General features: G+C 70.4%; 54 protein-coding genes and 1 pseudogene (1 of these 55 only partly in view). 28 read left to right on the forward strand and 27 right to left on the reverse strand.

Annotated features, from left to right (window positions below; genetic code table 11):
* Positions 1 to 203 (reverse strand): hypothetical protein (locus AWQ71_RS42770; protein ID WP_169806635.1); only part of this gene is annotated, 203 nt, incomplete at its 3' end.
* Between the two features lie 57 nt (positions 204 to 260).
* Between AWQ71_RS42770 and AWQ71_RS26990 the strand changes: the two genes are divergently transcribed.
* The gene (locus AWQ71_RS26990) at positions 261 to 755 is read left to right on the forward strand and encodes an HNH endonuclease signature motif containing protein (protein ID WP_067137990.1); all 495 of its coding nucleotides are present in this window, start codon (positions 261 to 263) and stop codon (positions 753 to 755) included.
* 63 nt (positions 756 to 818) lie between these two features.
* On the opposite strand, the gene AWQ71_RS26995 is transcribed toward AWQ71_RS26990, so the two are convergent.
* Complete coding sequence (locus AWQ71_RS26995; protein ID WP_084259338.1) at positions 819 to 1,718, reverse strand: LysR family transcriptional regulator; 900 nt, start codon at positions 1,716 to 1,718, stop codon at positions 819 to 821.
* A gap of 114 nt (positions 1,719 to 1,832) precedes the next feature.
* Between AWQ71_RS26995 and AWQ71_RS27000 the strand changes: the two genes are divergently transcribed.
* Positions 1,833 to 2,351 carry a hypothetical protein gene (locus AWQ71_RS27000; RefSeq protein WP_067137992.1) on the forward strand — a complete coding sequence of 173 codons (519 nt, stop codon included), beginning with the start codon at positions 1,833 to 1,835 and terminating at the stop codon, positions 2,349 to 2,351.
* A gap of 142 nt (positions 2,352 to 2,493) precedes the next feature.
* Positions 2,494 to 3,900: an amidase gene (locus tag AWQ71_RS27005; RefSeq protein WP_245658488.1), complete on the forward strand. Its 1,407-nt coding sequence runs from the start codon at positions 2,494 to 2,496 to the stop codon at positions 3,898 to 3,900.
* A gap of 67 nt (positions 3,901 to 3,967) precedes the next feature.
* Here the strand turns inward: AWQ71_RS27005 and AWQ71_RS27010 are convergent, their stop codons facing one another.
* The gene (locus AWQ71_RS27010) at positions 3,968 to 4,564 is read right to left on the reverse strand and encodes a helix-turn-helix domain-containing protein (RefSeq protein ID WP_067137996.1); all 597 of its coding nucleotides are present in this window, start codon (positions 4,562 to 4,564) and stop codon (positions 3,968 to 3,970) included.
* Between the two features lie 132 nt (positions 4,565 to 4,696).
* Between AWQ71_RS27010 and AWQ71_RS27015 the strand changes: the two genes are divergently transcribed.
* Complete coding sequence (locus AWQ71_RS27015; RefSeq protein ID WP_067137998.1) at positions 4,697 to 5,497, forward strand: IclR family transcriptional regulator; 801 nt, start codon at positions 4,697 to 4,699, stop codon at positions 5,495 to 5,497.
* 83 nt (positions 5,498 to 5,580) lie between these two features.
* Here the strand turns inward: AWQ71_RS27015 and AWQ71_RS27020 are convergent, their stop codons facing one another.
* The 8 genes from AWQ71_RS27020 to AWQ71_RS27055 form a co-directional block, all read right to left on the reverse strand.
* Complete coding sequence (locus AWQ71_RS27020; protein WP_157570593.1) at positions 5,581 to 6,072, reverse strand: hypothetical protein; 492 nt, start codon at positions 6,070 to 6,072, stop codon at positions 5,581 to 5,583.
* Position 6,073: 1 nt separating this feature from the next.
* On the reverse strand, positions 6,074 to 7,660 hold the full coding sequence (locus tag AWQ71_RS27025) for an acyl-CoA synthetase (RefSeq protein ID WP_067138000.1): 1,587 nt from the start codon (positions 7,658 to 7,660) through the stop codon (positions 6,074 to 6,076).
* Between the two features lie 13 nt (positions 7,661 to 7,673).
* A complete protein-coding gene (locus AWQ71_RS27030; protein WP_067138002.1) occupies positions 7,674 to 8,507 on the reverse strand; it encodes an SDR family NAD(P)-dependent oxidoreductase in 834 nt (277 codons plus the stop codon).
* Positions 8,504 to 9,364, reverse strand: a complete 861-nt coding sequence (locus AWQ71_RS27035; RefSeq protein ID WP_218001976.1) for an alpha/beta fold hydrolase — start codon at positions 9,362 to 9,364, stop codon at positions 8,504 to 8,506. The genes AWQ71_RS27030 and AWQ71_RS27035 overlap by 4 nt, the downstream gene beginning before the upstream one ends.
* 93 nt (positions 9,365 to 9,457) lie before the next feature.
* On the reverse strand, positions 9,458 to 10,039 hold the full coding sequence (locus AWQ71_RS27040) for a 3-phenylpropionate/cinnamic acid dioxygenase subunit beta (RefSeq protein WP_067138006.1): 582 nt from the start codon (positions 10,037 to 10,039) through the stop codon (positions 9,458 to 9,460).
* A gap of 88 nt (positions 10,040 to 10,127) precedes the next feature.
* The gene (locus tag AWQ71_RS27045) at positions 10,128 to 11,351 is read right to left on the reverse strand and encodes an NAD(P)/FAD-dependent oxidoreductase (RefSeq protein ID WP_157570594.1); all 1,224 of its coding nucleotides are present in this window, start codon (positions 11,349 to 11,351) and stop codon (positions 10,128 to 10,130) included.
* A 2-nt stretch (positions 11,352 to 11,353) separates the two neighbouring features.
* Entirely contained in the window at positions 11,354 to 11,689 is a 336-nt protein-coding gene (locus tag AWQ71_RS27050) for a non-heme iron oxygenase ferredoxin subunit (protein ID WP_067138010.1), read from the reverse strand.
* The gene (locus AWQ71_RS27055) at positions 11,686 to 13,080 is read right to left on the reverse strand and encodes an aromatic ring-hydroxylating dioxygenase subunit alpha (RefSeq protein WP_218001977.1); all 1,395 of its coding nucleotides are present in this window, start codon (positions 13,078 to 13,080) and stop codon (positions 11,686 to 11,688) included. The genes AWQ71_RS27050 and AWQ71_RS27055 overlap by 4 nt, the downstream gene beginning before the upstream one ends.
* A gap of 102 nt (positions 13,081 to 13,182) precedes the next feature.
* Between AWQ71_RS27055 and AWQ71_RS27060 the strand changes: the two genes are divergently transcribed.
* Genes AWQ71_RS27060 through dmpG form a run of 5 tightly spaced genes read left to right on the forward strand, consistent with a single transcriptional unit; the run spans position 13,183 to position 17,933 of the window.
* Positions 13,183 to 14,166, forward strand: coding sequence for a zinc-binding dehydrogenase (locus tag AWQ71_RS27060; RefSeq protein ID WP_067138012.1), 984 nt, complete (start codon positions 13,183 to 13,185; stop codon positions 14,164 to 14,166).
* 8 nt (positions 14,167 to 14,174) lie between these two features.
* The gene (locus AWQ71_RS27065) at positions 14,175 to 15,122 is read left to right on the forward strand and encodes a 3-carboxyethylcatechol 2,3-dioxygenase (RefSeq protein ID WP_067138014.1); all 948 of its coding nucleotides are present in this window, start codon (positions 14,175 to 14,177) and stop codon (positions 15,120 to 15,122) included.
* The gene (locus AWQ71_RS27070; RefSeq protein ID WP_067138016.1) at positions 15,119 to 15,916 is read left to right on the forward strand and encodes a 2-keto-4-pentenoate hydratase; all 798 of its coding nucleotides are present in this window, start codon (positions 15,119 to 15,121) and stop codon (positions 15,914 to 15,916) included. Before AWQ71_RS27065 ends, AWQ71_RS27070 begins: the two co-directional genes overlap by 4 nt.
* Entirely contained in the window at positions 15,913 to 16,899 is a 987-nt protein-coding gene (locus tag AWQ71_RS27075; protein ID WP_067138018.1) for an acetaldehyde dehydrogenase (acetylating), read from the forward strand. Before AWQ71_RS27070 ends, AWQ71_RS27075 begins: the two co-directional genes overlap by 4 nt.
* On the forward strand, positions 16,896 to 17,933 hold the full coding sequence (gene dmpG, locus AWQ71_RS27080; RefSeq protein WP_245658490.1) for a 4-hydroxy-2-oxovalerate aldolase: 1,038 nt from the start codon (positions 16,896 to 16,898) through the stop codon (positions 17,931 to 17,933). Before AWQ71_RS27075 ends, dmpG begins: the two co-directional genes overlap by 4 nt.
* A 29-nt stretch (positions 17,934 to 17,962) precedes the next feature.
* On the opposite strand, the gene AWQ71_RS27085 is transcribed toward dmpG, so the two are convergent.
* From AWQ71_RS27085 to AWQ71_RS27100, 4 genes are read right to left on the reverse strand one after another with little or no spacing between them, the layout of a single operon-like run.
* Positions 17,963 to 18,994 (reverse strand): carbohydrate ABC transporter permease, encoded by a 1,032-nt coding sequence (locus AWQ71_RS27085; RefSeq protein ID WP_218001978.1) that lies wholly within the window; start codon positions 18,992 to 18,994, stop codon positions 17,963 to 17,965.
* A gap of 7 nt (positions 18,995 to 19,001) precedes the next feature.
* Positions 19,002 to 19,901, reverse strand: a complete 900-nt coding sequence (locus AWQ71_RS27090) for a carbohydrate ABC transporter permease (protein WP_169806636.1) — start codon at positions 19,899 to 19,901, stop codon at positions 19,002 to 19,004.
* A 38-nt stretch (positions 19,902 to 19,939) separates the two neighbouring features.
* Positions 19,940 to 21,328, reverse strand: a complete 1,389-nt coding sequence (locus AWQ71_RS27095; protein ID WP_067138020.1) for an ABC transporter substrate-binding protein — start codon at positions 21,326 to 21,328, stop codon at positions 19,940 to 19,942.
* A 9-nt stretch (positions 21,329 to 21,337) separates the two neighbouring features.
* On the reverse strand, positions 21,338 to 22,114 hold the full coding sequence (locus tag AWQ71_RS27100; RefSeq protein WP_067138022.1) for a GntR family transcriptional regulator: 777 nt from the start codon (positions 22,112 to 22,114) through the stop codon (positions 21,338 to 21,340).
* A 143-nt stretch (positions 22,115 to 22,257) separates the two neighbouring features.
* Between AWQ71_RS27100 and AWQ71_RS27105 the strand changes: the two genes are divergently transcribed.
* Genes AWQ71_RS27105 through AWQ71_RS27115 form a run of 3 tightly spaced genes read left to right on the forward strand, consistent with a single transcriptional unit; the run spans position 22,258 to position 24,892 of the window.
* Positions 22,258 to 22,878 (forward strand): polysaccharide deacetylase family protein, encoded by a 621-nt coding sequence (locus tag AWQ71_RS27105; RefSeq protein ID WP_084259340.1) that lies wholly within the window; start codon positions 22,258 to 22,260, stop codon positions 22,876 to 22,878.
* Complete coding sequence (locus AWQ71_RS27110) at positions 22,875 to 23,885, forward strand: Gfo/Idh/MocA family protein (RefSeq protein WP_067138025.1); 1,011 nt, start codon at positions 22,875 to 22,877, stop codon at positions 23,883 to 23,885. Before AWQ71_RS27105 ends, AWQ71_RS27110 begins: the two co-directional genes overlap by 4 nt.
* Positions 23,882 to 24,892, forward strand: a complete 1,011-nt coding sequence (locus tag AWQ71_RS27115) for a zinc-dependent alcohol dehydrogenase (protein WP_067138027.1) — start codon at positions 23,882 to 23,884, stop codon at positions 24,890 to 24,892. The genes AWQ71_RS27110 and AWQ71_RS27115 overlap by 4 nt, the downstream gene beginning before the upstream one ends.
* Before the next feature lie 58 nt (positions 24,893 to 24,950).
* Here the strand turns inward: AWQ71_RS27115 and AWQ71_RS27120 are convergent, their stop codons facing one another.
* A complete protein-coding gene (locus tag AWQ71_RS27120) occupies positions 24,951 to 25,667 on the reverse strand; it encodes a hypothetical protein (RefSeq protein ID WP_084259342.1) in 717 nt (238 codons plus the stop codon).
* Between the two features lie 195 nt (positions 25,668 to 25,862).
* Positions 25,863 to 26,612, reverse strand: a complete 750-nt coding sequence (locus AWQ71_RS27125) for a methyltransferase domain-containing protein (protein ID WP_067138031.1) — start codon at positions 26,610 to 26,612, stop codon at positions 25,863 to 25,865.
* Positions 26,613 to 26,658: 46 nt separating this feature from the next.
* Here AWQ71_RS27125 and AWQ71_RS27130 point away from each other — a divergent pair, with 46 nt between their 5' ends.
* Positions 26,659 to 27,093: a MerR family transcriptional regulator gene (locus AWQ71_RS27130; protein WP_245658492.1), complete on the forward strand. Its 435-nt coding sequence runs from the start codon at positions 26,659 to 26,661 to the stop codon at positions 27,091 to 27,093.
* Positions 27,094 to 27,185: 92 nt separating this feature from the next.
* Here the strand turns inward: AWQ71_RS27130 and AWQ71_RS27135 are convergent, their stop codons facing one another.
* The 3 genes from AWQ71_RS27135 to AWQ71_RS27145 form a co-directional block, all read right to left on the reverse strand.
* On the reverse strand, positions 27,186 to 27,818 hold the full coding sequence (locus tag AWQ71_RS27135) for a DUF305 domain-containing protein (protein ID WP_067138032.1): 633 nt from the start codon (positions 27,816 to 27,818) through the stop codon (positions 27,186 to 27,188).
* A 194-nt stretch (positions 27,819 to 28,012) separates the two neighbouring features.
* Positions 28,013 to 28,510, reverse strand: coding sequence for a hypothetical protein (locus tag AWQ71_RS27140; protein ID WP_157570596.1), 498 nt, complete (start codon positions 28,508 to 28,510; stop codon positions 28,013 to 28,015).
* 484 nt (positions 28,511 to 28,994) lie between these two features.
* Entirely contained in the window at positions 28,995 to 30,476 is a 1,482-nt protein-coding gene (locus AWQ71_RS27145; RefSeq protein ID WP_169806637.1) for an endo-1,4-beta-xylanase, read from the reverse strand.
* Between the two features lie 308 nt (positions 30,477 to 30,784).
* Between AWQ71_RS27145 and AWQ71_RS27150 the strand changes: the two genes are divergently transcribed.
* Positions 30,785 to 31,546, forward strand: a complete 762-nt coding sequence (locus AWQ71_RS27150; RefSeq protein ID WP_067138037.1) for a group II truncated hemoglobin — start codon at positions 30,785 to 30,787, stop codon at positions 31,544 to 31,546.
* A 60-nt stretch (positions 31,547 to 31,606) separates the two neighbouring features.
* Here the strand turns inward: AWQ71_RS27150 and AWQ71_RS27155 are convergent, their stop codons facing one another.
* Positions 31,607 to 32,329 (reverse strand): MerR family DNA-binding transcriptional regulator, encoded by a 723-nt coding sequence (locus AWQ71_RS27155; protein ID WP_218001979.1) that lies wholly within the window; start codon positions 32,327 to 32,329, stop codon positions 31,607 to 31,609.
* A gap of 257 nt (positions 32,330 to 32,586) precedes the next feature.
* Between AWQ71_RS27155 and AWQ71_RS27160 the strand changes: the two genes are divergently transcribed.
* Positions 32,587 to 33,573 (forward strand): hypothetical protein, encoded by a 987-nt coding sequence (locus AWQ71_RS27160; protein ID WP_067138038.1) that lies wholly within the window; start codon positions 32,587 to 32,589, stop codon positions 33,571 to 33,573.
* Positions 33,574 to 33,723: 150 nt separating this feature from the next.
* Positions 33,724 to 34,680 (forward strand): TIGR01777 family oxidoreductase, encoded by a 957-nt coding sequence (locus tag AWQ71_RS27165; protein ID WP_067138039.1) that lies wholly within the window; start codon positions 33,724 to 33,726, stop codon positions 34,678 to 34,680.
* 61 nt (positions 34,681 to 34,741) lie between these two features.
* Here AWQ71_RS27165 and AWQ71_RS27170 read toward each other — a convergent pair whose 3' ends face one another.
* From AWQ71_RS27170 to AWQ71_RS27180, 3 genes are all read right to left on the reverse strand, one after another.
* Complete coding sequence (locus AWQ71_RS27170; RefSeq protein WP_067138040.1) at positions 34,742 to 36,001, reverse strand: low temperature requirement protein A; 1,260 nt, start codon at positions 35,999 to 36,001, stop codon at positions 34,742 to 34,744.
* Between the two features lie 90 nt (positions 36,002 to 36,091).
* Positions 36,092 to 36,694, reverse strand: a complete 603-nt coding sequence (locus AWQ71_RS27175; RefSeq protein WP_067138042.1) for an alpha/beta fold hydrolase — start codon at positions 36,692 to 36,694, stop codon at positions 36,092 to 36,094.
* Complete coding sequence (locus AWQ71_RS27180) at positions 36,681 to 38,099, reverse strand: MFS transporter (protein WP_067138044.1); 1,419 nt, start codon at positions 38,097 to 38,099, stop codon at positions 36,681 to 36,683. The genes AWQ71_RS27175 and AWQ71_RS27180 overlap by 14 nt, the downstream gene beginning before the upstream one ends.
* A 471-nt stretch (positions 38,100 to 38,570) precedes the next feature.
* Here AWQ71_RS27180 and AWQ71_RS27185 point away from each other — a divergent pair, with 471 nt between their 5' ends.
* The 6 genes from AWQ71_RS27185 to narI all read left to right on the forward strand — a co-directional run bounded on the left by AWQ71_RS27185 (position 38,571) and on the right by narI (position 47,108).
* Complete coding sequence (locus AWQ71_RS27185; RefSeq protein ID WP_067138046.1) at positions 38,571 to 39,827, forward strand: MFS transporter; 1,257 nt, start codon at positions 38,571 to 38,573, stop codon at positions 39,825 to 39,827.
* On the forward strand, positions 39,820 to 40,323 hold the full coding sequence (locus AWQ71_RS27190; protein WP_067138049.1) for a hemerythrin domain-containing protein: 504 nt from the start codon (positions 39,820 to 39,822) through the stop codon (positions 40,321 to 40,323). Before AWQ71_RS27185 ends, AWQ71_RS27190 begins: the two co-directional genes overlap by 8 nt.
* Before the next feature lie 134 nt (positions 40,324 to 40,457).
* Complete coding sequence (locus AWQ71_RS27195; RefSeq protein WP_084259344.1) at positions 40,458 to 44,168, forward strand: nitrate reductase subunit alpha; 3,711 nt, start codon at positions 40,458 to 40,460, stop codon at positions 44,166 to 44,168.
* The gene (gene narH / locus AWQ71_RS27200; protein WP_067138053.1) at positions 44,168 to 45,682 is read left to right on the forward strand and encodes a nitrate reductase subunit beta; all 1,515 of its coding nucleotides are present in this window, start codon (positions 44,168 to 44,170) and stop codon (positions 45,680 to 45,682) included. Before AWQ71_RS27195 ends, narH begins: the two co-directional genes overlap by 1 nt.
* Positions 45,679 to 46,362 (forward strand): nitrate reductase molybdenum cofactor assembly chaperone, encoded by a 684-nt coding sequence (gene narJ / locus AWQ71_RS27205; RefSeq protein ID WP_067138055.1) that lies wholly within the window; start codon positions 45,679 to 45,681, stop codon positions 46,360 to 46,362. Before narH ends, narJ begins: the two co-directional genes overlap by 4 nt.
* Complete coding sequence (gene narI, locus AWQ71_RS27210; protein WP_067138056.1) at positions 46,359 to 47,108, forward strand: respiratory nitrate reductase subunit gamma; 750 nt, start codon at positions 46,359 to 46,361, stop codon at positions 47,106 to 47,108. The genes narJ and narI overlap by 4 nt, the downstream gene beginning before the upstream one ends.
* A 156-nt stretch (positions 47,109 to 47,264) precedes the next feature.
* Here narI and AWQ71_RS27215 read toward each other — a convergent pair whose 3' ends face one another.
* Positions 47,265 to 47,744, reverse strand: a complete 480-nt coding sequence (locus AWQ71_RS27215; RefSeq protein ID WP_067138058.1) for a hypothetical protein — start codon at positions 47,742 to 47,744, stop codon at positions 47,265 to 47,267.
* Positions 47,745 to 47,912: 168 nt separating this feature from the next.
* On the opposite strand from AWQ71_RS27215, the gene AWQ71_RS27220 reads away from it, so the two are divergent.
* On the forward strand, positions 47,913 to 48,368 hold the full coding sequence (locus tag AWQ71_RS27220) for a hypothetical protein (RefSeq protein WP_067138060.1): 456 nt from the start codon (positions 47,913 to 47,915) through the stop codon (positions 48,366 to 48,368).
* Positions 48,369 to 48,428: 60 nt separating this feature from the next.
* Here AWQ71_RS27220 and AWQ71_RS27225 read toward each other — a convergent pair whose 3' ends face one another.
* Positions 48,429 to 49,421 (reverse strand): sensor histidine kinase, encoded by a 993-nt coding sequence (locus tag AWQ71_RS27225; RefSeq protein WP_067138062.1) that lies wholly within the window; start codon positions 49,419 to 49,421, stop codon positions 48,429 to 48,431.
* A 469-nt stretch (positions 49,422 to 49,890) separates the two neighbouring features.
* Between AWQ71_RS27225 and AWQ71_RS27230 the strand changes: the two genes are divergently transcribed.
* The 3 genes from AWQ71_RS27230 (at position 49,891) to AWQ71_RS27240 (ending at position 52,824) form a co-directional block, all read left to right on the forward strand.
* Entirely contained in the window at positions 49,891 to 50,907 is a 1,017-nt protein-coding gene (locus AWQ71_RS27230) for an FUSC family protein (protein WP_245658494.1), read from the forward strand.
* A gap of 142 nt (positions 50,908 to 51,049) precedes the next feature.
* Complete coding sequence (locus AWQ71_RS27235) at positions 51,050 to 52,108, forward strand: sensor histidine kinase (protein WP_169806638.1); 1,059 nt, start codon at positions 51,050 to 51,052, stop codon at positions 52,106 to 52,108.
* A gap of 50 nt (positions 52,109 to 52,158) precedes the next feature.
* Complete coding sequence (locus AWQ71_RS27240) at positions 52,159 to 52,824, forward strand: response regulator (protein ID WP_281196266.1); 666 nt, start codon at positions 52,159 to 52,161, stop codon at positions 52,822 to 52,824.
* Here AWQ71_RS27240 and secY read toward each other — a convergent pair.
* Entirely contained in the window at positions 52,799 to 54,112 is a 1,314-nt protein-coding gene (gene secY / locus AWQ71_RS27245; protein WP_067138067.1) for a preprotein translocase subunit SecY, read from the reverse strand. The genes AWQ71_RS27240 and secY overlap by 26 nt on opposite strands.
* 103 nt (positions 54,113 to 54,215) lie before the next feature.
* Between secY and AWQ71_RS27250 the strand changes: the two genes are divergently transcribed.
* Positions 54,216 to 54,782 (forward strand): DUF488 domain-containing protein, encoded by a 567-nt coding sequence (locus AWQ71_RS27250; protein ID WP_218001980.1) that lies wholly within the window; start codon positions 54,216 to 54,218, stop codon positions 54,780 to 54,782.
* Between the two features lie 186 nt (positions 54,783 to 54,968).
* A pseudogene (locus AWQ71_RS27255) lies at positions 54,969 to 56,082 on the forward strand (RNA-guided endonuclease InsQ/TnpB family protein) (it continues 68 nt past the right edge of the window).

Consider the following 56,082-nt stretch of genomic DNA (forward strand, 5'->3'; position numbering starts at 1 on the left):
CCTTGGGCGGCTGGGCCGGTGTGGTCGCCGACGTCCTCGGTCAGTACGAGGCCGCCGACCCGGACCAGGCCCCCGGCGAGGGCGAGGGCAACGGCGCTGATGCCGGTCGAGGCGCTGGTGCTGGTGGGGTTGATGGTGGCCGGGGCAGCGGCGGTGCATATCCCGCACCTGCCGGGGCCGTCCCGCAGGAGGCGGCCCCGCATGACGGCGCAGGCACCGGCGACAGCGGGGATGGGCGGCGGCGGTTTCCCAGAGCTGGATTGCGGCGGCACATCCAGGTCAGGGACAGGGCGTGTACGCATCCCGGCTGCCGTGCCCCGGCGACCCGGTCGGAGCTGGACCACACCCGCCCCTACGCTGCGGGCGGCTCCACGAGCGAGGGCAACCTGGCCGCCGCGTGCGCGCATGACCATGACCTGCGTGACAACGGCTGGCAGGTCGTGCAGACGGCGCCTGGTCATGTGACGTGGATCAGCCGGACGGGCCACCGGTACCCGGCCCAGCCGCCGCCGGTCATCGAACCGCTGCCCGAGCCGTTCGCCCCGGCGGGCTGGGCCCACCTCAAGCCCGCCGATTCCGGGTACGGCGCGGGCAGCATCACCGACCCCGCCGTCGACGAACTGCCCTACGTGCCGGCCTACCGGTATGAACCGGCCTGGTGGGAAGAACCCCTCGCCAAACCGGACACGGCACAGGAGGTCACGGTTCGGCCCAGCCCGCCGGCTGATCCGGCCGAGGACATCCCGCCCTTCTGAACACGGCCCGCGCGTCCGGCAGGATCCACCACTGCCGGCTGCCGGCACGCCGGGTCGAGCCGACTACGAGGCCTTTGACCGCGGGTCGGTCGCCAAGCCGATGAAGGCACGTACGCCTGGGTTGTTGCCGTGGGCGCGCCAGATGAGGGTACGGGCGGCGGGCGGCCATCCATGCATGGGGACGAACACCACGTCGGGGTGGCCGTAGTAGGTGGGGAACGACGCCACCGTCGGGAAGACGTTGTCCTGCTGTGCGACCAGGCGCAGGACTTCGGCGAAGGTGCGGGCGACGCCGCGACGGGGGATCGGCAGGCCGGTCGGTGTCGTCTCTGGGTAGAGCGGATTGTGCAGGCGGCCGGTGAGCGGGTCGGGCACTCCGAAGATCGCGTGAGTGGCGAGCTCCTCAACCGAGACGACGTCGTGTTCCGCCAGGGGGTGCGTACGTGCGACGCCGAGGACCCAGTGTTCGCGGCTCATCACGGGTCCTTGAACCACATCGCCGGGAAGCCCGTCGCCGAAGCGCCCGAGGAGCACGTCGACGTCGTCGTCGCTGAGGGCCTGGAGATAGTCCAAGCCGGTGACGTCGAGGGTGGTCACTTCGTAGTTGGGGAAGGCCGTGCGGAACTCCGCGACCAGCCGCCCGAACCTCTCGTCCCCGCAGTGCGTGAGATATCCGACGCGTACGGTGCTTTCTACTTCCTGCCCGGCGGAACGCGCACGGCGGAGGGCCGAGTTCAGGTCGGCGTAGATCTGGAGGAAGTCCTGGCGGAGACGATCTCCGACCGGGGTGAGCGCGACGCGACGTGTCGTCCGTTCGACCAGTGGTGTGCCGACCCGGCTCTCCAGGCGCCGGATGAGCTGGCTGATGCGAGAGGGGGAGAGGCGAAGCCGCTCTCCCGCCTTCCCGAAGTGCAACTCGTCGGCGACCGCCAGGAAGGCTTCGATCTCGCCGATATCGATCACGTGCGAGATCTTATTAATGAGCTGCGCTCAATAACAGATGAGTGATTCGGGGTTTTTCTCGTGGATCAGTGCCCGGCAAGGTTGTCTTATCCCCCGTAACGCAGAAGGACGGTCATGTCACTCAGTCTGTGGATCGGTGCACTGCTCATCCCCGTCGCGGTCCTTCTTGTCGATGCCGGACGGCGGAAGCTGACGCTGATGCGGATCGCGCGTCCCTTCCTGATCACGGCGGTCATCGTGCCGTTCGTCATGCCCGGCTTCGATCTGCAGGGCCGGGGCCTGCTGCTGGAGGTCGTCGGCATCGTGGTGGGTGCGCTGCTCGGCCTGGCAGCCTCCGCTTTGATGAAGGTGGAGTACGACGGCGGCTCCCGCATGGTCATGACGGTCGCGGGCGCCCCGTATGTGCTGATCTGGGGTGCCGTCTCCGCCGCGCGCACGCTGTTCTCCTACGAGGCCGAAGAGTCGGTGTCCTTCCAAAGGTCGCTCGGAGAGTTCCTGGTTTCCAACCACATCAGCCCGGCCGCTCTCGCCGACGCCATCATGTTTCTGGGCTTCGCGATGCTGATCGCACAGCGCGGCAGCCTCTTCCTCCGCGCCAGGCGCCTCACCCCGGCCGCCGTCAGCGCGGCATAGGGGCGTTTCCCATCGAAGGTGGGCTTACGCCGCCTCTATGGCGGTAGGTACCGTGGCGATCACCTCTTTGCTCGACATGCTCCCCGGCTTCCGGAACGCATGACGGCGGTCACCGAGCTCACCGACCGACAGGATGGCGTCCTTGCCCTCTTCTGTACCGATCACCACCCCCTTTGGCCCTTTCGCCGACCGGTCGATCAGCGACCTCGGCGCGGATTTGCGGGCCGGCCGGACCACCGCGACGGACCTCGCCCGTGCCGCGCTCGACGCCGTCACCCGGCTCGATCCGCTCGTGAACGCGTTCGTGACCGTGGCCGCCGACCAGTCGCTGGCCGAGGCCCGGCAGGCGGACCGCGAAATCGCCGACGGCATCGACCGGGGCCCGCTGCACGGCATCCCCGTCGCGGTCAAGGACCTCATCATGGTCGCGGGCCGGCCCACGACCATGGGGTCACGGCACTTCGCCGATCACGTGCCCACCTCCGACGCCGCCTGCGTGCGGCAGCTGCGTGCGGCGGGCGCGATCATGGTCGGCCAGACCACCACCCACCAGTTCGCCTACGGGCCCACCGGGGATCGCTCCGCCAACGGGCCCGTCCGCAACCCGCACGACCCCGAGCGGATGACGGGTGGATCCAGCGCCGGAAGCGCCGCCGCGGTGGCGGCGGGCATGGTTCCTCTGGCCCTCGGCACCGACACCGGAGGTTCCGTCCGGATACCGGCCGCGCTGTGCGGGATCGCGGGTTTCAAGCCCGCGTACGGCAGGATTCCGGCCGACGGCGTCTTCCCTCTGGCGGAGACGCTGGACCACGTCGGCCTGCTCGCCCGGGACGCGGAGGACTGCCGGATCGCGTACCAGGTCCTCGTTCCGGACGGTCTGCGGCCGGCCGGGCGGGAGCCTCGGGTCGCCTGGCTCGACACCGGCGCGCTGTCCCCCTGCGACCCCCGCGTCCTGCGTTCGGTCCGCGCGGCGCTGGAGGCCGGGACCGGTCCCGTCGGCGAACTCTTCATCGCGCCGCGAGTCGTGCAGGACCTCCGTGAGGGGTTCACCGCCATCCAGAGCGGCGAGGCGGCGGCCGTGCACGCGGACCGCATGGCGGAGACGCCCGACCTGTTCGACCCCGAAGTCCTCGAACGCCTCCAGGGAGCCGCCGCCGTGCCGGCCTGGCGGTACGTCCGGGCGCTGCGCACCCGCCCTCTGCTCGCCGAGGCCGTCGATGGGTTGTTCGAGCGCCACGACGTCCTCGCGCTGCCGACCGTGCCGCTCACCGCGCCCTTCCTCGGCCAGCGGGAGACCGAACTGGACGGCACACCCGTGGCCGTACGGAATGCTCTGCTCGCGCTGACCAGCGCGTGGAACCTGCTGGGCCTGCCCGCGCTCACGGTCCCGGCCGGGACGGTCGACGGCCTCCCCATCGGGTTGCAGTTCCTCTGCCGGGCCGGTGACGAACGGCTGCTCTTCGACGCCGCCGCCCTCGTCGACCGCGCGGTCCGGGACCTGCCGGCCACGGATGCCACGGGGGTAGAGGGAGGACGGGTGACCGCTTAGGAGGAGCCGATCCAGGCCGTCGGCGGCGCGTCTCGCGCCGCCGACGGGGCCGGGGCGGGTGATCGGGTCAGGCGGGCTTCCCGCCGCTGGTCACGATCGGGCCGACCTGCCGGATCTGGGGAACGGTGGTGACCATGTGGGCCACCACCCGCTCGCTGAGGCAGGTGTAGCGATGCGGGATGTCGCCAGGGAACCGAACGAAGTCGCCGGCCGCGAGATCGACCGGTTCGCTGACGGGCCCGGCCCGCAGTTTCCCGGTGATGACGTAGAGGTGATGGAGGGTGCCGGGGGAGTGGGCGTTGATGATCTTCGGCTCTTTCGGGCCGCGCTCCAGGCGCAGCACCAGGGTGCGGACGTGGCCGGAGCCGTAGATCCCGTCGAGGATCCGCTGCGACCAGCCGTCGCTGTCGATCCACTCGCCTTCGTGATTGCGCTGGACGAAGACCGGGGTGCCCCACTCGGTCAGCAGGCGCGGCATGGAGACGTCGAGCGCGGCGCCGAGCAGCGAGAGGGTCTCGACGGTGGGGTTGCCGACCCCCTGCTCGATCTTGGAGAGCGTCTGTTTGGACAGCCCGGAGCGGCGGGCGAGCTCGCCTAGGGACAGGCCGCGTTCACGGCGGTACCTCCGGACGTTGCGCGCGACGAGCTGGTTGTGGTCCGACATCTCCCCGTCACTTTTAATGTCCGGTTGGTCATTCTTGGCGAACACTCGCCAGGTTCCGTATCATTGTCACACAGAAGTGCTGTTTGCTGCACTAAAAATGACACCCTTCCCTCAAAGCAGAGGTGAGCGAGCATGTCCATGTCCGTCGTCGAGCACGGCCGTGATGACCGGGCCGCAGTGGACAAGGCCATCAGCCTCCTCGTCTCGTTCGGAGACCAGGCGAGTTCGGGGCTGGGCGTCAGCGAACTCGCCCGCCGCGCGCAGCTCAGCAAGTCGACCGCCTTCCGGGTGCTCGCCATGCTGGAGCGCAACCAGGTAGTGGAACGCGTCGGCAAGAACTACCGGCTCGGGGCGCGCCTGCACGAGCTGGGCCGTGCGGTCTACGCGCCGGGGCACGAGCGGATCCGCGATCTGCTGATCCCCTTCCTCTCCGACCTCTACGAGCTCACCCGCGAGACCGTGCACCTGGCGAAGCTCCACGGGACCGACGTGGTCTACCTCGCCAAGCTCTACGGCCACCACCCGGTGCCGTCCCCGTCCCGGGTCGGCAGCCGGCTGCCGGCGCACTGCACCGCGGTCGGGAAGGTCATGCTCGCCTACGATTTCGACGCCTCGATGGACGTGCTGGCCGCAACCCTGCACGCGTTCACACCCAACACGATCACCGACCCGGAGCGGCTCGAGGCCGAACTCGACCGGATCGGCCGCGAGGGGATCGCCTACGACGACGAGGAGAGCCAGCTGGGGTTGAGCTGCGTCGCGGTTCCCGTCATGGGGCCCGGCGGCCGGCCCGTCGCGGCGCTGTCCGTCTCGGGGCCCACCGGACGCATCGACACGCGACGGCACGGCGTGAACCTGCGCCGGGTGGGCGCCGCCGCCGCGCAGGCGGTCGCCCGTGGCCGGGCCGCCGCCCTGCGGAGCCGTATCGCCTGACTCAGGGCGACGCGCTGACCCATTGACCGCGCGTGGCGCGCCGTACGCCACGCGCGGTCGGGTGCCTGACGCCTGAGGGGGAATCAGGCGCCAGGCACGCGATCGAGGTCCATGCCCACGCATGTGACCCATTCGGGCTCCGCCACCAGCAGGCTCAGCTCGGCTCCGGGGACGTCCACGTCGAGGACGTATCGGAAACCGGCCGCCTGCGCGGCGGCGACCACGTCAGGACGATCCACCGGCGCGGCGAAGACCGCTCGGCGGCAGCGGGGATCCGCCGCCCGGATCGCGCCGACCAGGACGGCGAGCACCTCGGTGCGGAGTGCCGGGGGCGTGCCGTCCGCGACGCGGATCTCCACGTCGTGGGCTCCGACCGGGTACGCCTCCCGCAGCCGCCCGGCGACGCACCGCTCCACGCGGACCTCGACGAGGACGCCGTCCCCACCGGAAGCCGCGCCGGCTGTCCCGGAGGCGGGCCGGCGCAGGCGCAGTTCGCCGGAACCCCGCGTCCGGGACAGCGTCTCGGCCGTCCACGGATCGGGGACGGAGAGCGCGGGCATGACCTCGGCGTCCATCTCAGGAACCGATCTCGATCGTGCCGCGGATGGTGACCTTGTCGAGCTTGCCGGCCGCGTTGCGCGGCACCGCCGGCACGATCTTCAGCCGCCGGGGCAGCTTGTAGCGCGCCAGCTTCGCCGCGGCGTGGTCGCGGATCTCGTCGAGCGTCACCTCCGCTCCCTCGGCGAGCGAGACGATGGCGACCACCGTCTCGCCCCACTCCTCATGGGGGACGCCGACGACCGCCACGTCGGCCAGCCCGGGCATGTCGGCGAGTGCCTGCTCCACCTCGGCGGGGTACACGTTCTCGCCCCCACTGATGATCATGTCCTTGAGCCGGTCGACGATGAACAGGTAGCCGTCCTCGTCGAGGTAGCCGATGTCGCCCGAGTGGAACCAGCCGTCGTCGTCGAACGCGGTGCGGGTGGCCTCGGGGTTGTGCCAGTAACCCGGGGTGACGTTCGGGCCGCGCACCACCACCTCGCCGCGCACGCCGGGGCCGACCGGCAGGTTCGTCTCGGTGTCCACGATGCGCACCTCGGTGAACGGCATGGCGATCCCGGCCGAGCCGAGCTTGTCCAGCGTGCGCTCCACCGGAAGGTGCGTGGCGAACGGGGCGGTCTCGGTGAGCCCCCACGCCTGCTGCAGCCAGATGCCGTGCTCGGCGTACTGCCGGATCAGGGACGGCGGCACCGGCGCCCCCGCGACGACGATCGAGCGGATGTGGGAGAGGCCGGCCGCGAAGACACCCGGCACCCGGGCCAGGGCCACCAGCATGGCCGGAACCGCGAAGAACGAGTTCACCCGGTAGCGGACGAGATCGTCGAGGAATTCCTGCGGGTCGAAGGCGCGGCGCAGCACCACGGTGCCACCGCGGACGAGCGTGCGCAGCAGGAAGCTGTTCAGCGCGCCGATGTGGAAGATCGGAGCGGCCGCGTGCGTGACGTCGCCGCGGCGCGTGTCGAGCCGCGAGTCCACGTTGATCGAGTTCCACCAGATGTTGCCGTGGGTGAGGACCACGCCCTTGGGCAGTCCGGTGGTGCCGGAGGTGAACATGACGATGGCCGGGTCGTCGAAGGCGCGGTGGACGATCTCGCCCGTGGGCGTGGCGTCCGCCAGCAGCCGGGCCCACGGCTCCCAGTCCGCGGACGCGGAAGCGGCCGGTACCTCGGGGTCGTCGTCGACGAGCAGGAAGCGCTTCAGCGCCGTCCCGTCGCGCACCGCGTCGAGCGCCGCCCGGTGCCCCTCCTCGCAGACGACCGTCGTCGCGCCGCTGCCGCGCAGGATGCCGTGCAGCTCCGGGCCGGCGAGCCGGAAGTTCACCGGCACGAAGATCGCCCCGATCCGGAAGCTCGCCAGCATCGTGATCAGGAACGACGGGCTGTTGAGTCCCAGGTAGGCGACGCGGTCGCCCCTGGCGACGCCGCCCTCGGCCAGGACGACGGCCAGGCGCGCGGCCCGCTCGTCGAGCCGCGCGTAGGTCACGTCGCCCCCGGAGTACCGCACGACGACGGCGTCCGGCTCGTGGAGCGCGTTGCGGTGGACCGCGGCGGCGGGGTTGACGTCCACAGCGGTGCCGAGGTTGACGAGATGTCGATTGTTCAAGGCATCGTCCTGTTCAGAGGTGATCGCCACCCGCGGCCCTGGCGAAGCCGCGGACGCCGATGCCGCCGTCGATCGAGATCGCCTCGCCGGTCATGGGACCGCTCTGCTCGCGCGAGGCGAGCAGCACGTACGGCCCCGTGAAGTCCCGGGGATCGGTGCTCGAGTCATGCAGCGGGATGGGGGGTGGGGGAGTGTCCGGTCCCTTCTTGGCGAAGGAGGCGGCGATGGAGCGGTCGTTCATGGCCAGCGCCTCGGGGCCGCGCAGGTCGGTGTTCATGCCGCCGCAGGCCACGCCGTTGACCCGGACCTTCGGCGCCAGCTCGTAGGCGAGCTCGCGCATGAGGCCGAGGCAGGCGTGCTTGCTCGCGGTGTAGACCGGGCCGCCGCCGTTGACGTGGAAGGAGGCGTTGGACAGCGTCATCACGATGCCGCCGCGGGTCTTGACCAGCTCGCGCCACGCCGCCTCGACGGAGAGCAGGTAGCCCTTGACGTTGATCGAGAAGAGCTCGTCGAAGGTGGCTTCCAGCTCGTCGGCGGACAGGCGGGTGAGTTGGCGCTGGAAGTCCCAGACGCCGGCGTTGGCGACCAGCACGTCGAGCTTGCCGAACCGCTCGACGGTCTGGGCGACCGCCTCGTGCAGTTGCGCGGAGCTGCGGACGTCGGCCTCGACCGCGTGCATGCGGGAGGGGTCGGCCGACGACCGCACGACCTCCTCCAGCTGGTCGAGGTCCCGCCCGAGGACGGTCACCGAGGCGCCTTCCGCGAGGTACCGCTCGGCGACGGCCCGGCCGATGCCCGAGCCACCGCCGGTGACGAGAGCGACGTAGCCGTCGAGCCAGCCGTTCATGACAGCTGACCGAGGAAGTCCAGGACCAGCCGCTCGAAGTCACGCTGCCGTTCGAGCTGCACCCAGTGGCCGCACGTGCCGAAGACGTGCAGCTGGACGTTCCTGATCTGCTTGAGCATGATCTGGGCGCCGTCGAGCGTGATGGTGCGGTCGTCGCGTCCCCAGAGGAGGAGGGTCGGTGACTTGATCTTGTGGAGATCACGCCAGAGCGGGTCCATGCCGTGCCGCTTGGCGAACGCCGCGTTGTAGCGGTGGTAGAACTCGATGTGGCTCTCGTCGAGCGAGGACTCGTAGCGCGCCTTGACGACGTCCGCGCCGAACTGCTTGTGGTCGAAGACCATGGTCCGGATGAAGTTGGCCATCTTCTTCTCCGACGGCCCGCCCCCGTTGTAGTAACGGAACATCTCCTTCTGCCCCTCGGTGGGCGTGGGGCCGAACGGGAGCCAGCCGCCGCCGGGCGCCATGAGCACCAGGCCGGCGACCCGCTCCGGGCGGGCCTGCGCCATGGCGATGGCCGCGGCGCCGCCCAGGCTGTTGCCGAGCAGGTGGAACCGCTCGATCCCGAGCGCGTCGAGCGCCTGGAACATCGCGTCCACGGTGATCTGCGTGATCGAGCGCTCGTCGAGATCGGCCTCGGTGGGCCGGTAGCTCCCGCCGAACCCGGGCTGGTCGGGGAGTACGACGCGGAACCGCTCGGCCAGCGCGGGCAGGTTCTGGTGGTAGTTGCTCACACCAGAAGCGCCCGGGCCGCCGCCATGCAGCATCACCAGGACGGGGCCGTCGCCGACTTCGGCGACCGCGATCCCTCCGAGAGACGTCACCACTCGGTGGTGCTTGAGGTCGATTTCCACGGTCACGTTGGATCCCATCGATGCTCGGCTCAGTAGGAAATCAGTAGGAAGGAGGCAGGACAGGGGCGAGAAAAGGTCGTCGCCTCAGAAGTCGTCGCCTTAGAAGAAGGTGGAGATGTTCTTCGCCTGCAGGACGTTCTGGTCCAGCAGGATGGTGCGCCGCGCGACCAGCAGCCGGTCGCCGGTACGGCGCAGCACGTCCGTGCGGCTGCCCGCGAAGACGTTCTCCTCGTTCACCAGGCGGTTGCGGTAGACCAGGAACACCGAACGCACGAGGAGGTCGTCCTCGGTGAACTCCGGGCTCTCGGCCGGGTCCACGTGCCGGACCACGACGTTGCTGATCAGGTGCCGGGTGCGCGACGGAGGGTCCTCCGACCACGCCATGCCCGAGTCGAAGCGGCGGATCCGCCAGGCGAGGCTGTCCTTGGTCTCGTCGTAGTAGGCCGCCTCGCCGCGTGCCGCGATCGACAGCGCCTGCTGCCGGCGCAGCCGGTTGGTGCGCGTCGGCATCCAGTAGTCCAGGTCGTCGGCGAGCAGGTCGAGCCAGTCGGCGTAGCGGCCCTCGTCCAGCAGCCCGGCCTCGTGGTAGTAGAACTGCTCGACCTCGAAGTGGATGTCGCGGTCCGCACGCTGCCCCGCCCGCGACGGCTGGGCAGCGGACCGCTCGGTCGCGGTGCTCACGATCTCATTCGATCCCTTCTGTGTGTGGCTCGGAACGGCGTGTGCCACCAGGCGGCACACGCCGGCGCCGTCGTCACCCGCCCGGCGGTCAGCGGCGCAGCAGTTTCTTCAGCTCCACGGCGGTGTCCGCCAGCGGCACGGGGTCCACGGGGATCGCGCGGTCGATCATGCGCCGCGCGGCCCGTACGGCGGTCGAGTCCTCGACGGCCACCGCTCCGACGACGTGGTCGCCGCGCAGGCCGAAGGCCGAGAACGGCGGCTCGCCGAGGAGCCCCCGGACGACCACGCGGTCGGCCGACGCCATGTCGCCCACGGCCTCGATGTGCAGGCCGTGCCGGTCCGTCCAGAACCAGGGCGCGCTCGTCGCCGGCGCGGTCCGGCCCAGGATGGCGGCGGCGGCGCGTTCGCCGTCGAGCCGGGCGGCCTCCCAGTGCTCGGTCCTCGGCAGCAGCGCGCCGTCGCGGCGGGTCCGTGCCGGGTCGCCCACCGCCAGGACGGCGGGGTTGGAGGTGACCTGATGCTCGTCCACCACGATGCCGCGGTCGACGTCGAGCCCGGCGGCGGCCGCGAGGGACGTCTCCGGCACCATGCCCACGCCCAGCACCGCGACGTCGACGACCCGGGCCTCGTCCTCGCCGGTCAGCCGGACCTCGAGGCCGCCGGCGGCGGAGGCGAACGACTCCACGGCGGCATGCACGGTCGTGACGCCACGCCGGGCGTGCAGGCCGTGCAGCCAGGCCGCGATCTCGTCGCCGACGGCGCCCGCCAGGGGCCGCGGCGCCGGGTCGGCGAGCAGGACCTCGCAGCCGAGATCGACGGCGGTCGAGGCGACCTCGGCGCCGATCAGGCCCCCGCCGACGACGAGGACCCGCGCGCCGGGCACCAGGGCGGCGCGCAACTCCGCCGCGTCCTCGGCCGTCCGCAGCACGTGGACCCGCGGATCGTCGCCGCCCGGGATCGGCGGCCGGGCCGCGTGCCCGCCGGTGGCCAGGACCACCCGGTCGGCGGGCAGCGTGCCGCCGCCGGCCAGCTCGACCGCGGCGAGATCAGGCCGCACCGCGGTGACGACGGCGCGGTTCACCAGCCGTACGGCCCGGTCGTCGTACCACTGGGGCGGCTGCAGCGCGATCTGCTGGAGATCCTTCTTGCCGGCCAGGAACTCCTTGGACAGCGGCGGCCGGTCGTACGGGAACTCGCCGGCGTCCACCAGCGTGAGCTCGCCGTCGAAACCGCCGGAGCGCAGCGCGGCGACCGTGCTCACCCCGGCGACGCCGCCGCCGACGACCACGACCCGGCCCACTCGAACGCTCATGGTCAGGGGGCCTCGTTCGGGAACAGGTAGACCTCGCCGTCGCGGACCTCCACGCGGTGCGGGCAGGCGTTCTTGGTCGCGGGCAGGTTCTGGACCTCGCCGGACTTCAGGCAGAACTTGCTCGAGTGCAGCGGGCACTCGACGTACCCGCCCTCGACCCACCCGTCCGCGAGCGAGGCGTCCTCGTGCGTGCACGTGTCGTCGAGCGCCCACACCGAGCCGTCCTCGTCGCGCAGCAGCGCGATGTCGTCGGCGGTGCCGGTGACGCTCTTGTCGATCGCGATGCCTTCGCCCTCGGGGATGTCGTCGAGAGAGGCGACGCGGATTCCGCTGCTCATCTGTTCTCCTCGTGCCAGGCGGGGGTGTTCATCAGTTCCCGCCAGTGCCGGTAGAAGCCACGCCCCGCCGCGTCGCTGTACAGTTCGCTGGTCGTGCCGGGGTGGCGGCCGTCCTCGCGCTCGGAACCCAGGCCCATCTGGTAGTTCAGCGGGACGCTGTTGGTGATGAACCCGTGCGCGATGGCCTGGCACTCGCTCCAGTTCTCGCCGTCGTCCTGCTCGAAGATGCCGCTGGGACCGAAGGTGCGCAGGTTGTACAGCCGCTGGGCCTCGCGGACCTCCGGCGGCATGGACGCGTCCACGATCGTCCAGGCCCAGACCTCCATGCGGTCCGGCCCCTTCGGGTGCCAGATCCGGATGGAGCCGTTCACCGGAAGGTAGGAGAAGTTCGGGAACACCGTGGCGTGGCCGTTGGTGAGCGGGCCTTCCACCCGCGCCTCGCCCAGCCGCTCGCGCAGGGCGTCGTAGTCCATCCACTTGTGCACCGTCTGCGCGTCGAAGCGGTTCCTCGGGTGCACCGGGAAGCCCGCGCCGTGGCCGTTCGGGTCGGTGTACTGCCGCCCAGTGCGGTGGACGATCTCGGCCTTGGGCTTTCCGCTCGGCGCCAGCACCGTGAGCGCCGACGTGTGGCTCATGTTCACGTGGTACCAGTCGGTCGCGAACTGCTCGGCGGCCAGCTTCCAGTTGCCCTCGAGCACCCACTTGTGGACCCCGCCGACGACCACGGTGCCCTCGTCGTCGTGGTCGAGCATCGCGTCCATGTACCAGGCCATGTCGCCGAGGTACTCGCGCAGCGCGACCGGCTCGGGGTTCCAGGTGCCGAAGATCAGGCCGCGGTAGCTCTCCACGTGCGGCACCTCGACCAGGCCCCAGTCCTTGGTGTCGAAGGACTCGGGGTAGCCCCCCTTGTTGGGGACGCTGACCAGCTTGCCCTCCAGGTCGAAGGACCAGCCGTGGTAGGTGCAGGTGAAGTTGCGCGTCGCGCCCGAGTCCGCGCGGCACACCCGCGCACCCCGGTGGCGGCAGGAGTTCAGGTACGCCCGGATCCTCCGGTTGCGGTCCATGGTCACGATGACCGGGTCCTCGCCCATGTACGTCGTGAAGAAGTCGCCCGGCTTGTGGAACTGGTCGGTGTGCGCCAGGAAGAGCCAGCTGGGGGCGAAGACGCGCCGCAACTCCTGCCGGTAGACCTGCTCGTCGGTGAAGACGGACCGGTCCAGCAGACCGCCTTCGGCATCGACCAACCCGGAGACGTCGATGTTCCGGTTCATCTCGACCGGACGCCGCAGGGCACCGCGCGGTGCCGCCGTAGCGGCTCCGACCGGCCGTTCACCGCCGGAGGCGCTGGGCCCGGCCCCGGAACCGGTGGCGGGTTCGATGATGGAGCTCATGCTTTACAGCGAACCCCTTTGGGAGGGTTCGCCTCCACAGCGTGTTCCGTACCACGGAACACCGGCTGTGACCGGGGGCCGATTCCGGGTGAACGTTGCATCATGCTCGCCGCAATCGCCGTCTCCCAGAGCGCCACCGACCCGCTGTCCGGTCTCGTGCTGCGCGAGGCTCCCAAGCCCGCTCCGAAGCCCGGATGGTCGATCGTCCGCGTCGTGGCATCCTCGCTCAACATGCACGATCTGTGGACGTTGCGCGGCGTGGGCCACCCGCCGGAGCGCCTCCCGATCATCCTCGGCTGCGACGCCGCCGGGTACGACGAGGACGGCAACGAGGTGATCGTCTATCCGGTGATCGCGAACGCGGACGCCGGGAGGGGCGACGAGACGCTCGACCCGAACCGCGCGCTGCTGTCCGAGCAGCACGACGGCGCCTTCGCCGAGTACCTGAGCGTACCGACGCGCAACCTGGTGCCGAAGCCGGCGTGGCTGTCGTTCGACGAGGCCGCCTGCCTCCCGGTCGCCTGGACGACCGCGTACCGCATGCTCTTCACCCAGGCGCGGATCACCGCGGGGGACCGGGTTCTCGTCCAGGGCGCGGGCGGCGGCGTCGCCTCCGCCGCGGTCCGGCTCGCCTCCGCCGCCGGAGCCGTCGTGTACGCCACGAGCCGGAGCGAGGCCAAGCGGGCGCAGGCCGTCGCGTGGGGAGCGCGCGCCGCGGTCCCCACGGGGGAGCGGCTGCCCGAGAAGGTCGACGTCGTGATCGAGACCGTCGGCGAGGCGACCTGGTCGCACTCGCTGAAGTCGCTCCGCCCGGGCGGCACCGTCGTGATCGCCGGTGCGACCAGCGGCATGAACCCGCCCGCGGACCTAGGCCGCGTCTTCTACCTGCAGCAGCGCATCATCGGCTCGACCGGCTGCACCCGCAGCGAGCTCGTCGCGATGCTGCGGATGATGGAGGCCACCGGCCTGCGGCCCGTCATCGACCGGACGCTCCCGCTGGAGGAGATCCACAAGGGCTTCCAGCTCATGATCGACGGAGCGCTCACCGGCAAGCTCGTCATCAACCCGCCCGCTCCGAAGCAGTGAGGACTCCCATGACCGCCGCAGCAGTCGGACTCTCCCACTCACCTCTGATCGGCAAGAACGACCCGGCCCCCGACGTGCTCGCCCGGGTCGACGAGGCGGTCGAGAACGCGAGGGCCTTCGTCCGCGACTTCGACCCCGAACTGGTCGTGCTGTACGCGCCCGACCACTACAACGGCTTCTTCTACAAGGAGATGCCGCCGTTCTGCCTGGCCACCGAGGCGCACGCGGTGGGGGACTTCGGGTCGGCGTCCGGGCCGCTCTCGGTGGACACCGAGGCCGCCAAGCGGCTGGCCCAGGGCGTGCTCGACCGGGGCGTCGACCTGACGGTCTCGGCCCGGATGACGGTCGACCACGGCTTCGCCCAGCCGCTCGAGGTGCTCTTCGGCGGCATCGACCGGGTACCCGTCGTGCCCGTCTTCGTCAACGGCGTCGCCGCCCCGCTCGGCCCGGTGAGCCGGATCCGCGCCCTCGGCACCGCCGTCGGGCAGGCCGCCGCCGCACTCGACAAGCGGGTGCTGTTCATCGGCTCCGGCGGCCTCTCGCACGACCCGCCGGTTCCGGTGCTGGAGGGCGCGCCCCCGCGGGTCGCCGACGCGCTGATCGAGGGCCGCCCGCCCACTCCCGAGCAGCGGGCCAGGGGTGAGGAACGCGTCGTCCAGGCGGGCCGTGACTACGTCGCCGGGTCGACGACGATGATCCCCCTCAACCCCGAGTGGGACAACCTGCTCCTCGACCACCTGGAGAAGGGCGAGCTCGCCGCCTTCGACTCCTGGACCGTCGAGTGGATGGGCAAGGAGGGCGGCGGCTCCGCGCACGAGGTGCGCACGTGGATCGCCGCGTTCGCCTCGCTCGCCGCCGCCGGCCCGTACGGGATGGCGTCGCGCTTCTACGAGCCGATCCCCGCCTGGATCGCCGGCTTCGCCGTGGCGACGGCCCGGACCGGTGACCTCCGATGACTTCCACCACCGTCGCCCTGGCCGCCGCCCGCATCAGCGAGGCGCTCCAGGCCGGACGGCCCGTCGCACCCGTCCGCGACCTTCTCGGCGATCGCGACATCGCCGCCGCGTACGCGGTGCAACAGGAGCTCACCCGCCGCAGGCTGGCGGCCGGCGCCACCGTCGTCGGCCGGAAGATCGGCCTCACCTCGCCCGCCGTACAGCGGCAGCTCGGCGTGGACCGGCCCGACTTCGGCGTGCTCTTCGACGACATGGACGTCTCGGCCCTGGCCGAGGTGCCGTCCGGCCGCCTGCTCCAGCCCAAGGCCGAGGCCGAGATCGCCTTCGTCCTCAAGGACGACCTGGTGGACGGCGACCTCGACGAGGCCGGGGTCCGCGCCGCCGTCGCGTACGCGGTCGCCGCCATCGAGATCGTGGACAGCCGCGTCGCCGACTGGGACATCACCATCACCGACACCGTCGCGGACAACGCCTCCAGCGGGCTGTTCGTGCTCGGCCCGCGCCGGCTCACCCTCGACGAGTTCGAACCGCGCGAGGTCACCATGCGCCTTTACGCGGGGGACGACCTGGTCTCCGAGGGCGACGGCGCCGCCTGCCTCGGCGACCCGCTCACCGCGCTGGCCTGGCTGGCCCGTACGGCGAGGGAGTTCGGCGAGCCCCTGCGCGCCGGCCAGGTGGTGCTGTCCGGCGCCCTGGGGCCGATGGTGCCGGCTCCGCCCGGCGCCCGGATCCGCGCCGAGATCGGCCCGCTCGGCGAGGTCGCCGCCACGTTCTCCAAGGAGGAACGTCCATGACGAAGACCAAGGTCGCCATCATCGGGTCCGGCAACATCGGCACCGACCTGATGATCAAGGTGCTGCGCACCTCCACGACGCTGGAGATGGGCGCGATGGTGGGCATCGACCCCGCGTCCGACGGCCTCGCCCGCGCCGCCCGGCTCAAGGTGCCCACCACCCACGAGGGCGTGGACGGGCTGATCGCCATGCCGGGCTTCGACGAGATCGAGATCGTCTTCGACGCGACCTCGGCCCGCGCCCACCAGGCGAACGCCGCCAAGCTCGCGCCGCACGGCAAGATGCTCATCGACCTCACCCCGGCCGCCATCGGGCCGTTCGTGGTCCCGCCGGTCAACCTTGAGGAGCACCTCGACGCGGGCGCCGACAACGTCAACATGGTGACGTGCGGCGGCCAGGCCACCATCCCGATCGTCGCGGCGGTGTCCCGGGTGACCCCCGTGGCGTACGCGGAGATCGTCGCCTCCATCTCCTCGCGGTCCGCGGGCCCGGGCACCCGCGCCAACATCGACGAGTTCACCGAGACCACCTCCCACGCCATCGAGAAGGTCGGCGGCGCGGCCCGCGGCAAGGCGATCATCATCCTGAACCCGGCGGATCCGCCCCTCATCATGCGCGACACCGTGTTCTGCCTGATCGGGGACGCGGACCAGGACGCCGTCCGCGGGTCGATCACCGAGATGGTCGCGCAGGTCGCGGAGTACGTCCCGGGGTACCGCCTCAAGCAGGAGGTGCAGTTCACCCCGATCCCGGCGGACGAGCCGGTGCACACGCTGATCCCCGAGGGGTCGGGCCCGGTGACGACCCGTGTGTCGGTGTTCCTCGAGGTGGAGGGCGCGGCGCATTACCTGCCCGCGTACGCCGGCAACCTCGACGTCATGACGTCGGCCGCCCTGCGGGTCGCCGAGTCGATCTCCCGTCGCGCCCATCGCGCCCGGCGCGCTTCCGACAGCGACCAGACCCCCGAGGAGGTGGCCCGGTGACCAGCCCCGTCGCTCAGCGGCTCTACATCCAGGACGTCACCCTGCGTGACGGCATGCACGCCATCCGGCACCGCATCGACCCCGCGGACGTGGGCCGGATCGCCGCCGCTCTCGACGCGGCCGGAGTGGACGCGATCGAGGTCGCGCACGGCGACGGCCTGGCCGGCGGCTCGGTGAACTACGGTCCCGGCAGCCACACCGACTGGGCCTGGATCGAGGCCGCGGCGAGCAACGTCAAGAACGCCGTGCTGACCACCCTGCTGCTGCCCGGCATCGGCACCGTCGTCGAGCTCCAGCGCGCCTACGACCTGGGCGTACGCTCCATCCGGATCGCCACCCACTGCACTGAGGCGGACATCGCCGCCCAGCACATCGGCAAGGCGCGCGAGCTCGGCATGGACGTCTCCGGCTTCCTGATGATGAGCCACATGGCGCCCGCGAAGGATCTCGCCGCACAGGCCAAGCTGATGGAGTCGTACGGCGCGCACTGCGTGTACGTCACCGACTCCGGAGGCCGGCTCACCATGGACGGCATGCGGGACCGGGTCCGCGCCTACCGCGACGTGCTCGACCCCGCCACGCAGATCGGCGTGCACGCGCACGAGAACCTCTCGCTCTCGGTCGCGAACAGCGTCGTGGCGGTGGAGGAGGGCGTCACCCGCGTCGACGCGTCGCTCGCCGGTCAGGGCGCGGGCGCGGGCAACTGCCCGATCGAGGCGTTCATCGCCGTCGCGGACCTGCTGCGCTGGCAGCACGGATGCGACCTGTTCGCGCTCCAGGACGCCGCCGACGACCTGGTCCGCCCGCTCCGCGACCGCCCCGTCCAGGTGGACCGCGAGACGCTGACCCTCGGATACGCCGGCGTCTACTCGTCGTTCCTGCGCCACGCCGAGATCGCGGCCGAGCGGTACGGCGTGGACGCGCGGGCCCTCCTGCTCGAGGTCGGCCGCCGCGGGCTGGTCGGCGGCCAGGAGGACATGATCGTCGACATCGCCCTCGACCTGGTCTCCGGGAAGCAGCCCGACCGGGCGTGACAGGTCCCGGCTGCCTCCGGCGGCCCGGGTCATTTGTCGACTCCGGTGCTCATGATGCCCCGGACGAACGTGCGCTGGAAGCAGACGAACAGCAGCACGGGCACCGCGATCGTCATCATCGTGCCGGCCTGGATGTAGGCGGGGTTGTGGGTGTAGAGGCCGTTGAAGGCGGCGAGCCCCACCTGGAGCGGCTGCAGGTCAGGCTGTCCCGACAGGTAGACCAGCGGGGTGAAGTAGTCGTTCCAGGTGTAGACGAAGTGGAAAAGGGTGACCGCGGCGATCGCCGGCCAGGCCTGCGGCACGATCACCGAGCGCAGGGTGCGCAGCGGTCCCGCCCCGTCGATCGAGGCCGCCTCGTCCATCTCGCGCGGGATGGTCATGAAGTACTGCCGCAGCAGGAAGACGTTGTAGGCGTTGGCGAAGAACGTCGGCACGAGCAGCGGCAGCCAGGTGCCGACCCAGCCGATCTTGGCGAAGACGGTGTACATCGGGATCAGCGTCACCGTGGCGGGCAGGAAGATCGTGGCGATGAGCAGGGTGAACAGCGGTCCGCGGCCGGGGAAGCGGAAGCGGGCGAAGCCGTAGGCGACCAGCGTGCAGGACAGGACGGTGCCGAGTGTGCCGATCAGCGCGATCGCGACGGTGTTGAACAGCAGCCGGGGAAAGTCGATCAGGTTCCACACGTCGGAGTAGTTCGACCACCGCGGTGCCAGGGTCCAGCTCGGCTGAAGGCCGCGCCAGGAGCCCCGCCAGGTGATGACCCCCTTCTCCGGCGCGGCCGGGTCGACGAATCCGCTCTCCGTGCGTCCCTTCTTCACCAGGGCCAGCTCGCGGACCGCGCCGTCGACGGGCACGAGGTAAACGTCGTACCGCTGCCCCCGGTAGGTGTAGGTGCGCGGGTCGGACGGCAGCAGCGGCGCGTGCGCCTGACTGATCTGCCGCTCGCTCTTGAGCGACGTCAGCGTCATCTGCGCGAGCGGGGCCAGGAACGCCACGACGATGCCGAACATCACGATCGTCATCAGCGCGACCCGGGTGCGTCGGGCGATGTGCGGTGCCACCGGATCACTACCTTTCGCTCGTGTAGTGGACCCAGTGCCGGGACAGGCGGAACAGCACAAGGGTCACGATCAGGGTGATGACGAAGAGCAGCCAGGCCAATGTCGACCCGTACGACATCTCCTGGAAGGTGAAGAACGTCTGGTACAGGTAGAGGTTGAAGAAGCGGGTCGCTCCGCCGGGGTCGCCACTGCCGTCGAAGAGCACCAGGGGGACGAGGAAGTACTGCATGACGTCGACTACGGCGAGGATCATCGTGTAGAAGAGCACCGGCGACATCATCGGGATCGTCACATGGCGCAACCGGCGCCACCAGCCTGCCCCGTCGAGCCTGGCCGCGTCGTACAGGTGGGTGGGGACGGCGCGCAGTCCGGCGAGGTTGATGATGATGCCGGAGCCCAGCCCCCACAGGCCGATCAGGACGAGCCCGGGGATCACCCAGGTGGGGTCGTTCAGCCAGCTCGGCGGGTGGGCGACGCCGATCCGGCGCAGGGCCGAGTTGATCCAGCCGTCCTCGACCAGCATGTTCTGCCAGATCAGCGCGCCGGCCACGAACGGCACCACGTACGGCATGAACAGCAGGACGCGGAGCAGCCCGCCGCCGCGTACGTTCCGGCTGTTGATGGCGACGGCCAGCAGGAACGGCAGGACGACGACCACCGGCAGCCAGAGCAGCGCGAAGCGGGCGGTCACCAACAGCGAGGCCCACGCCTGCCCGTCGCCGAGGAGCCGCCGGTAGTTCTCCAGGCCGACGAACCTGAGTGGCTCCGACTCCGACAGCGAGATGTTGAGGAACGTGAACGCGAACGTGGCCACCAGCGGGATCGCGGTGAACGCGAGGAACCCGATGATCCACGGGAGGATGAACAGGAGCCCGTGCCGGGCTTCCCGGCGGGCCATCCGGGACATCCGGGACATCCTGGCACGCCGGCGGACCGGGACGGCGATCACCGAGACCGGTCCCAGACGTCCTGGATCTCGTCGCGCATGTTCTTCAGCTCCACGTTCATGTCGAGCCCGCTCTTGGTCATCCAGCGGCTCCGGTAGGTGCCGAGGATGGAGAGCGTCTGGTTGTACTTCGGCGTGTACGCCTCGGAGTGCGGCGTGTCGGCGTACCGCACGCTGTCCTTGACGACCTGCCAGTCGACGGTGTCGGTGAACTGGCCGGCCAGTTTCTGGAAGAAGGCGTCCTGGTCGGCGGTGCGCGCCGGCATCGCGCCGTACGCGGAGAGCAGCTCGCCGGACGCCGGGCCCACCAGATAGCTCAGGAACGCGAACGCCTCGGCCGGGTGCTTGCTCCCGGCCAGGATCCGGAAGGTGTCGGCGCTGGTGGGTGAGGTGGTCGTGCCGTTGTGCGAGGGCATCGCGGCCAGGTTCCAGTCCGTGCCCGCGCCCGCGACGCCGTACGTGGACCAGAGGAAGTTCACGCTCATCGCGACGTGCCCGGAGAAGAAGGCGGCGCCGTCGCCGTTGAACTGGTCGGTCTCGAAGACCGGCCCGGTCATGATGAACCTGTCCTTCCACATGCCGTCGTAGAAGAAGCGCCACGCGTCGGCCCACGCGTCGGGGATCCGCACGGTTTTGCCGTCGCCGGAGTCCAGCGATCCCGCGCCGAAGGCGGCGCCCTGATAGCGCAGGTCGTCGCGGGCCGGCTCGAAGCCGTACTGCACGATGTTCTGCGGATCGAAGCCGTCCTCGGTGGCGTCCTTGCCGTTCTTGTCGACGGTCAGCTTGAGCGCCAGCTCCTTGAGCGTGTCGTCGTTCCACTCGGCCTCGCGGCCGTTCGGCCACCTGTACTTCTCGCCGTACTTGTGCGGAGGCTCGGCGAGACCCGCCTCCTCGAACAGGTCGGCCTTGTAGTACAGGGTCGAGGGGTAGATCGCGAACGGGAGGCCCTCCCGCACCGAGCCGATCCGGTAGAGGTCGGCCGTGCCCTCGGCGTACGAGCCGAGGTCGACGTCGCCGGACGTGATGAACGGGCCGAGGTCGAGCCACTGACCGTGGAAGGCCGCGGCGCCGCCGACGCCGACGGGGCCGACGACGTCGGGCCCGTTGCCGGAGGCGATCTGGGTCGCGAGCGTGTCACGGGCGGAGTTGTAGGTGACGACCTCCAGCTTCACCTTGATGTCGCGATGGAGGGCGTTGAACTTGTCGATGACCGCCTGCTGCACCTTGACCTGGTCGGCCTGCTCGCCGGTGCCGAGGCAGCAGTACCAGCGCAGTTCCACCGGCGCGGCGCCGGTGCGGGTGCCGGCGCCGGCGCCGCAGGCGGCGAGGACCAGGGCGGACACGATCACGGCCAGGGCGGGCAGGAGCCGGGGGCGGGTCCCGTTCATGCGTCTCCTTCAGGGGGTGTCGGTCTCCCCGGTGCCGGGTCTGGGGGGACGAAGGATGCTTCCTTCGAAGGACAGGCGGGCTCTGTCGCCTCGTATGTAGCTGCGGGTGAACTCGATCGGCTCGCTCTCGGGGCCGAACGCGACCCCCTCCACGAGCAGGGCCGGGCGACCCGACGGCTGGTCGAGCAGGTGGGCCTCGTGCGCCCGCAGCAGCACCGGCTCGATGGCCTCGCGGGCGCGCGCGACCACGGCTCCGTACTGCTCGGCCAGTAGGTCGTACAGGGAGTTGTGTTCGAGGTCGTGGTCGAGCAGGCCCGTGAAACGGTCGGCGGGGAGGTACACCTGTTCCAGGAACAGCGGCTCGCCGTCGGCGATGCGCAGCCGTTCGAGGTAGATGGTGTGCGTGCCCGGGGGCAGCGCGAGCGCGGCGGCCACCACCTGCCCGGACGGCTCGATCCGGGAGGTGATCAGCCTGGTGTCCGGGTCCATGCCGTGCATGCGCATGAGGTCGGCGAAGCTCCCGCTGTGGCCGATCTCGACCTCCAGCCGGGGATGCAGGACGAACGTGCCGCGTCCCCTGGTGCGCTCCAGGCGGCCTTCGCGGGTCAGCTCGTCCAGCGCCCGCCGTACCGGGATGAGGCTGCAGCCGTAACGGCGGGCCAGCTCACGCTCGGGGGGCAGGCGGTCACCGGGGCGCCATTCCCCTTCGTCAAGCGCGGTGCTCAGGTCCAGATACACCTGGTGGTGCAGAGGGGTAGAGCCGGGCTCCAGCCGATAGCGGGCCACCAGGTGTTCCGTCCTTCCGGTTAAGGATAGGAATCCCTACCAAGCGGTTGATTGATGATAATCTTGTCAGCAACAATCGCCATGGCTGTCAAGCCTGTCAAGACGGCAACAACCGGCTCCCTCGACACAGAGGTAGACAAGACATGGCGAACTCCCTCCGACAACACGCTTCCTGGCGGGTGGCGCTGACCTTCGACGTCGAGCACGCCGACCGCCCCGCTCACCCGGACGGCACCCGGCTCGTCCTCGACACCCTGGCCGAACGCGATGTGGTGGCGACGCACTTCGTCCAGGGCCGCTGGGCCCAGGCGCACCCGGCGCTCGCCAAGGAACTGACGCGGCACGGCCACCTGATCGGCAACCACTCCCACCACCACGCGCGGATGACATGGCTGTCCCCCCAAGGGCTGGCGGGCGACGTACGGCTCGCCGAGCAGACCATCCGCCGCATCACCGGGCACGACCCCCGGCCCTGGTTCCGCTGCCCGTTCGGCGACGGCACCGACGACCCGGCGGTCCTGGCCGCCCTGGACCGGCTCGGCTACCAGGAGGTGAGCTGGCAGGTGGACGCCCTCGACTGGCGGACGAAGGCCACCGGGCCCCAGGTCGCCCGCACCGTCATCGAGCAGGCGACCGCGCACGGCGACGGCGCGGTGGTGCTGTTCCACCCATGGACCCTCGCGACCGGCCGCGCCATGCCGCTGGTCATCGACGGCCTGCGCGCCGCCGGTGCCCGTTTCGTCCGTCTAGACGAGCTCGGATGAGCGCCCCGCGCCTGGCCATCGCCGGAACCGGTTACATCGCCGACTATCACGCGCGCGCCATCGCCGCCGGTGGCGGCGAACTGGTCGCGGCCGTCAACCACCGCGCGGAGTCCCTGGCCGCGCTGTCGGAGCGGTACGGCTTCCACCGCCGCTACCTCGACCTCGACCGGCTCCTGGCCGACGGCGAAGTGGACGCGCTCATCGTCGCCACGCCGAACGCGATGCACGCGCGGCAGACGGTCACGGCACTGGAGGCGGGACTGCCGGTGCTGCTGGAGAAGCCGATGGCGATGACGGCCGCCGAGGCCCGGGCCGTCGCCGCCGCCGAGAGCCCGCGCGCCCGGGTGACGCTCGCCCACTGTCTGCGCTTCGACGAGCAGGTCCGCTGGCTGCGCGACCTGGTGCGGGACGGGACGCTCGGCCGTCCCGTACACACGACGGCGTACGCCGTGCACGCGGGGTTCGGCCCCGGCGGCTGGTTCACCGATCCCGCCCTGTCCGGCGGCGGCGCGCTGATGGATCTCGGGGTCCACGCCATCGACGCCAGCCGTTACGTGCTCGGAGATCCGCAGCCGGTCAGCGTGACCGCGCATTGCGGGACGCACTATCGAGACCTTCGGGTCGACGACACGGCGATCCTCACGATCGTCTGGGACAACGGGGTCACCTCCGGCGTGGAGGCGGGCTGGTGGCATCCGTACGCGCCCGGTCCGTCGGGGAGCGTGCACGTGTGCGGCACCGAGGCGTACGCGCAGACCTTCCCCGGCACGCTCGTGCGCGCCGGGGCGGAACCGGTGCGGAAGTTCCCGGCCGAGCTGTCCGAGCAGGCGATCCAGCGGAGGTACGACGCGCAGATGCGCGCGTTCCTCGGAACCTTGGCCGGGGCCGGGGCCGGGGCCGAGCCCGCGCCCGGCGCCGCCGACGGCATCACCTCGATGCGCATCATCGACGCCGCCTACCAGAGCGCGTCAAGCGGCCAGACGGTACACCTGGGGAGGAACCAATGAGGTCGTGGTTCGTCGAGTTCGTCAAGCCGGGGGAGGTCCGGGTGGCGAACGAGGACGTCGCGCCGCCCGGCGCGGGCGAGGTGCTCTGCCGTTCGACGCTCTCGCTGATCAGCCCCGGCACCGAGCTGTCCTGCCTGCGCGGCGACTTCGACCCGGGCTCCAACTGGGAGGAGTGGGTGCGCTACCCGTTCCGGCCCGGGTACAGCATGGCCGGGGTCGTGGCGGCCGTAGGAGCCGGCGTCACGAACCTGCGGCCGGGTGACCGGGTGCAGAGCTACGCCCCCCACCAGGAACTGGTCACGCTGAACGTCAGTGAGGCGCGGCTCCTCCCCGATGGTGTGTCCGACGAGGAGGCGGTGTGGGTGCCACTGGTCGTCACCGCCGCCGCCGGCGCCGCCAGGGCGGCGATCACCATGGGCGAGACCGTCGCGGTCCTGGGGCTCGGCCCGGTCGGACAGCTCGTCGTCCAGTACGCGGTCGCGCACGGTGCCTCGCGCGTCGTGGCGATCGACACCGACGCCCGGCGCCTCGACCTGGCGCGGGAGAGCGGTGCGACGGACGTGCTGGCGATGCCCGCGGCCGACGCCCGCTCCGCCGTCGCCGACCTGACCGGCGGGCGTCTCGTCGACGTGGTCTTCGACGTCACCGGCAGCCCCGCGGTGCTCTCCCAGGCGGTGCGGCTCGCGCGCCGGCTGGGCCGCGTCGTGCTGCTCGGCGACACGCCCACGCCGTCCAGGCAGATGCTCGGCCCCGGCGTGGTCAGCGACTCGCTGACGATCCTCGGGGCGCACGCCGACATCGTCTCCGACGACCCGTCGGCCGGCCCGCTCAACCGCGACGCGGTGACCGAGCTGTACTTCCGCCGGCTCGCCTCGGGCGCCTTCCGCACCGCCGGGATGATCGCCGGACGGGTGTCGCCCCTGCGTGCGGCGCAGGCGTACGAACAACTGCGTGACGGCGGCGCGCCGGCCGGGGCGATCTGTTTCGACTGGTCCGCGCTGCCGTAGGGTCGGCCGAGATGGTCGCCGCCGCGATCCGCACGATTAGGGCGCGTTCGGGTGGTTCCTACGACCCGGGCAGTCCGATCAGCCCAGGCTGCGGCCGTACCAGGCGTTCAGCCGGGAAGATCCGGTAGATCGCCTCGCGTACGGCCGCGTGCTGTGCGCGGGCGACGAAGGACTTCGGGGTGGTGCCGCAGAGGCGGCGGAGCCGGGGAGACTCGTCGAGCAGGCTCCGGATGAGATCATGCTGCGTGGTCAGCCGCCGCGTCCGCCCGTGCGCGTCGACGAGATGGCCGTGCTTGCCCACGTAGACGAAACACCGCGGCAACGGCGCCCCGGACGCCGACACGACGGGATGCCGTTCCGCCGGCAGCCGGCACCGCCGATAGTTCGGCTCCGTCCGGTCGAGAGCGGCAAGTTCGTCGTCATCGAGCCACAACACGAACAACCGGGAGACCTCGGCCGCCTCGACCGGGACCGCGGGAACATACCCTGGCCTGCTCACGTGCGCCGACACCCCGGGGATGATGCCGGGCACCTCGGCGAGGGTCATGGGAACCACCGGCCGCACGGAGTGGCGCAGAAGCTTCCGCCGCACCTGACCGGGCGAGGCGTTCGACCCGACCGCGACCACCGGGTGGCGTGCGCTGAGCCCGCTGACACCCAAGCTCTGCAAAAGCCCGGCCAGCGTGACGGTCGCGCCGTCACGGCAGACGATCCACTGCCCGACAGGCAGTTGCGGCACCGGACGAAGCGGGATGAAGCGATCGTCGAGCAGCACACCAGAGGTGTCGGGGATCCGTCCAGGGTAGGTGAGAGGACTCGCGATCGGATCGGTTTGACATAGATTTCCCACATAATGTCAACTTCCATCACGTCTCAGTCATTCCTCGGTAAAGACCCACCCACCTCTGCCACCCAGGACACGGATCGTGGCAATGGAAATGCCGGAGGGGCCCTCCGATGTCACTGGTGTTCAGCGGCGGCGGGCTGCGGCCAGGAACAGCGGAAGCGCCAGGAACATGCGGCCCCGACCGGCCCGCTCCCTCTGGTCTTCGACCCAGACATCGTGCTCTTCCCGGCTGACAGCCCCGGCGGAGAAGGCGGTCTCGGCGATGCCCGTGAGCATCGGCAGCATGGCGGCGTCGCTGAACACTCCCGTGTGCACCTCGACTCGAACGTCGGTGAAGCCCGCGTTGATCAGCGCGTTGCGGTAGCGGCGGGCGGCACGGGGGTTCGCGACCATGTCGGCGCGGGACCGCACGATGGTCCGGGTGAGCTCGGGATGGTCGGAGTCGATGACGAAGGTGTCCCAGTCCTGCCCGAGCAGGACAATCCGGCCGCCGGGCGCGAGCACGCGTGCCGCCTCCCCCAGCGCTTCGGGCATGTCGGCCAGGTCGTGGAAGACCTTGTCGGCTCTATATCCCGCCATCTCGGCGTCGCCGAACGGAAGCGCGTACGCGTCGGCGACATGGAAATCCGCGTGCGGCCACCGCGCGCGTGCGACCGAGATCATTTCCTCGCTCAGGTCGACGCCGATCGCCTGAACCCCTCGCTCCGCGATCTCGTTCACGGCTCGGCCGGCTCCGCAGCCGACGTCGGCCACGGAGGTACCCGGCGCGAGTTCGAGCAGGTCGTAGGTGCGCGCGCGTAGTTCCCGCGCACCGGGCCGCAGGTCCGCGGCGTCAAGCAGGCGAATGAGCGGATCCACTGTGTTGTTGGACATGCGGGCCATACTCCGACTTAATGTCGACATGAAGTCAAGTGCGCTGATGAGTATCGGTGATGTCGCCGAGCGGTTCGGGCTCGCCACCCACGTCCTGCGGCACTGGGAGTCGGTGGGATTGCTGACGCCGGCACGGATCGGCGGTGCGCGTCGCCGATACGGACCGGACGACCTCTATCGCGTCGCGGTCATACTGCGGGCCAAGGAGGCGGGATTCGGCCTTGACGACATCCGCGAGATGATCGCCACCGCGGACGCGGCCACGCGTGGAGAGATCCTGCGGCGTCGGCGAGCGGATCTCGCCCGACGGATCGCAGAGGCACAGGCTTCGCTGCAACTCATCGACTGCGCCCTGGCCTGCGATCATGAGGACTTCACGACTTGCCCTGACTTCCGGGCGGCAATCGCGGAACGCCTTCCCGGAGCAGAACAACTAGGACAGCGCTTTTCTTCGTACTCCATGCCGGCCGCACGTGGCTGAGGTCGCACTGCGACTCGGCGGTGTCCGGCCTCAACTTCGCGGTGACCCGCCTGGCCCAGGAGCACGGCGCTCCCGGGACGCGTTCTCACCGATCAGAGCCGGTCAAGGATCTTCTGCATTTGCGCGACCTCGGCCTGCTGAGCGGCCTTGATGGTGGCAGCCAGTCTCTTGGCCTCAGGATTGACTCCCTGGGCCTGCTCCGTGCGGGCCATCTCGATCGCTCCGTTGTGGTGGGCGATCATCATTTCCGAGAACTTCTTGTCGAAGTCCACGCCCTTGGCCGCTTTGAGCTTGGCCATGTCGTTCTCGCCCATCATGCCCGGCATGCCGTGGCCTGCCATGCCGTCCGAGGAGGTGACAGGCTTGCCCCAGGCGGTCAACCAGCCGCTCATGGTGGCGATCTCCGGATCCTGGGCTGCCTTGATCTTGGCGGCGAGGTCCTTGACCTCCTGGTCGGTTGCGCGAGTCGCGGCCAGGTCGGCCATCTCAACAGCCTGCTTGTGGTGGGGGATCATCATCTGCGCGAACATGGCGTCGGCGTCGTTGAAGTCCGCACCCGCCTGGGAGCTCGCACTGGCCGCCGGAGCGGTCGACGTCGCCGCCATGCCGGTCATGTTCTTGTGCCCGGTCGTGGATTCGCCGCCGCAGGCAGTGAGCAAGAGGGCACCAGCGGTCGCGGTGGTGGCAAGGGCAAGCCCTCGGGTGAAGGAACGGTTGGTGAACATGGTTGTCTGATCTCTTTCCGGTTGTCGGACGCCGACAATGAGTCGCCGTTGTGCTGGCGTTGTACGCCGTCATCGCGCTCCCTCGGAACGTCCGCGCTGCTGGCAGCTGGCCGTGGGCAGCCGGGATCCCGGGCTCTCCAAACGAGATCATGGTGGCGGGGCCGAGGGAGCCGAGCATTCCTTGATCGAGTGCTTCAGCCGGCAGGAAGGACTTCCCCGAGATCGGCAGGGAACGTGTATGTGGACGGTACGTCGACCCGTTCACCTGCCGGACCGTACACCAGGGCGATCTCCTGCCTGGGCAGGAGTTCGATCGTTCTCGGGTCGCCGTGCACCTGGTCGCCGTTCACGTACGCTCGCAGGACGTTCTTCCCGCCAGCCGTCAGCCCACCGAGATGAGTGCTGTCAAGGCGCACCTCCCACTCCTTGAACAGCTGGCCAAGGGTGTAGCGCTTATCCGTGGTGAACGCCTCAATGTGGATCACACCGCTCGCATCATGGGTGTGCAATTCCGACATAACTTGCTCAGCTGTCGAGATGCCGAGATCGGCCGCCACGGGAATCGGCTTCCCGTTCACGATGATGTCCATGTGTGAGTGGAAGTGCTTGACCGCGCCCTCCATGGGCTGAACGGACAAACCTGCCTCTCGGGCGCCTTTGACCGGATCAGCTGGAAGCTTCCAGGGCGGCATCCTGCTCTCCTGGCTGCTCTGGACCGCCCCAGCGGGCGTGACATCCTGTCCGGACCCGCAGGCCGCTACTCCGCACAGCGCGGCAACTGATCCGACCACTGTCAGGTTTCCAAGGGCGGCGGCCTTGCGGAGCAAGCCTCGCGAGGATTTCACGACGCTCGTCAACGTGACCTGCTTCCGCCCCGTGGCCCTGTCAGGGGACGTCACGGCCGACGTCCTTGCAGCGTGTTCCGATCTCTCATGGCCCGGATGCATACCCGCCGACCCGGCTCGACCCGGCGCTGCAGCGTAAACACCTTTACAAGATCTCCTATGAGACCCGTAGACCAGGGTGGGCCTTACTCGGGCTATCTGAGCAGGGCATTTCGCCCGAATCTTCTCCTTTCGGCCATGCTCCGCCCCTCATGCTCCCGTGGACGGACGGGAGAAACGGTGGCCGTCACGATGATGTGGCGCAGCCGCGGGCGTACCTGCCCGCCCGGGTTCAGGGCTGACGAGGCACGCCCGCCAGACGCCATATCTGGGTGGTCAGCTGGGTGGTCGGCGTCGTGGAGGACAGGCACTGTGCCTGCTCGACCGGGGCCGAGTTCGCCGTGCTTCCCCCCTTCACGGCCACGCACTTGTAGCTGTGCGTGGGGAGAAGCCGGTAGTCCTGGGCTCCGACCTCTCCGATCGGACGCAGCTCGAACTGTTGCTCGGGCTTTCCGGCGACACAGGCGCGCCCCACGACGGCCGCACCGGCCGCGGTGCTCGCGCCGTCGACGGTGAGGCACTTGCCGCCGCTCGTGATGGTGTAAACCTTGGTCGCTACGCGCTGGAAGGTGAACTTCTGGTCCTGACCGTTGGAGCAGGGGGACTGGATGAGCTGCCTGCCGTCGGCCGGCATGGTGAGGCACTGGCCCGAATGTAGCGCCGTGACCGCGCCCGCGAAGTCCCGATCGGCGAGGACGGCCTGAACCTGGGTGTAGGCGGGCTTCTTCTGGAGATTCCGGTCGAGGAGATCGGCCGCTCCCCAGCCCGGGACCCCGCTGTCCACCCATGAGTACTTGTCGGTGAGGCCCCACACGGTGAGCGACACACATCGGGAGACCCCGAAACAGGCCGCGGCGGCCCGCCGGTAGGTCTCGGCCTGGGCGGCGAGCTTGTCGGCGTCGGCCGGCAGCTTCACGCGCACGTCCAACTCGGTGACGGCCACGTCGACCCCGAGGCCCGCGAAGAGCTTCAGGGTGTCCTGCAACTGGGTGAGGGGCAATGCGGCGGGGATGGGGTCCTTGATGAGTGTGTGCGTCTGGAAGCCGACCCCGTCGATGGGCACGCCTTGGGCCCGCAGGTCACGGACGAGTTTGTACAGGGCGTCACGCTTGGGGGTGGCCCACTCGGCGTCGAAGTCGTTGATGTAGAGCTTGGCTGAGGGGTCGGCCTCACGTGCCCAGCGGAACGCGTCGGCGATGTAACCGCTGCCCAACCGCTCCAGCCAAATGCTCGGCCGGAGCGTGCCGTCCTCATTGAACGCTTCGTTGACCACGTCCCATACGCCGACACGACCGGCATACCGCTTCATCGTTGCCTGGATGTGCTGTTTCAGGGCGTCACGGAGCTCTGCGGTGGACAGCGTCCCATCGGTGATCCAGGTTGGGAGCGACCTGTGCCACACCAGTGTGTGACCGCGCACCGTCTGGCCGTTCTGCACGGCGAAGTCGACGATCGCGTCGGCCTTCTCCCAGGTTGGCTTCCCCCGCGTGGTCTCCAGGTTGGCCCACTTCATGGCGTTCTCGGGCGTCACACTGTTGAACTCGTACTTGAGCTTGTCCTGGTAGCCCGAGTCTTTCTCCAGCGCCGAGTCGCTGACGGCCGAGCCGATCCGCAGGCCTCGCGCGGCCGCCAGCGTACGCAATGTGATCTCAGCCGAGGCGGCCGGATCGGGCGTGCCGAGAATCAACGCAGGCAGGGCAACCCCGATCCCCATGGTCAGCGCCGTTGCTCGCTTGGCATGCCGTATGCCCCTGTGCATGATGACCCCCGTCTTTATCCGCATATACGGGGACAACGTAGTGCATTGGTGATCTTCGGAGGGGGCTGTTCCCGGATCCGCCGTACGCCGTGTTGCGAGGCCTTGGGGCGTGGGCGGGCCTTCCCGCGGGCGTCGGCAGGGCGCATGCGCGATCATGCGCGGGGGAGGGCTCGGCCGCCGGGCAATGCCCTCGGCATCCTCGACGACGTCGATGTCTGCGTGACTGATTACAAGATTACCCAGAGCGCTGTAGATTCTTGAGCATGATCGTGGAATACATCCGGTACGCGATAGCCGAGGGGCGGGCCGAGGAGTTCGAGGCGGCCTACGCGCGGGCCGCCCGCTCACTCGCCGCCGCCCCGCAATGCGTGGACTACGAGCTCTCCCGATGCGTGGACGAGCCCGCCTCCTACATCCTGCGCATCACCTGGACGTCGGCCCGGGACCACCTGGAGGGATTCCGGTCGAGCGACCATTTCCGGGCGTTCTTCGCCGAGATCCGGCCGTACGTGAACGACATCGCGGAGATGCGCCACTACGAGCGCACGGCGGTGCGCGGCGCCGGCGGCTCCATCCCGACGATGTATGACTGGGCGGGCGGCTCCGAGGCGTTCGAGCGGCTCACCACGCGGTTCTACGAACTCGTCCTGGACGACGAACTGATCGGGCCGCTGTTCAAGAACATGGACCCCGGCCACCCCCGCTATGTGGCGATGTGGCTGGCCGAGGTCTTCGGCGGCCCCTCCCGCTACACCGACGAGCGAGGCGGATACCGCCACATGCTGTCCATGCACCTCGGCAAGGCCATCACCGAGCCGATGCGGCGCCGCTGGGTGAGCCTGCTGATGGACGCCGCCGACGAGGTGGGCCTCCCGGGCGACCCCGAGTTCCGCGCCGCGTTCGCCGGATACATCGAGTGGGGGACGCGCCTGGCGCTCGGCAACTCCCAGCCCGGCGCGACGCCCCCGCAGGACGCTCCGGTACCGCACTGGGGTTGGGGCGTCGCCCCTCCATACACCGGCTGAGATCCTGGCCGACGCCCTGCGCCCCGGCGGTCCTCCCGGCCGCCGGGGCGAGGGGCGCGGTCATGCCGGCTGTGCGGGAGCGAGAAGGGCGAGGTACTCGTCGAGCTGCCGCCCGGAGGCGAGCATCGCCCGGCTGCGGTGCCGTAGCCGGGCCCGCCATTCGTGGAGCATGTGCTCCAGGTCCGCCGTGCCTCCCGCGACGCGTAGCTGATCCACGAAGAGCTTGATCTGAGGAAGCAGGTAGCCACCGCGCCGGAGGTGGCGGGCCATCTTCGCGTCACGCACCGCGCCGGGTGGGTAGACGCGGTGCCCGGTGACGCGGTCGCGGTACGGGCGGAGGATGCCCGCTTTCTCCCACTTTCGCAGCGACGCGGGGTGCATCCCGAGCTGGTGGGCCAGCGCGCCGATGGTGACGCCCTCAGGCCGTCCGTCGTCCGGGGCGGGCGCCGTGGCCAGGGCGTCGAGCGCGGCGGCGACCTCGTCGAGGGTGTCGCGCTCGCGCAGCAGGTCGGCGTGTGCCCGGTCGATGAGGCGGAACAGGTTCTCGTCGTCGCGACGGTGTGCGGCGTGCATGATCGCCGCGGCTGTCTGGTGCCCGTATCCCGGGCGTAGGGCGAGGAAGGCGCGCAGGGCCTGCGCGTGGACGGCGGAGTACTGGCGGTAGCCGGCGGGGCTGCGTTCAGCGGGAGGCAGGATCCCCGCGTCCTCGTAGTTGCGGACCGCCTGGGTGGACAGGCCGTGTTCGCCGGCGAGGTCGGCCGGCCGCAGGGCTCGTCGTGTCATGTTCTCTAGTTTGAGGGTTTATCCGGCGAACGCGGGGCGGATCGGCCGCTGCTCTCAACAGAAGGTTCAAGGCTACGGTCAAAGAGACGATTCGCACCCGTGAAAGGTGTCTCATGTCCCTTCATCGAACGGGCACCGGCCTGAGGTCGCCTCGAACCCGGCGTGTGGGGGCGAAAAGTCTGGATTATGACGAGGTCATAGTTCAGGGATGATCACGTCTCTGGTTCGCGTCAGCCCAGGCCAGCAGGCTGTTAACCATGACGAACCTCCTCACGCGCCCTCCCGTCGACCAGGAAACCCGGCACGACCGCCTGCACCGCCCACTGCTGCTCTGCGCGGCAGGCATGGCCGTCCTCGCCGTAGTCAGCGGCATCGGAATGATGGTCGACGGGCGCACCCTGCTCGGCGAACCGGTCTGGTTCAAGCCGTTCAAGTTCGCCGTTTCCTTCGGGCTGTACGCGGCCACACTGGCGTGGATGCTGGGCAGGCTCCAGCGATGGCGGCGAACGCTCTGGTGGCTCGCCACGGTGGCCGTCCTGGGCTTCCTCACCCCCGAGATCGCCGTCATCACCTTCCAGGCCGTGCGCGGTGTGCGCAGCCACTTCAACTTCTCCACGCCACTGGACGCGACCCTCTTCGCGGCCATGGGCGGCGCGGCCTACCTCGGCTGGCTGATGACCTTCGCCATCGGTGCTCTCCTCCTCTTCCAGCGCCGGCTCGACAAGGCCATGGCGTGGGCGGTCCCGCTGGGTATCGCCCTGTCGCTCGCCGGTATGTCCGTCGGCTACCTGATGACCAGCCCGACCCCCGACCAGGCGGAAGCGCTCAATAACGGGCTGAAGCTCGCCACGATCGGCGCGCACTCCGTCGGCGGCCTCGACGGCGGCGCCACCATGCCGCTGACCGGATGGGCGACCGGGACGGGTGACCTCCGCGTCGCGCACTTCGTCGGCCTGCACGCGCTGCAGGCGCTCCCGCTGATCGCGATCGGGCTCCGCCTGCTCGCTCGCCGTCTCCCCACACTGCACGCCGAGGCGACCCGCGCCGCCCTTGTGATCGTCGCCGCGCTCGGCTACGCCGGACTCACCGGCCTGTTGCTGTGGCAGGCCCAGCGTGGCCAGGCCCTGACCCAGCCCGACAGCCTGACGCTTACCGCCGCGGGCGTCCTGCTGGCGGCGGTGGCCGCGAGCACGACGATCATCTTGGCGGTGCAGCGAGCCCGCCGGTCACACGATCGTGCCTAGGTCGCGATTTGTCCGGCACGACCCCGTGGTCCTTCCGGTTTCGCAGCCGGAACCGTGCTGAGCTTCCCCTTGGACATGGGCATCGACTCACCTTTGAACACGTTCAACTCGCTGCGCTAGGCTCGTCGCCACACACCTGGGGGAAGCCTGATGAAGATAGTGATACCCGGGGGAACCGGACAGGTAGGCGCGATCCTGAATCGCGCGCTGACCGACGCAGGCCATGAAGTCGTGGTCCTGACCAGACGTCCGATGCGCGACCGCGAAGTCCGCTGGGACGGCGAGACCCTGGGCCCATGGGCGGAGAAGATCGACGGCAGCGACATCGTGGTCAACCTGGCCGGACGCAGCGTCAACTGTCGCTACACCGCAGCCAATCTGCGGGCCATGATGGATTCGCGCGTGCACTCCACCCGGGTTGTGGGTGAGGCCATCGCAGCCGCCGCGCGGCCTCCCCGGGTCTGGTTGCAGATGAGCACCGCCACTGTCTACTCCCACCGCTTCGACGCGCCCAACGACGAGGCGACCGGCGTGCTCGGCGGCACTGAATCCGGCGTCCCGAACTACTGGGCCTACAGCGTTGAGATCGCGAAAGCGTGGGAGCGGGAACAGGAGCGGGCCCAAACCCCGAACACGCGCAAGGTCGCCATGCGCGCTGCCGTGGTGATGAGTCCCGATCGCGGCGGGGCCTTCGACGTCTTGCTACGGATGGCGCGGCTCGGCCTCGGCGGCCCGGTCGGGGGCGGCGCGCAGTACGTCTCCTGGATCCACGACCGCGATTTTGTCCGCGCCGTCGAGTTCCTGGCCGACCGGGACGATCTCGCCGGGCCGGTGAACCTCGCCGCTCCCGTTCCTTTGCCGCAGCGCATGTTGATGCGCGCACTGCGCACCGCATGGGGTGTTCCGGTGGGCCTGCCCGCGACGACGTGGATGGCCGAGCTCGGCGCGCTCGCGCTGCGCTCGGACACCGAACTCCTGTTGAAAAGCCGTCGAGTCGTCCCCGGTCGCCTGCTCGAAGCGGGCTTCGCCTTCGACTACGCCCAGTGGCCGGAGGCCGCCGACGACCTTGTGCGGCGCGTGCGCGGCGGGCCTGGCTTCCCCAGGTGAGCAGCGCTGGGTCGCATCTCGTGCCCAGACCTTCCCCACCACCTGGTGGACCGATGTCCGCTCAGTGGCCGGAGGGCCGCCCGGCGGAGTTCTCGCCATCCGAGCCCGCGCCGGCGACGGGGACCTTTTCGGGTGCAGGATCCAGGTCCGTCCCGACCGGGGCGAGCGCGTTGTCCGGGGTGGCGGGGACCATGCGGCCACGGTGCTCCGCCACCACCAGGGCGGCCAGCAACACGAGTACCGCGGCGAGCTGTGCCACTGCCGACCACAGTCCCACCACGCCGCTCAGGAGCGCCGCGGCCGTCCCGATCAGCGGGGCCGGGGCGCGGCGCAGACCCAGTACGCGCCGATACCAGCGGTGCCCGGCGAGGAACAGCGCGACCCCGACCGCGAGGGCGACCGACGGTCCGAGTTTCATCGGTTCGAAGGGGTGCTCCACGGCCTTCTTGACGCCCGCCGCGGCCGCGACCACGCCGAGCAGCATCGGCATGTGGGCGTAGAAGTAGGCGCCCAGGATGAGTCGAGTGCGGCCGACCGGCTCCCGGCGGGCCAGCGCGTGTTCGGCGGCCGTCTCGTCGTCCCAGCCGAAGTACACCCACCACAGGCAGGCGGCCACGGCGAGCCCGAGGGCCGCCGCCACCAGGAACCCGGGCCCGGCGTGGCCGTGCGCGCCGATGCCGATGGCGATGACCGACTCGCCGAGCACCACGATGATCAGCAGACCGTGCCGTTCCACGATGTGCGCGGCGCGCAGCGGGAATCCCTTCTGTCCGATGAAGTACGGACTGCCCCACAGGAGCACGAGCGCCCCCGCCCACAGCAGGTACGACCAGGGATACGGGACGAACCAGGTCAGGAAAATCAGCGTGGTGGCGGCCACGTTGAAGGGGACCACCCGCCAGAACGCGGTCGTCGCCTGGAGGTAGAGGGCGGCGTGCACGGTGATGAGCAGCAGGTAGCCGAGCGCGAACGCCGGACCGCCGCTCCCGAACGCGCTGGGGATCGCCAGCGCGACGATGAGGAAACCCGTCATGCCGAGCAGGAGCAGCACCCGCCGCGCCGCACGGACCGGCGGGATCGTGTTCGTCAGCCACGCGTAGCCGGAGTACATCCACCAGATCACGCCGAACACCAGCAGCGCCTGGAGGGCTCCCTCGCCGACGAAGCGGTCCGTGCTGAAGCCGTCCGTGAGCAGCGTGGTGAGCTGGGTGACGGTGAAGACGAAGACGAGATCGAAGAAGAGTTCCAGCGTGGAGACGCGGATCTCGCCGTCGTCCGAGATCGGCTCGGCTCGCTCGGCGAACCACTGAGGGAGGCGCATGTCGATATTGTGGCAATTCGGGCGATTACATGCATACACAATTGCGGTGAAAGTCGCACCGCCGCGTCGGCGGCGGGGCGCAGTGCGAGATCATGCGGAGCTCGCCGAGGGGATCTCGGTGTCGCGGACGAACTCGCGGATGGCGCGGGTGAGAGCATCCGGCTGGTCTTCCGGGATCAGGGTGTAGCTGTCCTCGATCTCGACGAGCCTGGCGTCGGGGAAGAGCTCGGCCAGCCGCCGGCCGTGTTCGCGGGGCATCAGACGGTCCTCGATCGCCCACGCGACGAGGACGGGCCGGTCGAAGGAGCGCATTCGGTCGGCCGTTTCGAGCAGCTCCCGCCGCGGCGGTATCGACCCGGTGTACTTGGCGAGGTCACGACGGATCGCCCGCTGCGTGCGGGCGGGGCGGAACCAGGAGTCCATGACGTCACGGGGCACCGGGCGCTTGCTCATCCACCCCCAGCCTCCGGGCATCCGGCGCATGGGTTCCGCCCGAAGTAACTGCATGGTGGCCAGGAGTCCGCCGGGGAGCTTGGCGGCGAGCGCGATCGCGCGCCCGGGGAGGCCCGGCGGGTAGTTGTCGAAGGCCTCGCAGGCGGTGAGGACGAGCCGGCCCACCCGCTCGGCGCCCTCCGCGAGGTTCGGTAGCCCGGTGCCGGATGGTGAATGCCGGGTGCGGTCATCGCGGGCCATCGTCCCCGTGATGGACGGAGCCCGGCCGGGACGGCGGAGCCGCGGTCAGTACGGCGACGAGCGCCGCGCCTCCCAGCCCCGCCAGCGCCATCCGGGCCCCGGCCACGCCGGGCCCTCCCGTGGCGTACAGGGCGAGGGTGACGGCGGCGATGCCGAGCGCGGTGCCGACGCCGCGCGCCATGTTGATCAGCCCTCCGGCGGTCGCCGACATCCGCGCCGGGACGGCGGCCATGACGGCGGCGTTGTTGGCCGGGACGAACACGCCGAGACCCGCGCCCAGCAGGGCCAGGAAGGCGACGAGCGGGCCGGGTGCGGCGGGCGCGAGCGCCGCGAGTCCGACCGCCGCGGCCGCCGTCAGGGCGCCGGCCAGGCAGCGCGGCCGGTTGCCCCATCGGCGCGGCAACAGGTGATCGCCCGCGAGGGCGGTCAGCGCGAAGCCGGCCGGTAGCGCGCTGAGCACCAGACCGGCGTGTGGCTCGCTCAGCCCCGCCGCGAGCAGCACCTGAGGGATCAGCACCAGCGGCCCGAACAGGACGAGGTACCCGCACAGCGCTCCGGCCAGCCCCCGCGCCACCGTGGCGTCGCCCACCGTTGCCGGGTCGAGGAGCGGGGCGGCCGCCCGCCGTTCCCTGCCCCGCAACGCGAGAGCAGACGCCGCGGCGGCGGCCAGCAGGGCCGCGACCGCCCACGGCGGCCACCCCAGGCCGGACGCCGCCGAGACGGCGAGCAGCAGGCCCGAGGCGGCGCAGGCGAGCAGCAGCAGACCAACCAGATCGAAGGCCTTGCCATGAGCCCGCTCGCGGGTTCGGGGCAGCAGGTAGCGACCGGCGACGACGGCCACCAGCCCGACCGGCACGTTGATCCAGAACACCCACTGCCAGCCGACCAGGCCGACGATCACCCCGCCGACCAGCGGGCCGACGGCCAGGCCCAGCGACTGCGCGGCGGCCTGCGCCCCCAGGGCCGCCCGCGCCCGCCGCCGGGGGACGCTCGTCACCACCAGGGCCACGCTGTTGGCCTGCAACATCGCCGCCCCCGCCGCCTGCACCACCCGGCACGCCACCAGGACAGGAAGCGACGGCGCGAACCCGCACGCCGCCGACGCCGCGGTGAAGACGACGAACCCGTGCAGGTAGACCAGCTTGCGTCCCACGATGTCGGCCAGGCGTCCCGCGCCGGCCAGCAGCGCCACCACGGTGAGCAGGTACGCCAGCGCCACCCACTGCACCGCGGCCAGCGGCTCGTGGAATCCGTGCTGGAGCGCCGGGAAGATCAGCGTGACGATGCTCGCGTCCAACTGGCCCATGAACGCTCCGATGCACACCGCCGCCACCGCGAACCACGGCGCGTACCGGTGTTCCCGCACCCGTGCCGGGCGGGCCCGTTCCCGCAGCAACCGAGCCATGACCGCTCAGCGCCCCCGACACCTCGCACGGGGCGGCGCTCCGGTGAGACCGCGGCCGTCAGAACCGGTCGGGAGGACGCGCACCCGAGGCGGCCAGTTGCGTGTCACAGCGAGATCCCCCAATCCGGCTGTCCACCACGATGCCCCCGCGCCCGGCCTTGACCGGCCCCTCATCACCTGTCGCGGAAGGCTGTGCGACCCGGCGAAACCCCTGCCGCTCGCTCTGTCGCAAAACTGCTTCGAGTCTACTCTCGCCGCCCGACATCTCCCCTGGTCAGGGGAGTCGCACTGCCGGGCCCCGCGCGGCTGTCGCCGTACCCGGCCGAACGTCGGCGGCGACGGGTGACGCGGGGCCCGTACAGAGAGGTCAAAAGTCCCTTTCCCGTTGATCTACCACCCGGAAACGCTGTGAACGCCCGGCGGCGACGCCTTTGATCGCCGCACCGAGAGCGATACACAGTGGAGGCAACCATGAGTGCGGGGGACACACCGGCCGACCGGCCGGACGCCCGACCGGCCGGCGGGCGTCCGGCGCTGATGCTGACCTTGGCCACAGTCGGCTTCGCGATCAACTTCTGGGCCTGGGCGCTGCTCAGCCCGCTGGCGCCGAAGTTCAAGGAGGCCCTGCACCTGAGCCCCTTCCAGCAGGCGCTGGTGGTGGCGGTGCCGGTGGTGGTCGGGTCACTGGGCCGCATCCCGGTCGGTGCGCTGACCGACCGGTACGGCGGCCGGATCATGTTCCCGCTGGTGTCGCTGGCCACCGTCGTGCCGGTGCTCTACCTGGGGCTGGCCGGGCAGACGTCCCTGGCCGGGCTGCTGGCCGGAGGCTTCTTCCTCGGCATCGGCGGCACGGCCTTCGCGATCGGCGTGCCGTTCGTCAACGCCTGGTTCCCGCCCACGCGGCGCGGCCTCGCCGTCGGCGTGTTCGGCGCGGGCATGGGCGGCACCGCGATCAGCGCGTTGACCACGGTCAATCTGGTCAACGCGGGCGGCACCGCGACCCCGTTCGTGGTCACCGCCGCCGTGCTCGCCGCGTACGCGGTGGTGGCGGCCCTGCTGCTGCGGGACGCGCCGGGCCGGATGGTGCCGGCCGAGTCGCTGGGGCACCGGCTGGCGGCCACGCTCCGGCTGCGGGTGACCTGGCAGGCCTCGGCGCTGTACGCGGTGGCCTTCGGGGGATATGTGGCGTTCTCGGTCTACCTGCCCGCCTACCTCAAGACCGCGTACGCGCTGGCCCAGGCCGACGCCGCCAACCGTATGGCCGGGTTCGTGCTGCTGGCGGTGCTGATGCGCCCGATCGGCGGGTGGCTGTCCGACCGGATGGCACCGGCCAAGGTGCTCGCCGGGACGCTGCTCGTCGTCGCGGCCGGCGCCGTGGTCCAGGCGTTCACACCCGCGCTGGCCCCCCTCGGCACCGTCGCGTTCCTGTCCATGGCCGCCGCGCTCGGCGCCGGCAGCGGTGCGACGTTCGCCCTGGTCGCGCTGCTCGCCCCGGCCAACAAGGTCGGCACGGTGACCGGGATCGTCGGTGCCGCGGGCGGCCTGGGCGGCTTCGTGCCGCCCCTGCTGATGGGCTTCATCTACGGCCGGTACGGCACCTACGCCCTGGGGCTGGCGCTGCTGGCCCTGGTCGCGGTGGCCGCCCTGCTGCTGGACGTCACCGCCGTCGCCCGGACGGCCCGCCGCGCCGTCGGGCCGGGCCTGATCGAAGGGAAAGCGCATGTGTGAGTACTGCGGCTGCCAGGCCGTGACCGCGATCGGCATGCTGACGCGCGAGCACGATCTGGTGGTGGACCTGATCGGGGACGCGCGCACGGCGCACGCCGCCGGCGACGTGGACACGATGGCCGCGATCGCCGGACGGATCGCCGCGGTGCTCGTCCCGCACACCGAGGTCGAGGAGCACGGCCTGTTCCCCGCACTGGCCGGGGAGTTCCCCGAGCAGGTCGCCGGGCTGGAGGGGGAGCACCGGCGCATCGAGGCGGTCCTGGGCGAGGCCGCGGACGGCACGCCCGCCGACCCCGGCTGGCCACTCAGGCTGCTCGACATTCTGAACCTCCTGCGCGCCCACATCCTCAAAGAGCAGGACGGGGTGTTCCCGGCGGCGTTGGCCGGTCTGAGCACCGACGAGTGGGAGGCCATCGACCGGGTCCGGGCCCGGGTCGGCACGCTGTTGCCCGCTTCCGCGCCCGTCCCGGAACCCGTCGATCATTCCGGGACTTAGGTCCCCCCGGACCGGGACCGCCGGCACCTGACCGCGGCACCCGGCAGCGCGGAGCCTGGGATACGCGGCGCGCCCGTGCGCCGCGTCGGCTTGCGGCCCACCCAAACCGTTCGTCATCGAAGGAGTGCACCGCCGTGTCATCACGCCCACCCAAGGATGCCGTCAGTAGTCCCGCGACGGACTCGGTGCCCGGCACGGCGCCGCTGCTGGCCGCGCGCCGGTTCCTGACGAAGGAGACGGTCGGCGACGGTGGGCGCACCCTGCACCAGGTCGACCGGAACGCCTGGGACGCGTTCTACCGGGACCGTTGGCGCTACGACCGGGTGGTCCGGTCGACGCACGGCGTCAACTGCACCGGCTCGTGCTCGTGGAACGTGTTCGTCAAAGACGACCTCATCACATGGGAGCACCAGGCCACGGACTATCCGACGACGGGTGCGGACGCGCCGGACTACGAGCCACGCGGCTGCCCGCGCGGCGCGTCGTTCTCCTGGTACGAGTACTCGCCGTCCCGCGTGCGGCACCCGTACGTGCGCGGGGCGCTGGCCGGGTTGTTCCGGGAGGCGCTGGAGCGTCTCGGCGACCCGGTGCTCGCCTGGGCCGACATCGTGGAGAACCCGCTGAAGGCGCGCGCGTACAAGAGCCAGCGGGGCCGCGGCGGCTTCGTGCGCGTCTCCTGGGACGAGGCGATCACCATGATGGCCGCCGCCCACGTCTACACGACGAAGACGTACGGCCCGGACCGCGTCGTGGGGTTCTCCCCGATCCCGGCGATGTCGATGGCGTCGTTCGCGGCCGGCACCCGGTACCACGCGCTGCTGGGCGGCACGCTGCTGAGCTTCTACGACTGGTACGCCGACCTGCCGGTCGCGTCTCCGCAGATCTGGGGCGACCAGACGGACGTGCCCGAGGCGGGGGACTGGTGGAACTCCACCTACCTGATGATGTGGGGCTCCAACATCCCCGTGACCCGGACTCCGGACGCGCACTTCCTGGCGGAGGCCCGCTACCGGGGCACCAAGGTCGTCGCGGTGAGCCCCGACTACGCCGACAACGTCAAGTTCGCCGACGACTGGCTCGCGCCGCACCCGGGCACCGACGGCGCGCTGGCGATGGCCATGGGCCACGTCATCCTCACCGAGTTCTTCCGCGACCGCGAGGTGCCGTACTTCACCGACTATGTCCGCCGGTACACCGACCTGCCGTTCCTCGTCACCCTCCGGTGCCGCGACGACGGCGCCTGGACGCCCGACCGCTTCCTGACCTCCCAGGACCTCGGCGACGACGAGGACCCGGCCGCGGCACACAAGACGGTGCTCGTCGACGAGCGCACGGGCGAGCCGGTCGTGCCGAACGGGTCCCTCGGCTTCCGCTATGGCGAGCGGGACGCCGGCCGGTGGAACCTCGACCTCGGCGAGGCCGTACCCGCGCTCGGCCTGCTCGGACTCACCGAGGACGCCGTCGAGGTCGAGCTCGCCCGGTTCGACGTCGGCGAGACCGAAGGCGGGGCCACGATGCGCCGCGGCGTACCGGTCACGCGGGTGGGCGGCCACCTCGTCACGACCGTGTTCGACCTGCTGATGGCGCAGTACGGCGTGCGCCGCGGCGACCTGCCGGGCAGCTGGCCGGCCGGGTACGACGACGCGGACGAACCCAACACCCCCGCCTGGCAGGAGCGCGTCACCGGGGTCCCCGCCGCGCTCGCCGCCCGGATCGCCCGCGAGTTCGCGCGCAACGCCGAACGCAGCCGGGGCCGCTCCATGATCGTTCTTGGTGCCGGAGCGAACCAGTGGTTCCACTCCGACATGACATACCGGGCCTTCATCGCGCTCGTCACCCTGACCGGCTGCCAGGGCGTCAACGGCGGCGGCTGGGCGCACTACGTCGGCCAGGAGAAGGCCAGGCCGCTGACCGGCCAGCAGCACATGTCCTTCGCCTTCGACTGGCAGCGCCCGATGCGCCACCAGGCCTCCACGCCGTACTGGTACCTGCACACCGACCAGTGGCGCTACGAGCGGGTGACCGCCGACGAGCTGTCCTCGCCGCTGGGCACCGGCCGGTTCACCGGCATGACGTTCGCGGACACGGTCGCCGCCGCCCAGCGGATGGGCTGGAGCCCCGGCCACCCGGCGTTCAACCGCAACCCCCTCGACCTCACGGACGAGGCGGCCGAGGCGGGCCGCACCGTCCAGCAGCACATCGTGGCCGAACTGAAGGCCGGACGGCTCAAGGCGGTCGCCGAGGACCCCGACGACCCCGCGAACTTCCCCCGCTGCCTCACCCTGTGGCGGGCCAACCTGCTGGGCTCCTCCGGCAAGGGCAACGAGTACTTCATGCGGCACCTGCTCGGCGTGGACTCCCTCGCCGACGCGCAGGAGTGCGACCCCGGCGAGCGGCCCCGCGACGTGGCCTGGCGCGACGAGGCGCCGACCGGGAAGCTGGACCTGCTCACCGCCATCGACTTCCGGATGACCAACACCGGGCTGCACGCCGACATCGTCCTGCCCACCGCGACCTGGTACGAGAAGCACGACATCTCGACCACGGACATGCACCCGTTCGTGCACGCGTTCAGCCCCGCCGTCGAGCCGCCCGCGGACGCGCACACCGACTACGACACCTTCCTCGACCTCGCCGACCGGTTCGGCGCGCTCGCGGCCACCCACCTCGGCGTACGCCGCGACGTCCTCGCGGTGCCGCTGCAGCACGACACACCCGACGAGCTCGCCATGCCCGGCGGCCGGGCACGGGACTGGAAAGCAGGGGAGTGCGAGCCCGTACCCGGCTCGACGATGCCGAAGCTCGTCGAGATCGAACGCGACTACACGCTGATCGGCGCCAAGATGCGCGCGGTGGGCCCACTGCTCGACACCCTCGGCACCACCACCAAGGCGATCACCGTCGACGTCACCCCGGAGATCGAGTACCTCGCCCGTCAGAACGGCGTCGTCACCGAGGGCCCGTTCGCCGGACGCCCGTCGCTTTCGACCGCCGACCGGATGTGCGAGGCGATCCTGGTGCTGTCCGGCACCACCAACGGGCGGGTGGCCGCCGCCGGCTTCGCCGCCCTGGAACTGCGCACCGGGCAGCGGTTCGCCGACCTGATCGAAGGGCACGAGACCGACCACATCTCCTACCCGGACACCCAGGCCGCGCCGCAGCCGGTGTTCACCAGCCCCGAGTGGTCCGGATCGGAGAAGGGCGGCCGCCGCTACTCGCCGTTCACCCTCAACGTCGAACGGTCGAAGCCGTGGCACACCCTCACCGGGCGGCAGCACTTCTTCGTCGAACACGACTGGGTCGCCGAGCTCGGCGAGCAGCTGCCCGCCTTCCGCCCGCCGCTGAACATGGCGCGCCACTTCGGCAAGCCCGGCGAGCGCGTCGACGGCGGCGTGACGGTCCGGTTCCTGACCCCGCACGCCAAGTGGTCGGTCCACTCGATGTACCACGACAACGAGCTGATGCTCGCGCTGTCCCGGGGCGGGCCGGTGATCTGGATGAGCGTCGAGGACGCCGCGAAGATCGGCGTCAAGGACAACGACTGGATCGAGGCGCACAACCGCAACGGCGTCGTCGTCGCCCGCGCCGTGGTCAGCCACCGGATGCCCGAGGGCACGGTCTTCCAGTACCACTCGCCGGAGCGGACGGTGAACGTGCCCAAGGCCGAGAAGAAGGGCCGCCGCGGCGGCTACCACAACTCGATGACCCGGCTGCTGGTCAAGCCCACCCACCTGGCCGGCGGGCACGCGCAGCTCACGTACGCCTTCAACTACTACGGCCCGATCGGCAGCCAGCGCGACGAGATCACGGTGATCCGCCGCCGTTCCCAGGATGTGGAGTACTGATGAGGATCCGCGCGCAGGTCGCGATGGTGATGAACCTCGACAAGTGCATCGGTTGTCACACCTGCTCGGTGACCTGCAAGCAGACCTGGACCAACCGCGAGGGCACCGAGTACGTGTGGTTCAACAACGTCGAGACCAAACCCGGCATCGGGTACCCCAAGCACTACGAGGACCAGGATCGCTGGCACGGCGGGTGGCAGCTCGACGGCAGGGGCCGGCTGACCCTGCGCTCCGGCGGCCGGCTGAAGCGGCTGACCCGCATCTTCGCCAACCCGGACCTGCCGTCGATCGACGACTACTACGAGCCGGCGACGTTCGACAAGGACATCCTGGTGAGCGCGCCCGGCGGCCTGAACGACACGCCGGTCAAGCGGCCGCACTCCGCGCTGACGGGCGAGCCGATGGCCGTGGAGTGGGGAGCGAACTGGGAGGACGGCCTCGGCGGCGCGCACGAGCGGGCCGACCGCGACCCGAACATCACCCGGATGCCCGCCGAGGCCGCGGCGAAGGTCAGGTTCGAGTTCGAGAAGACCTTCATGTTCCACCTCCCGCGGATCTGCGAGCACTGCCTCAACCCGGCCTGCGTGTCGGCGTGCCCGTCCGGGGCGATGTACAAGCGGGAGGAGGACGGCATCGTCCTGGTCGACCAGAACCGGTGCCGGGGCTGGCGGATGTGCGTGTCGGCCTGCCCGTACAAGAAGGTGTACGTCAACCACGCCACCGGCAAGGCCGAGAAGTGCACCCTGTGCTTCCCGCGGATCGAGGCCGGCCAGCCCACCATCTGCTCCGAGACGTGTGTGGGGCGGCTGCGCTACCTCGGCCTCGTCCTCTACGACGAGGACGCCGTCCTCGCCGCTGCGTCCGTGCGGGACGAGCGCGACCTGCTCGACGCCCAGCGCGACGTCTTCTGCGACCCGCACGACCCGGCGGTGCGGCAGGCGGCCCGCGACGCCGGCATGCCCGAGGAGTGGGTCGAGGCCGCGAAGCGGTCCCCGGTGTGGCGGCTGATCAGCGAGTACCGGATCGCGCTGCCGCTGCACCCGGAGTACCGGACGCTGCCGATGGTCTGGTACGTCCCGCCGCTGTCGCCGGTGCTCGACGCGGCCGGCGCGGCGGGCCGCGACGACACCGACGCCGACGACGTCTTCCACACCATCCGGGACCTGCGCATCCCGGTGGAGTACCTCGCCGAGCTGTTCACCGCCGGCGACGCCGACGCCGCCGCCGGGGTCCTGATGAAACTGGCCGCGATGCGCTCGTACATGCGGGCCCGGACCCTGGACGGCACGGTCGCACAGGACCTGCTGGACAGCATCGGGATGACCGCCGAGCAGGTCGAGTCGATGTACCGGCTGCTCGCGATCGCCAAGTACGACGAGCGGTACGTCATCCCGACCGCCTACAGCAAGGACGCCGCCGCCCTCGAGGCGCAGGCCGCCGCGCCAGGCGGCTGCTCGCTCGACTTCGAAGGCGGCCCCGGCCTGCCCGTCGACCTGACCCGGGGCCGGTCATGACCGCGCCGTCGACCGACGCGGCCGCGGTGACCGCGGCCGACCGGACCCGGCTGTTCCAGCTCACGTCGGTGTTGCTCACGTACCCGGACGCGGAACTGCTCGGCGCCGGCGACGAACTGCGCGGCGCGGCCGCCCGGATCGAGCACCCACGCTTGCGTGGGCAGGTCGAAGAATTCCTCGCCTGGATGACCGGCACCGCCGATCCGATCGACGTGCAACAGCACTACGTGCAAACCTTCGACCTGCGCCGTCGATCCGGCCTGTACCTGACGTACTACCTGCACGGCGACACCCGCAGGCGGGGCATGGCGCTGCTCGTCCTCAAACAGCGCTACCGCGCCCACGGCCTGCGGCTGGCCGCCGGTGAGCTGCCCGACCTGCTGCCGGTCGTGCTCGAGTTCGCCGCCACGGTCGGCCCCGGCGAGGGGGAGGCGCCGCTGCGCCAGCACCGGCGCGGCGTCGAACTGCTGCGTGCCGCCCTCGCCGACCTCGGCACGCCGTACCACCTGCTTCTCGACGCGGTCACCGCCGTCCTGCCCGAGCTGACCGACGCCGACCGGGAGGCCATCGCGGAACTGGCCCTCGACGGCCCGCCCGTCGAGTCCGTCGGCCTGGACTCCCTGGGCCTGGACTCCCTCGCCCTCTACCCCATCTGCCCCTCGTCGGAGGTCGCGCGGTGAACACCGTCATCTGGATCGTCCTGCCGTATCTGTGCCTGGCGGTGTTCGTCGGCGGTCACGTGTGGCGATGGCGCCGCGACCAGTTCGGCTGGACCACGCACACCAGTCAGCTGCTGGAGAGCCGGATCCTGCGCCTGGGATCGCCGCTGTTCCACCTCGGCGCGTTCGGTGTCATCGGCGGGCACGCCATGGGGCTGCTGGTGCCGGCCTCGGTCACCGCGGCGGTCGGGATCCCCGAGCACCTCTACCACCTGACCGCGGTCTGGGGCGGCACGGTGGCCGGCGTCATGCTCGTCGCCGGGCTGGTCCTGCTCATCGCCCGCCGCTTCGTCAACGGGCGGGTCCTGCGCACGACCACCCCGATGGACAAGGTGCTCTACGTCGCCCTGGCGGCCATGGTCGTGCTCGGTATGACCGCCACGGTCGCCGTCAACCTGCTCGGCGACGGATACGACTACCGGGAGACGATCGCCGTCTGGTTCCGCAGCGTGTTCTGGTTCTCCCCGCGTAGCGACCTCATGGCCGGCGCGCCGCTGGTCTACCAGCTGCACGCCATCGGCGGCTTCCTGTTCCTGGCGTTGTGGCCCTTCACCCGGCTCGTCCACGTCTGGTCGGCGCCGCTGGCCTACCTGTGGCGCCCGTACGTCGTCTACCGTGCGCGCCGCGGGTCCGTGCCGGCCGCGCCGCCCGCGCCGGCCGCCGTGCGCGACGCGACCACCCGCCGGAACGTGTCCCCGGCCAGCTGAGCGGCACGCAGGCCCTCCTTTGCGGACATCCGTGCGCCCGGAAGGCTACCGTCCGGGAGCCCCCTCGCCGATGCCATCGCTGCCGCCGGATAGGCCGGATCTTGCCTCTTCCCGCCTGCCAACTTCGATCAGGTGGCGGTGGTCGCCGCCGCATGTTCACTTCGCTCGGAGGGCGGCGAGCAGGGCGAGAGCGCATCCCGTCAGGTGCTCGGGATCCGCCGGCGAAACATCGATCAGCTCCAGATGGGCCGCGCCGATGGGGTTGCGGTAGAGAGGCTCGCCCTTCGCGGTACGGCCGACGAAGTCCTGGGTGTAGTCGAAGGCCGCCCCGGCCGTGAAGTACAGCTCGTCGCCGTCGTAACCGACCGTCGCGTACGCGTCGGTGTAGCCGTCGGCGAAGAGGCGGAAGTCCGGCTCGCCGGCGCCCTCCTCAAGGGTGGCGAGTATGCCCTCGGCGAAAGAACGCACATCGGCGGCCTGGGCGAGCCCCAGCAGGTACGGGGCGAGTTCGATCAGCCATGACCCGTCCGGCCGGTGACGGCGTACCGTGAACCGGACGGGCCGGCCGGCGAGATCCGTGAGACCCGCGAACTCGGCGATGATCTCGCTCGCGTCCCGTATCACCTCGAGGTCCATTCGCTCACCGTAGTGGGCGAATGGCGCGGAATCGCGCACGCGTTCCCCGTGATGGTCACGCAGTTTCCGGCGAGTTAAGGATCTTGCCCCATTCCGGACATCTCCAATTGGTGATCGAAACCTACGGTCCTGAGTCGACAGCCACGATCACTCCTGGAGGAGATCTCTGTGAAGTTCGCCAAGATCGGCATCGCCGCCGCGGCTCTGGTGGGCGCCAGCATCGTTCCGCTCACGGTCACCGCCGGCCCCGCCAACGCCGCCTCCTGCGGCGGCTCGCTGATCGACAGCATCGCCGTCAAGAACAGCAGCGGCACGACCTACGGCACGGTGAAGCTCTACTACAGCTCCTCCTCCGGCACCAACTGCGCCCGGCTCGACCGTGTGGTGAACCCTGGAACGAAGAAGGGCATGATCCTCTCCCTGTACGCCTGCGGGAGCGGCTGGTCCGTGAGCAAGTGCCACCAGGACTTCTACGCCATCGGCCAGGACAGCGGGCAGTTCGGCGAGTACGCCGGGCCGGTCACGGTGTACGGCAAGGGCCGTTGCGTCCAGGTCGAGGCGAGCGTTCAGGCCGCGAACAACGCGTGGGCCAACTACCACAGCCCGGTCTTCCACTGCGGCTGATCGGCGCCGGCCTGGCTCGCTGACGCGCGCTCCCATGAGTTCCGCGTCAGCGAGCCCGTGCTACCCGCTGAGCGATGCCGGCGCGGCCGGTCGGGGGAAGCGTGCGACGAATCGCGCCCCGGAGGGGCTGTCCTCGACGGTGAGGGTACCGCCATGGTCTTCGGCGATCTGCCGGGCGATCGACAGGCCCAGGCCACTGCCGCCGGCGTCCTTGGCCCGCGCCTCCTGCAGACGCGCGAAACGCTCGAAGATGATCTCCCGCTGCTCGGGCGGCACCCCGCTGCCGTCGTCGTGGACCTCCAGCACCGCCGCGTCCCCTCGATGTTCGACGGTGACCCTGACGGAGGAGTGGGCGTGGCGCTCGGCATTGTCCATGAGGTTGTTCAGCAGCCGGGTGAGGCCGATCCGGTCGCCGTTGACCATGACACCGCTGCTGAACCTCCTGACCACCCTGACCTTGCTCTGCCGATGGTCGAGCTCGCCGGCCACCAGGACGCCGAGGTTGAGGAGGTCATGGTGGCCGGCGACGCCCGCGTCAAGCCGGGAGATCTCCAGCAGGTTGCCCACCAATTCCTGCAGCCGCTCGACGGACTCCAGCAGCCTGTCGGCGATTTCCGCCCAGTCGGTCTCCTCCCGCCCTACGAGCGAATCCTCGATCTCGGCACGCATCGCCGCGAGCGGGTTGCGCAGGTCATGGGAGGTGTCCGAGGCGAATCTCAACTGCTCCTGGATCGCCGCCTGAGCCCGCTCCAACGCCTGGTTGGTGGCTCGTGCGAGCTCCTTGAACTCGTCGTCATGGCTCGGCAGCGGAACCCGCTCGCTCAGATTGGAAGGCCGGATCGTGGCGAGTTTCCCGCTGATGGCACGTACCGGCTGCAGGGTCTTGCTCATCATCCGATACGTCACGAGTGCGGTGGCCGCGATCAGCAGGAGTGAACCACCGATGAATCCAGCCAGTACGGGGGCGCTGCCGTAGAGCCGAGGCGGGGGAGCGGCCATCAGGAGCATCAGGCTGGCGAAGACGCAGACCAGCGCCATGACGGTGCTCGCCACGGTGGTCACACGGGTTTTGGCGGAGCAGTTCCGCCACGCTCTCAGGCTGATCATCCCGGAAACGCCCCGGATGTAGCGGTAGAAGGTCTAGCCGGCTGAACAGTAGATGGAGTTCGCTCTATCTCCACGTGCGACCACCTCGGTGACTCAAGATGACGCGTCCGTGTCATTCATCATCGCAGGTCCGCGTACGTGCCTTGCGGCAGCTCCCCGGCGGGCAGGGGCTCTCGCGCCGGAGGCGCCGCGTGACGGAAGCCGCGCCGCTTCAGGCCGCCGGTTCCGGCGTACAGGAGGCCGTTGCCACCCCGACCTGCACCTAATGGCTGGAATCACAAGAATTCAGGGCAAATGTGATCCTAATGTCATAAAGATCCGCCATTGTAGAGGAGTGCGAACGTGGCTCAGTGATCAGGTCAAGCGACGGCTGGGCACGTTTGGCCTGCTCGTACCCTCTATCGCGCAGTGTTCCGTGGGTGCCGCGCTGGCCTGGATCGTCGCCGTTCACCTGCTCGGCCACGACCACCCTCTCTTCGCGCCCATCTCCGTGATGATCTGCGTGGGCGTGGGGCTCGGGCAGCGGCTGCGCAGGGTGGTCGAGCTGGTGCTCGGCGTCAGCCTGGGCGTGGGCATCGGCGACCTCCTGGTGTCCTGGATCGGCTCGGGCCCCTGGCAGATGGCGCTCGTGATCGCGCTGGCGATGACCGTCTCGGGGCTGCTGAACAGCGGCGAGCTGTTCGTGTCGCAGGTGGGGTCGTCCGCGGTGCTGGTCACCATGCTGGTGCCGGGTGCGGACTCCGGCGGGCTGGACCGGATGGCCGACGCGCTCACCGGCGGCATCATCGGCATCGTCGCGGTCGCGCTGCTGCCCGCCAGCCCGGTCACCATCGCGGGCAAACATCTGTCCGGCGTGCTGGACGCCCTCTCCACTCTGCTGGAGCAGGCCGCGGAGGCGATCGAGAAGAGCGATATGGACCTGGCCGCCGAGGCCCTGGAGTGCGGACGCCGGACCCAGACGGCGGTCGAGGAGTTCGCGGCGGCGCTGGAGAACAGCAGGGAGATCATCAAGATCTCACCGCTGCGCTGGCATCACCGGGCCAGACTGGCCAGGTACCAGACCGCCGCCGTACCGGTGGACCTGGCGCTGCGCAACGCGCGGGTGCTGGCCCGCCGCACGCTCGCGGCGCTGGGGGAGGCCAGCCCGCCGCCGGCCGCGCTGGCCGAGTCGCTGCGCGAGGTCTCGGAGGCGGCGCTGCTGCTCCAGCTCGAACTGGGGGCCGGGCGCGAGCCGATGCTGGCCCGGCAGGCGTTGCTCGCCGTCGCCGCGCGGGAGCGGCCCAAGAACCTGGGCTTCTCCGCGAACGTCGCTCTCGCGCAGCTGCGCTCCATCGCCGTCGATCTGCTCGAGGCGACCGGGATGGATCACGACGCGGCCTCGGCCGCCCTGAGGCCGCTGGACGAGCCGAGCGGCGAGAGCGTGCGCGGCTGAGGCCGGAGCAGGCACCCGCACCCGCAGACCCCCTGATGATCGTGGTTGCCCGGTGCGAAACTCCGGAGCGGACAGCGCTGCCGCGCGGACAAGTCGGTCGACGCTAAGATCAGATCATCTGTGCCTGTTCTGGTGGGGGATGGTGACCGAGCACACGCGGCCGGAAGGCCGCCCGCGCAGTTCACTGGCGGCGGCCGCGGTGACGCTGTCCCAGCTGGGGCGGCTGCGCGACCTGCCGGTGGTCCTCATGCTGGCATGGATCGGCTGGCTGGCCATCCCGTGGCCGTTCGGCGGCCCCGGCCAGGCTCGTGGTACGGCCGACCAGCGCCTCAGCGCGGGAGATCAGCGCCTCGACGCGGGAACATCCCCAGATCGTACGAGCGGCTCCGACGCCGATGCTGAGCCGGTCGCCGATCCTGGTGCGCCGGCCGGTGACGGCCCGGGCGCCGCTGTCACGACGGGCTGGTCGCTGCCCGCGCCGCCCGCTCAGCTGCGGCTCCTGGTCAAGCCGGAACGGCGTCCCGCGGTTTCGGCGGCGCCGAAGGCGAACCTGTCGAATGCACGGGAACCGGACCCGCGGGATCCGAGCGAGGCGCGACTGATCGCCAGGGAGCGGGCACGCATCGCGGCGGAGGTGCACGACGTCGCCGGGCACGGTCTCGCCACCATCGCCATGCAGGCCGGGGTGGCCCTGCTCATGCTGGACGAGCGGCCGGACCAGGTCCGCGAGTCCCTTGAGGCGATCCGTGCCACCAGCACGAGGGCCCTCGACCAGCTGCGTTCCGCGCTCGACCTCATCGATCCCGTCGCGCCGGATCACGACCTGCCCCGCCTGATCGACGAGATGCGGACGGCGGGGCTGCCCGTGGAGCTGCGACCGGTGGAGCCGGAGGTTCCCGCCCACCTTCAGGACACCGTCTACCGGGTCGTACGCGAGTCGTTGACCAACGTCGTGCGGCACGCCGGACTGACCACGGCCCTGGTCAGCGCCGCCACGGAACCGGGCGAGTTCGTCCTGGAGATCGCCGACGGCGGGCGCGGTCCGCTCGGAACGGCCGAAGGCCGAGGGCTGGCCGGGATGCGGGTACGCGTGACCGACGCCGGCGGCGTGTTCGGCGCGGGCCCCGGCGACGGCGGCGGCTTCCGTGTCGTGGCCCGTTTCCCCTTGCCTGCGGAGACCCTGCCTGCGGAGACCGTGTGACCACGGGAACGCCGCATGGCGCGGCCGCACCGTACGCCGACGGCAGCCGTGTGGGCCCGTCGGCGGATCGGGTCAAGGTGGCGCTGGCCGACGATCAGGCGGTCGTGCGCATGGGGTTGCGGGCGCTCATCGACCGTGAGCCCGACCTGGAGTTCGCCGGTGAGGCGGCGGACGGCGCGGCGGCGCTCCGGCTGCTGCGTGAGACCCGTCCCGACGTCCTGCTGCTCGACATCCGCATGACCGGCATGGACGGCATCGCCACGCTGCGCGCGATCGCCGCCGACCCCGACCTCAACGGCACCCGGGTGGTCGTGGTCACCACCTTCGAGATCGACGAGTACGTGTTCGCCGCGTTGCAGGCCGGGGCCAGCGGGTTCCTGCTGAAGGACAGCGCCCCGGAGGAACTCGCCCACGCGATCAGGGTCGTCGCCTCGGGCGAGGCGCTGCTCTCCCCGTCCGTCACCAAGAAGGTCATCGGCCGGTTCGGCCGCCACGACGCCGCTCCGGTCGAGGGCCTGGACATGCTCACGCCGAGGGAACGCGAGATGGTCGCGTGGGTCGCCACCGGCCGATCGAACGCGGAGATCGCCAAGGAGCTGGTCATCAGCCCCGACACGGTGCGCACCCACGTCAGCCGGGCCATGGTGAAGCTCCGTGCCCGCGACCGCGCCCAGCTGGTCGTCTTCGCGGTCAGGTCCGGGCTGACGGTTCCTTGAGAAAGCCCGCGTACGCGCGCTGCTCCACCTGTGCCTCGATCTGCTTCACCGTGTCCAGCCCCACTCCGACCATGATGAGGATGGTCGTCCCGCCGAACGGGAAGCTCTGCTGAGTCGCCGGATCGCGTAGCAGCACGAACGCGATGATCGGGATCAGTGACAGTGCGCCGAGATAGAGCGCGCCCGGCGCGGTCAGCCGCGAGAGCGTGTACCGCAGATACTCCGCCGTGGGCCGGCCGGGCCGTACGCCGGGGACGAAGCCGCCGTATCGCTTCATGCTGTCGGCCACCTCCATCGGGTCGAAGGTGATCGACACGTAGAAGTAGGTGAATCCCACGATCAGCAGGAGATACGTCGTCACGTAGATCGGATGGTCGCCCGAGACGAGATAGCGCGCGATCCACTCGGACACCGGCCCGGTGCCGCCGGTCACCTGGGTCGCCAGCTGCGGGAGGAAGAGCATCGACGAGGTGAAGATGACGGGCACGATCCCGGCCTGGTTGACCTTCAGCGGGAGGTAGGTCGAGGTGCCGCCGTACATCCTGCGCCCGACCATCCGCTTGGCGTACTGGACCGGGATCCGCCGCTGTGCCTGCTCCATGAACACCACCGCCGCCACCAGGAAGACACCCGCGACCAGCATCATGGACAGCGCGAAGGGGTTGAGCAGGAAGATGTTCGACACGTAGGAGGGGAATGCGGCCACCACCTGGGTGAAGATCAGGATGGACATGCCGTTCCCGATGCCCCTGTCGGTGATCAGCTCGCCCAGCCACATGATCACGGCGGTCCCCGCCACCATGGTGGTCACGATCACCACGACCATCAGCGGGCCCTGGTCGTGCAGCAGACGGCGGTCGCAGGTCGGGAAGATGCCGCCCGAGCGGGCCAGGGACACGATCGTGGCCGCCTGGATGAGCGCCAGCGCCATCGTCAGGTAACGGGTGTACTGGGTGATCTTCGCCTGGCTTTGCCGTCCCTCTTTCTTGAGCGCCTCCAGGCGCGGGATCACCACGGCGAGCAGCTGCATGACGATGCCCGCGGTGATGTACGGCACGATCCCGAGGGCGAACACCGACAGTTTCAGCATCGCCCCGCCGCTGAACAGCTGCAGCATGTCGACGATCCCGCCCCGGCTGCGGCCGAGGCACTCCTGCACCGCGAGGACGTTCACGCCGGGTGCCGGGAGGATCTGCCCGAACCGGAACAACACGATCAACGCGAGGGTAAAAAGGATCTTCTTCCGGACGTCGGGAACCCGGAAGGCACGGATGAGCACGGTCAGCATGCGCCGAGTGTGGTCGCGGGGACGGCGGCGGGGCATCCGTTCACCGGCGGCTTCGTCCTACGCGGATCCGCGTACGTGTCGAGCTTCCGGGTAGGCGCCGCTGGTGGGTACCGCCGACCTCCGTTCGCTGTCCGCCGACGTCCAGGCGCTTCCGCTGCTCACCTTCGGCCACGGCACGGCCTCCCGGGCCCAGATCGCCGACCTCCTCCACGGCGCCGACGCGGAGGCCGTCGTGGACGTGCGTACCGCGCCGGGGAGCCGCCGCGTCCCCGACGTGGGCAGGCAGGAGCTCTCCGCCTGGCTGCCGGAGGAGGGCGTCGGCTACCGGTGGGAGAGCCGGCTCGGCGGTTTCCGCCGGCCGGCTCCGGACTCGCCCGACACGTTCTGGCGGAACGACTCCTTCCGGGGGTACGCCGGCTACAGCCGCGGACCGGAGTTCCACGCCGCACTGAAGGACCTCCTGGACCAGGCGGCGGCCGGCCGCACCGCGATCATGTGCAGCGAGGCCGTCTGGTGGCGCTGCCACCGGCGGATCATCGCCGACTACGCCGTGCTGGTCCACCACGTCCCCGTCCTGCACCTGGCCCATGACGGGCGGCTCGCCGAACACCGGCCGACCGAGGGTGCGCGCCTTCTCGACGACGGGCTGCTCGTCTACGACGCCGCCTGACCCACGGCCGCCGCACGGCTTGCGGCGGCGCGCAGCGTGTCTGAGGGCGGGTCGCACGGTGAGGAAACCTCCGCCTTCAGGCGGAGGAGGAATCGGACTCCCTGCAGGGCAGGACAAAGGTAGGCGATTCGCCATAAATCGAATACGCGTTCGTTTTTTGGCTGATCGCGTGGCATGATGCGCGGCATGGCGCAGGCCGTGAAGCGGGCCTACAAGTACCGCTTCTACCCGACCCCCGGACAGGCCGCCGAGCTTGGCCGGACATTCGGGTGTGTGCGCCTGGTCTACAACAAAGCTCTGCAGGAGCGGACCCGCGCCTACACGCTGGACGGCCACCGCGTCTCCTACGAGCAATCCTCGGCTGCGTTGACGGCGTGGAAACAGACGGAGGAACTCGGCTTCCTCAACGAGGTGTCGTCGGTGCCGTTGCAGCAGGCCCTGCGCCACCTCCAGGCCGGGTTCGCGAACTTCTTCGCCAAGCGCGCGAAATACCCGGTGTTCAAGTCCCGCAAGAAGTCCCGCGCGTCGGCGGAGTACACCCGCTCGGGTTTCCGCTGGCGTGAGGGTCGGCTGTGGCTGGCGAAGATGGACGGTCCGCTCGACATTGTGTGGTCGCGCCCCCTGCCGGAGGGGGCGGAGCCGTCCACCGTGACCGTGTCGAAAGACGCGGCCGGGCGGTGGTTCGTGTCCATCCTGGTCGAGGAGAAGATCCGCCCGCTCGACCCGGCCGGCAGCGCGGTGGGGGTGGACGCGGGGATCACCGCCCTGGTCACCTTCTCGGCCGGGGAGAAGGTGGCCAACCCCCGGCACGAGCGGACCGATCGACGCAAGCTGGCCAAGGCGCAGCGGGCGCTGGCCCGCAAGGCCAAGGGCAGCGCGAACCGGGCCAAGGCTCGAATCACGGTCGCCCGCGTGTACGCCCGGATCGCCGACCGCCGCCGGGACCACTTGCACAAGCTGTCGACTCGGCTCGTCCGTGAGAACCAAACGGTCGTGATCGAGGACCTGACCGTCCGCACCATGGTCAAGAACCACAGCCTGGCCCGCGCCATCTCTGACGCGTCGTGGCGCGAGCTGCGGTCGATGCTGGAGTACAAAACCCAGTGGTACGGGCGGGAACTGGTGGTCGTGGACCGGTGGTTCCCCTCCTCCAAGCTGTGCTCGGCCTGCGGGGCGTTGCAGGAGGCGATGCCGCTGAACGTCCGCACCTGGGAGTGCGCCTGTGGCGCGGTCCATGACCGGGACGTGAACGCGGCGAAGAACATCTTGGCCGCCGGGCTGGCGGACAAGTAAAACGCCT

It is taken from the genome of Microtetraspora malaysiensis (genome assembly GCF_001528665.1).
GTDB lineage: Bacteria > Actinomycetota > Actinomycetes > Streptosporangiales > Streptosporangiaceae > Microtetraspora_A > Microtetraspora_A malaysiensis.

Bases quoted from the DNA above. Each gene is read 5' to 3' on its own strand.
- AWQ71_RS27150 (WP_067138037.1), top strand. From the start codon at position 30,785: ATGATCGTGGAATACATCCGGTACGCGATAGCCGAGGGGCGGGCCGAG.
- AWQ71_RS27135 (WP_067138032.1), bottom strand. From the start codon at position 27,818: ATGTTCACCAACCGTTCCTTCACCCGAGGGCTTGCCCTTGCCACCACC.
- AWQ71_RS27090 (WP_169806636.1), bottom strand. From the start codon at position 19,901: ATGTCCCGGATGGCCCGCCGGGAAGCCCGGCACGGGCTCCTGTTCATC.
- AWQ71_RS27155 (WP_218001979.1), bottom strand. From the start codon at position 32,329: ATGACACGACGAGCCCTGCGGCCGGCCGACCTCGCCGGCGAACACGGC.
- narH (WP_067138053.1), top strand. From the start codon at position 44,168: ATGAGGATCCGCGCGCAGGTCGCGATGGTGATGAACCTCGACAAGTGC.
- AWQ71_RS27105 (WP_084259340.1), top strand. From the start codon at position 22,258: ATGGCGAACTCCCTCCGACAACACGCTTCCTGGCGGGTGGCGCTGACC.
- AWQ71_RS27165 (WP_067138039.1), top strand. From the start codon at position 33,724: ATGAAGATAGTGATACCCGGGGGAACCGGACAGGTAGGCGCGATCCTG.
- AWQ71_RS27115 (WP_067138027.1), top strand. From the start codon at position 23,882: ATGAGGTCGTGGTTCGTCGAGTTCGTCAAGCCGGGGGAGGTCCGGGTG.
- AWQ71_RS27110 (WP_067138025.1), top strand. From the start codon at position 22,875: ATGAGCGCCCCGCGCCTGGCCATCGCCGGAACCGGTTACATCGCCGAC.
- AWQ71_RS27065 (WP_067138014.1), top strand. From the start codon at position 14,175: ATGACCGCCGCAGCAGTCGGACTCTCCCACTCACCTCTGATCGGCAAG.
- AWQ71_RS27140 (WP_157570596.1), bottom strand. From the start codon at position 28,510: ATGCCGCCCTGGAAGCTTCCAGCTGATCCGGTCAAAGGCGCCCGAGAG.
- AWQ71_RS27045 (WP_157570594.1), bottom strand. From the start codon at position 11,351: ATGAGCGTTCGAGTGGGCCGGGTCGTGGTCGTCGGCGGCGGCGTCGCC.
- AWQ71_RS27000 (WP_067137992.1), top strand. From the start codon at position 1,833: ATGTCACTCAGTCTGTGGATCGGTGCACTGCTCATCCCCGTCGCGGTC.
- AWQ71_RS27055 (WP_218001977.1), bottom strand. From the start codon at position 13,080: ATGAGCTCCATCATCGAACCCGCCACCGGTTCCGGGGCCGGGCCCAGC.
- AWQ71_RS27125 (WP_067138031.1), bottom strand. From the start codon at position 26,612: ATGTCCAACAACACAGTGGATCCGCTCATTCGCCTGCTTGACGCCGCG.
- AWQ71_RS27030 (WP_067138002.1), bottom strand. From the start codon at position 8,507: ATGAACGGCTGGCTCGACGGCTACGTCGCTCTCGTCACCGGCGGTGGC.
- AWQ71_RS27215 (WP_067138058.1), bottom strand. From the start codon at position 47,744: ATGGACCTCGAGGTGATACGGGACGCGAGCGAGATCATCGCCGAGTTC.
- AWQ71_RS27095 (WP_067138020.1), bottom strand. From the start codon at position 21,328: ATGAACGGGACCCGCCCCCGGCTCCTGCCCGCCCTGGCCGTGATCGTG.
- AWQ71_RS27170 (WP_067138040.1), bottom strand. From the start codon at position 36,001: ATGCGCCTCCCTCAGTGGTTCGCCGAGCGAGCCGAGCCGATCTCGGAC.
- AWQ71_RS27075 (WP_067138018.1), top strand. From the start codon at position 15,913: ATGACGAAGACCAAGGTCGCCATCATCGGGTCCGGCAACATCGGCACC.
- AWQ71_RS27175 (WP_067138042.1), bottom strand. From the start codon at position 36,694: ATGGCCCGCGATGACCGCACCCGGCATTCACCATCCGGCACCGGGCTA.
- AWQ71_RS27060 (WP_067138012.1), top strand. From the start codon at position 13,183: ATGCTCGCCGCAATCGCCGTCTCCCAGAGCGCCACCGACCCGCTGTCC.
- AWQ71_RS27020 (WP_157570593.1), bottom strand. From the start codon at position 6,072: ATGGACGCCGAGGTCATGCCCGCGCTCTCCGTCCCCGATCCGTGGACG.
- AWQ71_RS27180 (WP_067138044.1), bottom strand. From the start codon at position 38,099: ATGGCTCGGTTGCTGCGGGAACGGGCCCGCCCGGCACGGGTGCGGGAA.
- AWQ71_RS27015 (WP_067137998.1), top strand. From the start codon at position 4,697: ATGTCCATGTCCGTCGTCGAGCACGGCCGTGATGACCGGGCCGCAGTG.
- narJ (WP_067138055.1), top strand. From the start codon at position 45,679: ATGACCGCGCCGTCGACCGACGCGGCCGCGGTGACCGCGGCCGACCGG.
- AWQ71_RS27190 (WP_067138049.1), top strand. From the start codon at position 39,820: ATGTGTGAGTACTGCGGCTGCCAGGCCGTGACCGCGATCGGCATGCTG.
- AWQ71_RS27010 (WP_067137996.1), bottom strand. From the start codon at position 4,564: ATGTCGGACCACAACCAGCTCGTCGCGCGCAACGTCCGGAGGTACCGC.
- AWQ71_RS27070 (WP_067138016.1), top strand. From the start codon at position 15,119: ATGACTTCCACCACCGTCGCCCTGGCCGCCGCCCGCATCAGCGAGGCG.
- secY (WP_067138067.1), bottom strand. From the start codon at position 54,112: ATGCTGACCGTGCTCATCCGTGCCTTCCGGGTTCCCGACGTCCGGAAG.
- AWQ71_RS27130 (WP_245658492.1), top strand. From the start codon at position 26,659: ATGAGTATCGGTGATGTCGCCGAGCGGTTCGGGCTCGCCACCCACGTC.
- AWQ71_RS27145 (WP_169806637.1), bottom strand. From the start codon at position 30,476: ATGGGGATCGGGGTTGCCCTGCCTGCGTTGATTCTCGGCACGCCCGAT.
- AWQ71_RS27160 (WP_067138038.1), top strand. From the start codon at position 32,587: ATGACGAACCTCCTCACGCGCCCTCCCGTCGACCAGGAAACCCGGCAC.
- AWQ71_RS27185 (WP_067138046.1), top strand. From the start codon at position 38,571: ATGAGTGCGGGGGACACACCGGCCGACCGGCCGGACGCCCGACCGGCC.
- AWQ71_RS27050 (WP_067138010.1), bottom strand. From the start codon at position 11,689: ATGAGCAGCGGAATCCGCGTCGCCTCTCTCGACGACATCCCCGAGGGC.